Origin of the sequence: Candidatus Thiodiazotropha endolucinida (assembly GCF_001715975.1) — a bacterium.
GTDB classification, from domain to species: Bacteria; Pseudomonadota; Gammaproteobacteria; order Chromatiales; family Chromatiaceae; genus Thiodiazotropha; species Thiodiazotropha endolucinida.
In genome coordinates this window covers 1-47,378 of record NZ_MARB01000031.1, presented here as the reverse complement: position 1 = coordinate 47,378, position 47,378 = coordinate 1, and the positions used below count along the sequence as shown (strand labels likewise).

General features: G+C 49.6%; 37 protein-coding genes and 1 tRNA gene. 18 read left to right on the top strand and 20 right to left on the bottom strand.

Annotated elements, in window-relative coordinates; all coding sequences use genetic code 11:
* Positions 1-77 precede the first annotated feature (77 nt).
* A complete protein-coding gene (gene tsaA / locus CODIS_RS18680; protein WP_083220909.1) occupies positions 78-530 on the bottom strand; it encodes a tRNA (N6-threonylcarbamoyladenosine(37)-N6)-methyltransferase TrmO in 453 nt (150 codons plus the stop codon).
* A gap of 127 nt (positions 531-657) precedes the next feature.
* Here tsaA and CODIS_RS18675 point away from each other — a divergent pair, with 127 nt between their 5' ends.
* The 3 genes from CODIS_RS18675 (at position 658) to CODIS_RS18665 (ending at position 2,458) form a co-directional block, all read left to right on the top strand.
* Positions 658-1,020, top strand: coding sequence for an EthD domain-containing protein (locus CODIS_RS18675; protein WP_069128171.1), 363 nt, complete (start codon positions 658-660; stop codon positions 1,018-1,020).
* 385 nt (positions 1,021-1,405) lie between these two features.
* Positions 1,406-1,732: a quaternary ammonium compound efflux SMR transporter SugE gene (sugE, locus tag CODIS_RS18670; RefSeq protein ID WP_069128170.1), complete on the top strand. Its 327-nt coding sequence runs from the start codon at positions 1,406-1,408 to the stop codon at positions 1,730-1,732.
* Between the two features lie 18 nt (positions 1,733-1,750).
* Positions 1,751-2,458 carry a type 1 glutamine amidotransferase gene (locus tag CODIS_RS18665; protein ID WP_305782129.1) on the top strand — a complete coding sequence of 236 codons (708 nt, stop codon included), beginning with the start codon at positions 1,751-1,753 and terminating at the stop codon, positions 2,456-2,458.
* Here CODIS_RS18665 and CODIS_RS18660 read toward each other — a convergent pair.
* Together CODIS_RS18660 and CODIS_RS21080 are read right to left on the bottom strand one after the other, a co-directional pair.
* A complete protein-coding gene (locus CODIS_RS18660; RefSeq protein ID WP_235615285.1) occupies positions 2,430-2,642 on the bottom strand; it encodes a cupin domain-containing protein in 213 nt (70 codons plus the stop codon). The two genes, CODIS_RS18665 and CODIS_RS18660, sit on opposite strands and share 29 nt — an antisense overlap.
* A 31-nt stretch (positions 2,643-2,673) precedes the next feature.
* Positions 2,674-2,817, bottom strand: coding sequence for a hypothetical protein (locus CODIS_RS21080; protein WP_154723206.1), 144 nt, complete (start codon positions 2,815-2,817; stop codon positions 2,674-2,676).
* Between the two features lie 531 nt (positions 2,818-3,348).
* Here CODIS_RS21080 and CODIS_RS18650 point away from each other — a divergent pair.
* Both CODIS_RS18650 and CODIS_RS18645 read left to right on the top strand, forming a co-directional pair.
* Complete coding sequence (locus tag CODIS_RS18650; RefSeq protein WP_162420286.1) at positions 3,349-6,648, top strand: EAL domain-containing protein; 3,300 nt, start codon at positions 3,349-3,351, stop codon at positions 6,646-6,648.
* A gap of 178 nt (positions 6,649-6,826) precedes the next feature.
* Entirely contained in the window at positions 6,827-7,735 is a 909-nt protein-coding gene (locus CODIS_RS18645; protein ID WP_069128166.1) for a bile acid:sodium symporter family protein, read from the top strand.
* Between the two features lie 107 nt (positions 7,736-7,842).
* Here CODIS_RS18645 and CODIS_RS18640 read toward each other — a convergent pair whose 3' ends face one another.
* Positions 7,843-8,730: an alpha/beta fold hydrolase gene (locus CODIS_RS18640; protein WP_069128165.1), complete on the bottom strand. Its 888-nt coding sequence runs from the start codon at positions 8,728-8,730 to the stop codon at positions 7,843-7,845.
* 460 nt (positions 8,731-9,190) lie between these two features.
* On the opposite strand from CODIS_RS18640, the gene CODIS_RS18635 reads away from it, so the two are divergent.
* Positions 9,191-9,586 carry a hypothetical protein gene (locus tag CODIS_RS18635; protein WP_069128164.1) on the top strand — a complete coding sequence of 132 codons (396 nt, stop codon included), beginning with the start codon at positions 9,191-9,193 and terminating at the stop codon, positions 9,584-9,586.
* 31 nt (positions 9,587-9,617) lie between these two features.
* On the opposite strand, the gene CODIS_RS18630 is transcribed toward CODIS_RS18635, so the two are convergent.
* Positions 9,618-9,803: a hypothetical protein gene (locus tag CODIS_RS18630; RefSeq protein ID WP_069128163.1), complete on the bottom strand. Its 186-nt coding sequence runs from the start codon at positions 9,801-9,803 to the stop codon at positions 9,618-9,620.
* Complete coding sequence (locus CODIS_RS18625; protein WP_069128162.1) at positions 9,803-10,078, bottom strand: hypothetical protein; 276 nt, start codon at positions 10,076-10,078, stop codon at positions 9,803-9,805. The genes CODIS_RS18630 and CODIS_RS18625 overlap by 1 nt, the downstream gene beginning before the upstream one ends.
* A gap of 266 nt (positions 10,079-10,344) precedes the next feature.
* On the opposite strand from CODIS_RS18625, the gene CODIS_RS18620 reads away from it, so the two are divergent.
* On the top strand, positions 10,345-11,343 hold the full coding sequence (locus tag CODIS_RS18620; protein ID WP_162420285.1) for an efflux RND transporter periplasmic adaptor subunit: 999 nt from the start codon (positions 10,345-10,347) through the stop codon (positions 11,341-11,343).
* Positions 11,344-11,457: 114 nt separating this feature from the next.
* Here CODIS_RS18620 and CODIS_RS18615 read toward each other — a convergent pair whose 3' ends face one another.
* Positions 11,458-12,201, bottom strand: coding sequence for a GNAT family N-acetyltransferase (locus tag CODIS_RS18615; protein WP_069128160.1), 744 nt, complete (start codon positions 12,199-12,201; stop codon positions 11,458-11,460).
* Between the two features lie 354 nt (positions 12,202-12,555).
* On the opposite strand from CODIS_RS18615, the gene CODIS_RS18610 reads away from it, so the two are divergent.
* The 3 genes from CODIS_RS18610 to CODIS_RS18600 all read left to right on the top strand — a co-directional run bounded on the left by CODIS_RS18610 (position 12,556) and on the right by CODIS_RS18600 (position 18,804).
* The gene (locus CODIS_RS18610) at positions 12,556-14,859 is read left to right on the top strand and encodes a toll/interleukin-1 receptor domain-containing protein (RefSeq protein WP_069128159.1); all 2,304 of its coding nucleotides are present in this window, start codon (positions 12,556-12,558) and stop codon (positions 14,857-14,859) included.
* 334 nt (positions 14,860-15,193) lie between these two features.
* Positions 15,194-15,664, top strand: coding sequence for an aminoacyl-tRNA deacylase (locus CODIS_RS18605; protein WP_069128158.1), 471 nt, complete (start codon positions 15,194-15,196; stop codon positions 15,662-15,664).
* 638 nt (positions 15,665-16,302) lie between these two features.
* On the top strand, positions 16,303-18,804 hold the full coding sequence (locus CODIS_RS18600) for an ATP-binding protein (protein ID WP_069128157.1): 2,502 nt from the start codon (positions 16,303-16,305) through the stop codon (positions 18,802-18,804).
* A 26-nt stretch (positions 18,805-18,830) separates the two neighbouring features.
* Here the strand turns inward: CODIS_RS18600 and CODIS_RS18595 are convergent, their stop codons facing one another.
* The 3 genes from CODIS_RS18595 to CODIS_RS18585 all read right to left on the bottom strand — a co-directional run bounded on the left by CODIS_RS18595 (position 18,831) and on the right by CODIS_RS18585 (position 22,985).
* Positions 18,831-20,543 (bottom strand): response regulator, encoded by a 1,713-nt coding sequence (locus CODIS_RS18595; protein WP_162420284.1) that lies wholly within the window; start codon positions 20,541-20,543, stop codon positions 18,831-18,833.
* A gap of 188 nt (positions 20,544-20,731) precedes the next feature.
* A complete protein-coding gene (locus CODIS_RS18590) occupies positions 20,732-21,790 on the bottom strand; it encodes an HD domain-containing phosphohydrolase (RefSeq protein WP_083220904.1) in 1,059 nt (352 codons plus the stop codon).
* 397 nt (positions 21,791-22,187) lie between these two features.
* Positions 22,188-22,985: a response regulator gene (locus tag CODIS_RS18585; protein WP_069128149.1), complete on the bottom strand. Its 798-nt coding sequence runs from the start codon at positions 22,983-22,985 to the stop codon at positions 22,188-22,190.
* A gap of 206 nt (positions 22,986-23,191) precedes the next feature.
* Between CODIS_RS18585 and CODIS_RS18580 the strand changes: the two genes are divergently transcribed.
* A complete protein-coding gene (locus tag CODIS_RS18580; RefSeq protein ID WP_069128146.1) occupies positions 23,192-24,058 on the top strand; it encodes an ATPase in 867 nt (288 codons plus the stop codon).
* Between the two features lie 13 nt (positions 24,059-24,071).
* Complete coding sequence (metA, locus tag CODIS_RS18575) at positions 24,072-25,145, top strand: homoserine O-succinyltransferase MetA (RefSeq protein WP_069128142.1); 1,074 nt, start codon at positions 24,072-24,074, stop codon at positions 25,143-25,145.
* A 6-nt stretch (positions 25,146-25,151) separates the two neighbouring features.
* Here metA and CODIS_RS18570 read toward each other — a convergent pair whose 3' ends face one another.
* The 4 genes from CODIS_RS18570 to CODIS_RS18555 all read right to left on the bottom strand — a co-directional run bounded on the left by CODIS_RS18570 (position 25,152) and on the right by CODIS_RS18555 (position 31,016).
* Positions 25,152-26,795 (bottom strand): DUF1501 domain-containing protein, encoded by a 1,644-nt coding sequence (locus tag CODIS_RS18570; RefSeq protein WP_083220903.1) that lies wholly within the window; start codon positions 26,793-26,795, stop codon positions 25,152-25,154.
* 28 nt (positions 26,796-26,823) lie between these two features.
* Complete coding sequence (locus CODIS_RS18565; RefSeq protein WP_069128139.1) at positions 26,824-29,652, bottom strand: DUF1800 family protein; 2,829 nt, start codon at positions 29,650-29,652, stop codon at positions 26,824-26,826.
* A 439-nt stretch (positions 29,653-30,091) separates the two neighbouring features.
* Positions 30,092-30,168, bottom strand: a tRNA-Asp gene (locus CODIS_RS18560).
* Positions 30,169-30,209: 41 nt separating this feature from the next.
* The gene (locus CODIS_RS18555) at positions 30,210-31,016 is read right to left on the bottom strand and encodes an inositol monophosphatase family protein (protein WP_069128137.1); all 807 of its coding nucleotides are present in this window, start codon (positions 31,014-31,016) and stop codon (positions 30,210-30,212) included.
* A 108-nt stretch (positions 31,017-31,124) separates the two neighbouring features.
* Between CODIS_RS18555 and CODIS_RS18550 the strand changes: the two genes are divergently transcribed.
* Positions 31,125-31,649 (top strand): hypothetical protein, encoded by a 525-nt coding sequence (locus CODIS_RS18550; protein WP_069128134.1) that lies wholly within the window; start codon positions 31,125-31,127, stop codon positions 31,647-31,649.
* Positions 31,650-31,709: 60 nt separating this feature from the next.
* Here CODIS_RS18550 and CODIS_RS18545 read toward each other — a convergent pair whose 3' ends face one another.
* The 3 genes from CODIS_RS18545 to CODIS_RS18535 form a co-directional block, all read right to left on the bottom strand.
* On the bottom strand, positions 31,710-33,950 hold the full coding sequence (locus CODIS_RS18545) for an EAL domain-containing protein (protein WP_069128131.1): 2,241 nt from the start codon (positions 33,948-33,950) through the stop codon (positions 31,710-31,712).
* Positions 33,951-34,408: 458 nt separating this feature from the next.
* A complete protein-coding gene (locus tag CODIS_RS18540; protein ID WP_069128128.1) occupies positions 34,409-35,932 on the bottom strand; it encodes an inorganic phosphate transporter in 1,524 nt (507 codons plus the stop codon).
* Positions 35,933-35,970: 38 nt separating this feature from the next.
* Positions 35,971-36,618 carry a DUF2959 domain-containing protein gene (locus tag CODIS_RS18535; protein WP_069128125.1) on the bottom strand — a complete coding sequence of 216 codons (648 nt, stop codon included), beginning with the start codon at positions 36,616-36,618 and terminating at the stop codon, positions 35,971-35,973.
* A gap of 247 nt (positions 36,619-36,865) precedes the next feature.
* On the opposite strand from CODIS_RS18535, the gene CODIS_RS18530 reads away from it, so the two are divergent.
* Together CODIS_RS18530 and CODIS_RS18525 are read left to right on the top strand one after the other, a co-directional pair.
* Positions 36,866-37,753, top strand: coding sequence for a DMT family transporter (locus CODIS_RS18530; protein ID WP_083220902.1), 888 nt, complete (start codon positions 36,866-36,868; stop codon positions 37,751-37,753).
* Positions 37,754-37,998: 245 nt separating this feature from the next.
* Entirely contained in the window at positions 37,999-39,360 is a 1,362-nt protein-coding gene (locus CODIS_RS18525) for a deoxyguanosinetriphosphate triphosphohydrolase (RefSeq protein ID WP_235615284.1), read from the top strand.
* Between the two features lie 21 nt (positions 39,361-39,381).
* Here the strand turns inward: CODIS_RS18525 and CODIS_RS18520 are convergent, their stop codons facing one another.
* The 3 genes from CODIS_RS18520 to CODIS_RS18510 form a co-directional block, all read right to left on the bottom strand.
* Positions 39,382-40,713 carry a sensor histidine kinase gene (locus tag CODIS_RS18520; protein WP_069128123.1) on the bottom strand — a complete coding sequence of 444 codons (1,332 nt, stop codon included), beginning with the start codon at positions 40,711-40,713 and terminating at the stop codon, positions 39,382-39,384.
* Entirely contained in the window at positions 40,710-41,384 is a 675-nt protein-coding gene (locus tag CODIS_RS18515; RefSeq protein ID WP_069128120.1) for a response regulator transcription factor, read from the bottom strand. The genes CODIS_RS18520 and CODIS_RS18515 overlap by 4 nt, the downstream gene beginning before the upstream one ends.
* A 125-nt stretch (positions 41,385-41,509) precedes the next feature.
* Positions 41,510-41,989, bottom strand: a complete 480-nt coding sequence (locus CODIS_RS18510) for a Spy/CpxP family protein refolding chaperone (protein ID WP_069128117.1) — start codon at positions 41,987-41,989, stop codon at positions 41,510-41,512.
* 454 nt (positions 41,990-42,443) lie between these two features.
* Between CODIS_RS18510 and CODIS_RS18505 the strand changes: the two genes are divergently transcribed.
* Genes CODIS_RS18505 through tcdA form a run of 3 tightly spaced genes read left to right on the top strand, consistent with a single transcriptional unit; the run spans position 42,444 to position 47,280 of the window.
* Positions 42,444-43,484 (top strand): ABC transporter substrate-binding protein, encoded by a 1,041-nt coding sequence (locus CODIS_RS18505; RefSeq protein ID WP_162420283.1) that lies wholly within the window; start codon positions 42,444-42,446, stop codon positions 43,482-43,484.
* Between the two features lie 35 nt (positions 43,485-43,519).
* The gene (locus CODIS_RS18500) at positions 43,520-46,456 is read left to right on the top strand and encodes an EAL domain-containing protein (protein WP_069128110.1); all 2,937 of its coding nucleotides are present in this window, start codon (positions 43,520-43,522) and stop codon (positions 46,454-46,456) included.
* A 47-nt stretch (positions 46,457-46,503) separates the two neighbouring features.
* Complete coding sequence (gene tcdA / locus CODIS_RS18495; RefSeq protein ID WP_069128108.1) at positions 46,504-47,280, top strand: tRNA cyclic N6-threonylcarbamoyladenosine(37) synthase TcdA; 777 nt, start codon at positions 46,504-46,506, stop codon at positions 47,278-47,280.
* The last annotated feature ends 98 nt before the right edge of the window (positions 47,281-47,378 follow it).

Genomic DNA, 47,378 nt, shown 5'->3' with positions numbered 1-47,378 from the left:
CTCTATATCCCCAGCAAAATACTGATTTCTCTATTGTATCTAATCCAGTAAATTCGGACCCAAAAATCAACAGCCTGCTAGGGCTTGATGTCGAGCACCGGGGTATCTGGAAAGGCGTCGATAGCATCGATCTCGATGCGGTTGCCCTGGATTGATAGGATGCGGCATCGGCTCAAAGCAATCAGGTTGGGCCTGACCGGTGCCCGGGTGGCGAACACGCCACGCAATGGGTTGTCCGGGTCGCCCCTGGGATGTACTTGCAGAATCTTGCGCTGCCTGGGTGTGTCGTTGCGATCGAACCAGTAGAGCACCCAGATGGCGTCGAACTGGTCAAGACCCAGCAGTGCCGGTATGTACGCCTCATCCACTTCGATCACTGTTGTGCCTCCAACCTTGCGGACCCAACCGATGGGCCATACTTCATAGGTAGGGGGGATTGCATGGTCCAAGGTGTCAGCGACGGCGTTTTTTCCTGCCGGACAGATCGAGAAAATGGACAGAATAAAGATCAGAATTCGTAAGCGTGTCATTGATCAGAACAGTAAATGGATGGCACTTAGTAAATGTGGTACAGAATCATAAAAACGTATCGCGTATTTTTAACAGTTAAACGAGGCCCGGGCAACACACTGAATTCTATCCGAGGAGTGAAGAAAGATGATTAAATTTGTTATGTGTAAAACACGGCATCCCGATATGTCGCGAGAAGAGTTCAAGGATTATTGGATGAACAAGCATGGACCATTCTTTATGAGTAATACTGATGCAATGGGCGCAAAAAAATATGTGCAATCGCACACATTGGCTACACCATTGAATGAAGTTCTCAGAACATCAAGAGGGATGTTGCCTGAATATGACGGTGTTGCTGAAGTGTGGTTTGAATCAGAAAAGGCGCTCATCGAAGGAATGAGTTCACCCGAGGGGCAAAAATTAGGTGCTGCTTTGCTGGATGATGAGAGAAATTTCATCGATCATTCAAACTCTACAGCATTCATTGTTGAGGAGTATGAGTTTTGATTTTTTAGAAATAAGAAAATCTACATGACAATGTAATGGTCAAAACAGGTTCTGCTTCATTTCTTTCTTTTTTCGAACATGGCACATGATCAATGTATTTATCGGATGTGCATGTATTGCTCTTAGGGCCTGTTAACACTAATCCAATACGCCCTGCTGGGGCTGTTTTTGTGTCCAGCAAGGCAGAATGAGCGAGGTGTAGTTATGCTACATGAGCGAATGATAACGCCGCTGGGCGCAAAAACAGCCCCAGCCCTTCGGGTTGCGCCTTGATTGGCGCTTTTTCAGGCACAACAGGGCGTATTGGATTAGTGTTAACAGGCCCTAGGACGGCCGGTGTCGCAAGGCAATATGAGTATAACTAAACAGTAATGGGGGTGGAAATATGGCGTGGATATATCTGTTCGTGGCTGGATTGTTCGAATGCGGATGGGCAATAGGTCTAAAATATACAGAAGGATTTACAAAACCTGTCCCCTCACTGCTTACAATCTCAGCAATGGCCATCAGTTTTTGGCTGCTGTCGGTTGCCATGAAAACAATTCCAGTGGGTACGGCCTATGCGGTCTGGACGGGAATTGGTGCGGTTGGCGTGGCGCTATTGGGTATGGTTATGCTTGGTGAGTCGAGAGACTTTCTGAGAATAGTCTCATTGCTTCTCATAGTATCGGGCATAGTGGGGCTCAAATTGATCTCGTCATACAAGGTATAACCCTATAAGTAAGGAACAATGATGCGTGCCCACTATTTACAACATGTGCCATTTGAAGATCTAGGCAGTATCGAGAACTGGTTAAAACGCACCGGCTATGAGATTACCAGTACCAGCTTATATGAATCAGAAGAATTACCCGGGATTGAGAGTGTTGACTTGCTCGTGATTATGGGTGGGCCGATGAGTGTCAATGATGATCAGGACTTTCCCTGGTTGGTCGAAGAAAAGGAGTTCATAAAAAAGGTCATTGAGTCCGGTAAACCTGTATTGGGTATTTGCCTGGGGGCGCAACTGATAGCGTGTTCATTGGGTGCAGAAGTCTTTTCAAATTCAGTGAAGGAAATAGGCTGGATTCCAATTCGCGCGACAGATTCAAACAACCAGTCAGTATTTCTTTTTCCGGAAGAAACTGATGTTTTTCACTGGCATGGAGAAACATTCAATTTGCCCATGGGGGCGACCCGAATTGCAGAAAGCGCGGCGTGTGAAAACCAGGCGTACCAGATAGGAAAGCATGTTATCGGACTCCAGTTTCACCTGGAAACAACTCCAGTTTCAGCACAGGCGATTGTTGAGAATTGCCGTGATGAATTGATTGAAGGTGAGTATATCCAATCGGCAGCGGAGATACTGTCCGTGCCTCAAGAGCAATACAGATCGATAAATAGCTTAATGGAGGATGTGCTTGAGTATATTACCAGGAATGATCACCCAGGTGAGTGATGACGGTCTCTCCTCCCGGCCGCAATGCTCTGGCTTCCTGGGCGATGAAGCGCAGTGTGTTGTGAAACCAGCTCCCCTCTTCGTTGGCCCAGCTGTCGATCATCAAAATCTTCGGCAGGAGTTCGATGAGCTGTTGACCGGCGAGATGGTCGAACCGTTCCGCACGAATGTAGATAGATTGCACTGTGTCACTGTGATCGACGGCCAATCGATAGTCATCGTTTTTTGTAGTTTCCCATATACTGCAGACTGCTTACGGTGCCATCAGCAGGTGAATAGACATCGACTACTATGGTGTTTGCAATGCAGAAATAGGCCATCGTTTCATTGCTGCTGTTGCCGCCATCATGTACTGGCATTGCCACCACCGCCGCAGCCGAAAAGTAAATTGAGGCACAAGCCTGTAGCAGTAGATCGATAAGCATTTGGCTTATTGAAGGCTGTGCGAAATGGTACATTGAACATCTGTCTGTACTTGGTTCCTGCTCTGTGTTGTAGTATAGATATTCCAGGTGAGGGGATAAGGGACACTTGTCATGCAGCCAGTCAGCCATACTGTTCGATTTTGGCTATAAATAATCAACAACTTTGTCTATAGTGGCCAGAATTAAAATCCTGTGCCAAGGTGGCGTGGCTGATTTCTGCTCTCCTGTCATACAATAATCCCTGCTGCGGTGTCACTTTACACCTGATATCCGATATGGGAAGACATACCTGTCTTCTGGATAGAGCCGATACGCCAGATTATTCAATTGAATATTGTCCGTATATGGTTCAAGGATTTTTTTGTGTAGCCGCTACTTACGCTTTAATAAGCTGAGGGATTTTGGTGCACCTTTTGAAATGGAATATTCATTATGATCTCGCTGCCTTGGGGTAAATTGCCACAAATGACGTCAGCCCTTAATCTGAAACAAATTCAAACCACCGATGTCGAGACTGTCTCTGCCGACTCCCCCATTGGCAAAGTCCTGTTGCGAATGGAAGAAAAACAGATCAGTTGTATTGTGGCGATTGACAAGGATCGGCGTCCCATCGGGATCTTTACGGAACAGGATGCGATCAGACTCATGGCAGAGAATCTGTCCATCGATAATATCTCGATGTGCGATGTAATGAGTCTCAACCCTCTTACGGCGGATGAGAATACAGACTTCCATGATGCTTACCGCATCATGACCGAAAAGCATTTTCGGCACCTGCTGGTTGTCGATTCTCAAGGCTATCTGGTCGGGCTGGTCAGCGAAGCCGATTTTCTCCATCACATGGGGATGGAGTATCTGGTCGAACTGAAAACTGTCGAATCCGCCATGACACGTCATGTTGTCACACTGAATCCGGCCGATACAGTGGTAAAGGCTGTACGCCTCATGGCTGAACGCCATATCAGCTGCGTGGTAGTCTGCGAAGAGGGAAAACCGGAAGGCATATTGACTGAGCGTGACATCGTCCATTTGGCTCAGACACTGGATCAAAATGATGAGGTAACCGTAGACCAGGTGATGAAAACTCCTGTGGTTTCCTGCCATGCCGGCATACCCATGCAGGAGGCCGCACGGGTGATGGAAGGCAAGCATATCCGTCGTCTCACGGTTGTACGTACTGACGGTCAGTTATGCGGCCTTATAACACGTCACGATATCGTCAAGGCCCTGCAGGGACGATATGTGGAGTATCTGCACGAAACCCTGGCCCGCACCAGTCGGGATCTGCAGACAACACAGAGTAACTTACGTGAAGCCCAGCAAAAGGTCTTTCTGTTGAATCTTATGGAACAGATCGACGATGCCATTTATATCATCGATTCCGAATCGGGGCGTATCATCGAGGTCAATGATAAAGCCTGCAACATGCTGAGGTACAGTCGGGATGAACTCTGTAACAAGATGGCATGGGAGGTCAGTAATACTATTGAGAATGAGAGTAGCTGGAGGCGAATACAGGCAGATCTGAAGATACAAGGCAGCCTGACCACAACCACCTTCTATCGCAAAAAAGATGGTGGACTCGTGCCGGTGGAAGTGAACTCGAAATACCTAAGGCATGAGGAGTCGGATTATTCCCTCGATGTTGCGAGGGATCTGACAAATGTAAATCGGCAAGAAGAAAAATTGTTACTGTTGAGGGAGGCGTTGGAAGCGACGCCCAACGCTATAGCGATCATAGACACCAATGCTTCGATATTATGGGCAAATCCGGCATTTTATAAGCTGACGGGTTATCAGCATGATGAAATCAGTGGTCTCACGATAGATGATATTGTGGATCCTGATTTACAGGACAGAATGGTTCTAAGTGAGTTTTGGCAAGCGTTGAACTCAAACAGGACCTGGCGCGGTGAGATTTCCAACACCCGAAACGATGGTACCGATTATCAGGCCGCTTATACTTTGACGCCGGTCATCGATAACCAGCAGGAGGTTACTCACTATATTGCGGTAATCGAAGATATTACCGAACGCCACAAACAGCTAACCCGCCTGCGCCTCTACGCAACACTGTTTGAGAATACTCATGAAGGGGTGATGGTAACCGATGGGGATGGATTCATCCGTATGGTGAATCAGGCGTTTACAGAATTAACCGGTTACACAGAAACGGAAGCCCTCGGAATGCGCCCAAATATTCTGAAATCGGGTAAACACGATCTGACATCCTATAAAAAATTGTGGGGCGAACTGCAATCCAACGACCATTGGCAGGGTGAGATCTGGAACCGGCGAAAGAATGGGGAAATCTATCCCGAGTTACTGAGTATCAGCAGTGTCTACGATGATCAGGACAAGTTGAAATATTACGTAGGTGTATTTTCCGATATCAGTCAATTAAAACAGACGGAGGCCGAACTGGAGTATCTGGCTCATCATGATCCGTTGACTCGCCTGGCCAACCGACGCCTTCTCATGTCCCAATTGGAATATGGCCTGAAGGCAGCCCACCGCAAACAGGAGCGGGTGGCGCTCCTGGTCATGGACCTTGACCGTTTCAAGGATATTAACGACAGTTATGGACATCTGATTGGCGATGAATTACTGCAACTGGTCGCGGCTCGACTCAACCACCGCCTGCGTGAAAGTGACCTGGTGACGCGTCTCGGCGGTGACGAGTTTGCGGTATTGATGCAGGGGATTGACCATCTTGAGGATGCTGCCATACTCGCCACCGATATCATCCAGACTTTGAATGAACCCTGCCAACTTCAGGAGGGACTCGAGCTGCAGGTTGGCACCAGTATCGGTATCAGTCTGTTTCCCGAGCATGGTGTCACTGCGGAAACGCTTCTGCAGCACGCGGATTCCGCACTCTATCAGGCGAAAAAGGAGGGTCGTGGTCGTTTCTGTTATTTCTCGGAAGAGTTGACCCGGGCTGCTCGCCAGCGCATAGAAATCCACAATAACCTGAGGCACGCGCTTGCAGAAAATAGTCTGACGATATCCTATCAGCCGCAGATCGAATTCGAGAGCGGCAATATCGTAGGCGCCGAAGCACTATTGCGTTGGCGCGATCCGGAGCTGGGTGATATCTCACCCGGGCTGTTTATACCGGTGGCAGAAGAGACGGGGTTGATCAATCGAATCGGTGAATGGGTGCTGCGTGAAGTCTGCACACAGGGTAAAAAGTGGCTGGAGCAAGGACACCCCCCTTTATCCCTGGCTGTCAATCTCTCCGTGCACCAACTGCGGCAGGGAGATTTTGTGGAGAAGGTCGGTCAAATTGTAGAGGATACCGGGTATCTGACTGGACAGCTTTCGTTCGAAGTGACGGAAAGCGCCATTATGGAACGGGAGACGGAATCACTTGAGGTGTTGAATCAGTTGCGCAGGATGGGATTTCACCTCTCAATAGATGACTTCGGCACCGGCTATTCCTCTCTTGCTCATCTGCAGCGCATGCCATTGGACGAACTGAAAATCGACAAAACCTTTATCGATGAAATTCCACATAAACGAGAGGATATGGAGATCACCTCCACCATCATCGCAATGGCAAAAAACCTGGGTCTGATTGTACTTGCCGAAGGCGTTGAAACCGATGCGCAGTATCAGTTTCTAAGGCGGCAGGGCTGTGACTTTTTTCAGGGGTATCTTATCAGTCCACCGATTGATACCGTGAAATTCGCGCAACTCCTTGATATGGAACCCGACCGTTTGAGCGGTGGTACACGCCGCTGGCTTCCAGTCGTCCGCTAAACGTGCATCAGCAAGCATCCGAACATATTAATCTCAAGCACTCCGGTATATTTGCAATCGGCTGAAATTTACCAGACAGATCGAGCAGGATTGTACAAATTATTCAGAGTAATGAAAAAAGAGTGGGGAAGGGGGATTGCTGTGCCTGATACCCGTTTCTTGGCGGCTTTGGTTGATAATGATTACTTATATCACACGATTGTTTCCTATCTGGGCATTGCTGTTTTCCCTGATTGCCTACGCTGAGCCCGATCTCTTTGTCGATATGAAACCTGCGATCGTGCCACTGCTTGGCGTGGTGATGTTCGGCATGGGTATGACCCTTACCTGGAAGAACTTCACTGATATATTGAAAAAGCCTGTTGTCATCGGATTTGGTGTTTTCATGCAGTATTTGGTGATGCCCTTTGCAGCCTGGCTAATAGCTGTGGTGTCGGGATTGCCGCCCTACCTGATGGCAGGGCTGGTTTTGGTGGGGGCCTGTCCCGGTGGCACGGCATCCAATGTTGTCTGTTTTCTGGCCCGTGGAGATGTTGCGTTATCCATCACCCTGACAACGGCCTCTACACTACTCGCGATAATTGCCACGCCGATTCTCACCTGGCTCTATGTGGGACAGAAAGTACCTGTACCGGTAGCCAGCATGCTCTGGTCCATCTTCAAGATTGTGCTGTTACCGGTAACTTTGGGTGTACTGGTAAACACGCTATTCGGTCGTAAGCTTGGTGCATTCAAACACATCTTTCCCTTGCTCTCGGTATTGGCGATCGTAGTGATTATCGCGATTATTGTATCGCTCAACCGGGACAATCTGGCCAATATGGGTATGGCTATTGCGTTGGCGGTTGTTATGCACAACCTGCTCGGCCTTTTGGGTGGGTATTGGTTACCGAAAATATTGGGCTGGGACGAGCGAGTATGTCGTACTCTGGCGATTGAGGTAGGCATGCAGAATTCAGGTCTTGGCGTGGCGCTTGCAGTGAAATATTTCTCTGTTGCTGCAGCCTTACCCGGTGCGTTGTTTTCCATCTGGCACAATCTGACCGGTTCGATGCTGGCGGGCTATTGGTCGCGTCGCAATCCATGATGGATGAGGCATGGTCAGCAATAGTATTCCCTTGGTACTTGAGTTATAGTGCGCCGCCCTGCGGCACTTCAAGCCTAACCGTTACCGTATATTGACCTCCGCTTGTTTTATACCTTGGACCGGCTGCCGATGAGTTGTCGTTGAATCTTTTCCATACTGTCAATCGGCAGGGAGAAGTGTCCTTCGCCATCCACGATGTGCATCTCACACTCAGGCAATCTTTCGGCAAGTGTGAGGCCATGTAGAATAGGCACTGTTTTATCGGCTGTACCGTGCCAGAGTTGTATCGGAATGGTGATCTCTGCCGGGTCGAATCCCCATGGTTGGGTATACAGGGACATCTCTTGCAGCACTCCATCTGCCCCTTGACGTACCGCTTCTCGGATAGAGGCGGTTATCGCCTTGCGTACTGTAGGGCGGTTGAGGACGGCAACATCAGGTGGTGGTGCCATGCCAAGCATTATCTGATATATCCACTGAGGCCAGAGTTGTGTCAGCGGTACGACCGAAAACCGGAAACTGATATTCGAAAGCCAGGGGGTGTCTCGAATTAACCTGAAATTGATTTTGGCTGGCCAGCGCATGGCTTCGAGCAAAGCGGGTTGATCCAGGGGGGCCAGTGGACAGACCAAGGTCAGCCCTTCCAAGCGTTCAGCACACTTGTGCGCACAGGCCAGGGCATAGGGTCCGCCACCTGAGATGCCTATCAGAAAGAACCGCTCTAGCTTCAGGTTATCGGCCAAAGCCTCCACGTCCACCGCCCATTCAATGAGTCGTCTTCCGGGTTTTGGATCTGACAGCCCCAGACCATTACGGTCCGGTGCTATGACCCGCAGTCCGTGTTGACGCGCCGGCAGATCGAACAGACGAGCCTCAAGGCGGGAGCCGGGAAAGCCGTGTAAGTAGATGGCCGGCACCCCCTCGGGGTCTCCATATTCAGCATACGCCAGATGCCTGCTGTCCGGGAGCTTCACCAGTTTTGTCTCATGAGCCATCGTTTTGTGTTTGACCCGATTTTTACTGAATGGATTGCGTGATGATCATTATCAGGCATGACAGCTGCGTGAAATCAAGATGAGAGTCGATTACATACTTATCATTTAATGTACTTCAATTCTTTGACTGATTAATCATAAGATACCGGTCCGGTTATGTGGTCGATCTGCTTATTGTTGATATGATACACAGATCTCTACTGTGCCGTACAAAAACGCCCTCACCTTCAATGACCAGCCTGTCACTCTCAGATTCATAGTGTCATAAGGTGATCCGGTGTATCCATTCTAGCCGGCATGTCCCGGTTTTTTGTCTTTATTTACTGCTTGCGTAGGCCTAAGAGAATCTGGTTGACTGTAAAAAATCCCTCAGGAAATAGTCACCCTAATGAAACAGAATTGAGTCAATATCGCGACTGTATCGATCCGGTAGGTAAATGCAATCAAAGTGGAGGCTGTGATGGATGAGATAATCGCTATCCGTTACTACAAGATCAGAGTACTCGCCAATAAAATCATCGATCGAATGTATGAAGAGACTGCCAGGCTGGGGTTTGATCAGAAGGATATTGACTTGAAAAAACCGATCGAAGCCAACTACCGGCTTGAGCGCGATCCATCAAGCAGTGAGTATGAACTGGTCGGTGACTGGCATGACAAAAAGGGTGTGAAATTCGGGCAGCTCCGTTTTTACAGCGATGGCAGTTTCGTTGTAGAACAGGATATCATCCGCCCGCATCCGACGCGTCAGGGTTGGTTTGTGAAAGCGGTAAGGGCGTGGGGCAATGGTAAGCGGATCGAGGCGGAAGCAAGATTGCATCCCATGACCGAACGGCCCCCGGAGACTGCAGCATAGCCTTTTAAAGCCGCCACGATTTCACTTTTCACTACTTCTTTGGCAGTTTTGGTTGGCCGCCTTGTGACTTCGCAATCTCGACGATGGTTTCCAGGCGAACCACCCGCTTGTCTACATCGAGCATGATTGACTCAACCCGTTCGATGTCCTTATTCATGCGCTTTACTTCGTCTGTCAGACGCAGTACATCCAACAGCATCTCTTTAAAACCTGACACTATTTCGTTTCCTGTGACGCCAGTGTTTTGAGCGCTTTATTGAGACGCCTCCTGGTGCTGGCTGTCTCCTTGATCGCTTCTTTCAAGCGTTCGGAAACAAGTTCCAGCAATTCATTTTCCTCTATGTCCGCTGAATCGGGATCATAGGATTCTATCGAAAGTCTTACGATCTCCGCAGCAGAAGTGCCGCGCTGCTTGGACAGTTTGTCGAGTTTTTCAATGTTGTCGGTAGACAGCATGATCTGTTTGCGGACCAGATTTTCGGCAGTGGCCATGATATTGAAGACTCCGCTGATGCAATGATTTGATTACACACATACACACACTTATACACAAGTTATGTTGAGTGGCAGGTTTCTATATGATTCGCATGCCATCAGGAAAAATGTGATAATGACCGGATATTCATTAAAAATCAGTGACCTGATACCCGTTACACTAATCAACAGGGTAACTACAGTTAACTCGATCCGAGCATCATATGTTTTAACTTTGCATATACAGTCTCAGTCTATGCCCGAGTTATAGGATGTACCGCACTATGAGATTGCGCGTTTTATTGTCTTTACTCTTCGCAGTGATTTCTGTCTCCGGGCTCTTTGCAGCGGAAAATTTAGTGCAGGTGAAAGCCGCAGTGCAAAGAGAGATACAGTCCGGTTTTACCCGGGCCCACTCAAAGCTAACCCTCTCAGCAGAACAAGCGGGGCGTATCACATCCGTAAATGCTGATATTGGCGACCGTATCGAGGAGGGAGTGCCGTTTGCTTGTCTTGATGATACCTATCTGGATCTTGAATTGCGTGCAAATGAAGCAGAACGCAAGGCATTGAAGGTTGACAAAGCCTATTTTCGAAAGGAGGTGGCCCGTTATAGCAAATTGTTGAAAAAGAACAGCTCGACCCAAAGCCAAATGGATACGGCACAGCGCAATCTGGACAAGACCCAAACCCAAATCGAAGCGTTAATTATTGCGGCTGAGATATTGAAAGAGCGCAAGGAGCGGCTTTGCATCGAGGCACCGGCCGGTTGGCGGGTAATCGCGCGCCATGTCGAACCGGGCAAGTGGGTCAGCGCCGGAGAACCGGTGGTCGAGATAGGCGATTACAGTCGCCTGGTGGCACCATTTGCGCTCAGTGTGGCGGAGTATCAGGCCTTGCAGACACAAGCGGATGTGGGACTCAAAGTCTATCTGCCGGAACTGAAAGAGGAACTGCCGGCCAGGATAATCAGGATATCACCTGCATTCGACGAGCAGTCACGCAAGATACATCTTGAACTCGAACTCTCCACCGGCCTGCCTGCATACAGGGGGGGATTGAGGGTCGACCTGGCACTGGATATTCCGATGCGTTCCGGCGCCGTGCTGATACCCGAGCGTGCGCTTCAGCAGCGTTACGAGCAATACTGGTTGAAACGTCCGGATGGAAACGAGATTGCAGTGGTCTACCTGGGGCGCTCCAATGGTCCGCAGAAGGGATGGGTAAGAGTGGTGTCACCCGAGATCAAACCGGGTGACCGGTTCCAGGTTTTCGACGAGTAAAATTTCCGTACAGGCCCTAAGGACTATCCTCAGGACGATATCGGAACAGGTCAATGCCGGGCTTACACGGCCCTACTTTTTTATCGTTATCCAGCTTTCTTCCCGCCCTGGGTCTCAGCGCGACATGAAAAGGTCAGGGCGCTTGATCCGCTTCAGTAGGTCGGCGCCTATGAAAGTTGACTTCATGGTCCGATTCACAGCCGCCCGGTTCAGGCTCATCTGTAGATCCACAGAGTGGATCGCCATGGCACGAAATAGATCATAAAAAAGGAACAGTTGCTCCTGGGTGATCGGGGTAGTCTCCGGATCCTGGCGGGGAAGGTCGGTTTCGGCAATGATGATCTCACCGTCAGAATGGGTCTCAACAACACGGCAGACCTTCTTTACCAGGTTTTGCATCTCCTGGTTATGGGCCAGACACTCGAAACGAAATTTCAGAATGCCCCGCTCGATAGCCGCAGTGGCCAGGCGTTCCAGTAACATGCGGCCGATTCCCTTGCCCTGCATTCGGTCGATGACGGTAATGGCGACTTCCGCGCATTCGTAGTCCTCCTGCAACCGGATGTAACGGGCCACTCCCAGCCCGTCCCCTTCATGGCCATCTTCACCGATGACTACCGCCCCCAGGGCAAAATGGTCCCAGCCGTCAGTCTCAGTGAAATAACGCAGATCCTCCTTGGTGAGGGACTGTTTTGCACCGAAGAACCGTTTATGGCGGGAAGGTCCGGAAAGCTCAGTAAAGGCGCGCTGCATTGTCGCCTTATCGGTAGGCCGGACCATCCGCAGACAGACGGAATCACCGGAATCCAGGATGATTCGTTCGCAGTACTCTGCATCGATTTTCAGTTGTTTGCTCATCGCCATACCTCCGCGGAGCAATTACATATAGTCCATAGTATAGGTGAAAATTGTGCGGTGCAACATAGCGGCGGTGTTAAAATGTGAGACACAAGATCGAAAGCTGAATGTAAGTCGCAAAAGTGACTTCTGTAAAAGCAGTTATGGAACTTTTGCAAGGATCTGCACGCCATGTGAAAGCCCATGCGTATGAATCTGATTCAATATTAAGCGAAGAGCTGCGTAGTACCGGGAACAATGTTGTTGTGTATTGCCGGTCCAGTATATCCCGGTATGTCAGATATAATTGAATGATCAAACTGTTTAGCATGCGGCCATACTCCACTGAATTATGACGAACAGTGATTATTTGCGATGGATGATATCTTTATCTCATATTCCAGGGTGGATACGGATTTCGTAGTTAAACTACGAGAAAGCCTTACACAGAGAGATTTTCAAGTCTGGGTGGATCAAGACAGCATTCCTTATGCGGTTGAATGGCGTCCGGAAATCCAACAGGCAATTGATTCAGCCCAGGCCGTGATCTTTGTCATCACGCCTGAATCGGCAGCATCCGCTGAATGTGAGAAAGAGATAAGCTACGCGTTGTTGAACAATAAGCGCTTGATTCCGATAGTTTATCGTCCTGTCGACCCCTCACAGGTACCACAACAGTTGAGAAAACTGAATTGGCTGCCCTTCGACCAAGGTGAAGCCTTTACCGATGGTCTGGAAAAACTGATTGAAACCATTGAGACTGACCATGAATGGGTGCGCCTCCACACACGCTTACACATACGCGCGCGTGAGTGGGATACAAAGGAGCGGAATTCGAGTTATGTGCTTCGCGGCGATGATCTCATCTCGGCGGAGGAGTGGTTGAAACAATCCACCTTAGGCAAACAGCCGGCCTCAACCGAACTGCAAAAAGAATATATCGAAGAGAGTCGGACTTTCGCGACGCGGATACGCCGAAGAACCATTGTAGTAGGCTCGATCGGGCTCTTCATTGTACTGTCTCTGGCGGTGCTCTTCTTCATACAACGTACGAAAACGGCAGATAACTTCGAACAAGCCCAAGCCAATCATCGCCGAACTGTTGCCCTTAACCTGGCATCGGAAGCTGAAAATCTGGTGAATGCCAATCCTCAGTTGGCAATCCTTCTTGCGGCGGAGGGTATGCGTATTACCCAGCGGGCAGGTGAACAAACGGTACAGGAAGTGCGCAGGACTTTGGCAAAACTGCTGACGGCTTATATGGCAAGGCCGATGGCCAAAGTACTGGCTGGTTCCTATTACTCATCATTTTCTGTCGACAGTGATTCAATCGTATTTGCAAGCAGCAACGGATTGCATTTTATCGAACTTGATGCATATGGACTATCCAAATCGTATCACTCGATTTCCTGGTCAAAAGGCAGGATACAGCGTACCTATGGACCCGTAGGCAACTGGTTTATGGTGCAGGCCGAATCCGACGATGAAAACAAGCCAACTCAATATCTCGTGAACCTGGAGAGCAATGAGATAGTGGAGGTCGATGCCCAACCAGTAGCGCTCACACTGGATGGGCGTTGGTTGATCGTAGTTGAAGGCAAATATACGGTCAGCCTCATGGATACACAAATCATCGGCACTGAATTGCCGCGATCAAAGATTGGTGAACACTGGGGTGATTTGGAAGATATGGTGTTTACCGATGATGGAAACTGGCTGGCCATACTCGATCGCGATCTCACCCCGAATCTGATCGATCTGCGCAACCTTGATGAAGGTGGCGCGGTTATGGCTCAAAAGCTGGCAGGAAGTACCGGTATACACCTTTTGCGTTTCAGTGCGAACAGTCGATGGCTTGCCGCTGCCGATACAGATAACAGACTGGCGGTAAGCGGTAGCAAGATTGACTTATGGCGCCGTGACAATAATGCATGGCGGATTGCCATCGATAAGAAAGATTTTCTGCAGTCCAGGGCCATCGCCATGCTGGATGTCAGTACCCATGGGAATTGGCTCGCGGTTGTCGGATGGAAGGTTGGCGATAGCGGTGACAACGACAGGGGTGTGACACTGTGGCACTTGGGAGATGAGTCATATCGGGCCTATTTGACACTGCCGGAAGAGGTGAATCATATAACATTCAGCAGTGACGACCGCTGGATCGCTGCGGCAAGCCGATATGATTCCAAGGTGCGCATCTGGGATTTGAACGACTATGCCGAATCGAAGCGCGACAACAGAGAGCTGCGCATGATGCGTGAATTTGATGTCAAGGGACGTGGAGTATCTTCACTGGGTTTTTTCAAAAGCAGAAATGCGCTCTTGGTGTTGGCGGCAGAACCGGTGGTATGGGATTTCGACTTGAGTAATCCGGAACAACAGCCCTTCACATTCTTTGGCAGACGGATAGAGGCTGAGGAGATCGCTTTCGCACCAGACAAAGACTGGCTGGTTACACTGGATAAAGATGGTCCGCCTTGGTTGTGGATGTTCGAGAAACCTGCCGCAGGCTCGGGAATAAACAATCTTTACGCACAACTCAGTGATATTGAGCTCCTGAGTTTGGCAAGGCAGGTTGCCGGGAGAAATCTTACCCGGGCCGAATGGAGTGAATATATCTCAAGTATGGGTGTTGAAGAGGTTCATCAAAAAACGTTTTCGGAATTTGGAATGCCCTAGGGCCTGTTTTCACTAATCCGATTAGCCCTGTTACGTCTGAAAAAGCGCCAATCAAGGTCCCAGGGAAGACAACCACCTTGTGAATCTACCCGGGAAATACGATTGTTTTTTAACATAAGTAGCAGGACCTCATTGATTTAACCCCGGTCAGTCTCGATATAGAAAACTCACGCTCTACTCTCATCTCAATGACCGTTATTACACAACGCTGAGGATCAGCTAAAATTGATACAGAGTCCTACATCGATTCAAAACGCTGTCATTGTTTGTGGTATACCGTAAATAACCCTATGCGAAGTGGCCTTTCATCTGACTAGCCATTTGGAGGTAAGCCATGAGTGTTTCCAATACCGTCCGGTCCTATTTGGAGGGACAAGCCATACCCTATGAGCTGATCGCCCATAAACATACCCAATCCAGCATGGAGAGCGCCGGCGCAGCCCATGTGAAGAGTGACCATCTGGCCAAGGCAGTCATCGTCAAGGAGGGGGAAGAGTACATGATGGTGGTCGTGCCCTGCGATTACCATGTCCACCTGGGAAAACTGCATCGCTTGCTCGATAGAGAGGTAGGCCTTGCCACCGAGAATGAGTTGATACAGCTCTTTCCCGACTGCGAACGGGGCGCCATCCCTCCTCTCGGTACTGCGTACAAGCTGATCACCCTGGTTGACAGAACATTGCTGGATCAACCCGAGGTCTATTTCGAGTCGGGTGATCACGAACACTTGATCAAGGTTTCAGGAGAACAGTTCGCCCATCTGTTGGGTGATGCTGAACCGGTGGATATAAGTCGCCATCACTGAAACGCAACCAACGGCTCCGATGGGAGCCGCTGAATTGAATTTACCTGGTCATCGATCGATAATCTGGTATATCGAAATATCTTAGGTGTTTATTTAACTAAGTAGATCAGCTTTCATCTGTGTAAACCATCAATGCAGGTGATGGTTTACATTTGAGTATCGTTCCAGTAGGTTCACAGAAAGCGAAGTGATAACAGGCCCTAGACAATATCAGTAACTTTTCGAATTCGAAGAGGTGAAGATGGAACTTTTCCCGGATGCTTTGACGATCGTTGCAAGGTAGAGCCATCGAACGGGGTACGGGTGCAGGGGGATCAAGAACGGGTATGGAAGGCCTGCAGCATTGCGTGATATTCGAGTAAGCCATAAACGCTAGTTCTGCAAACGATAATTTATAATCCCATACACTATTCATCGCTTAAGTAACTATACTATTTGCAGTGTTAGGGAACCTATCGCCTATACGATAGATTGATATGGTAATGTTAACTGATTTTCGCATGGTGACTACAGAACTCAGCTCGAAAATACAATAAACCATGACAAGGTTATGGTAAATGCCTGTGATTCTCTTTCGGGGTGCGATGAATAATTGTTACAGGGCTTGAAGAAAACTTAAGCAGGACGCAGTAAAAGTCATGCAACTTAAATCAATAATTGATCGACTGAAGTCCGCCCCAGACCGGGAGTGGGAGCAGTCGATTGTGCGCGTCGTGATGGCAATACTGATGCTAATCTATTGCTTCGCATTGCAACTCTTCACGCCACCGGATGACCTCTTTCATCAGCTTCGTTATATTGCTTCGCTATATTTCTTCGTCGCAATTTGTATTCTCATTGCGATTACCATCGATCCAAAGCGCTATCTTTTACGCCGTCAAATGACCATGCTGTTCGATGTGGGGATGATCACCTGGTCAATGTGGATAGGCGGAGAATATGCGGCAATGCTCTATGTCTTCTATCTCTGGATCAGTTTGGGCAATGGTTTTCGTTTTGGTACGACTGCACTCGTTCTAACTAGTGGGCTTAGTCTGATCGGATTCAGCATTGTGATAATGAATAATGAATTCTGGTTTCAGCACAAGCTTATGAGTACCGGCCTGTTAATCGGGCTCTTGATAACGACCCTGTATGTAACACTGCTGTTGAGGCGCCTGGAAAAAGAAAAGTTACGGGCTGAAGCCGCCAGTACGGCAAAGAGTCGTTTTCTGGCGAATATGAGTCATGAAATCCGTACTCCTCTGAACGGTGTTGTCGGGATGACCGATTTGTTGGCGAGCACACCAATGGGAATCGAGCAACGGGAGATTATGCGCACCATTCAGGCATCAGCAGAGACACTGTTGAATCTGATAGAGGATATTCTTGATTTTTCAAAAATCGAAGCAGGTAAGGTGGAAGTGTTACTTAAAGATTACGACATCTTACGGCTCATTCAGGATGTCCTGGCCATGATGCAGCCTAGCGCGGATGCAAAATCGATTAAGTTGAACAGTTGGATCGATATGGCCGTAACACCCGTGGTTCGGACAGATCCACAGCTGGTGCGACAGATACTGATCAACCTTCTAAATAATGCTATCAAGTTTACCGAACAAGGGAGCGTGACACTGCAGCTCTCTCCAACTGCGGGAGAACACCTTAAAGGGGGAGATTCCTGGCTGCTGTTTGAGGTGATCGATACCGGTATTGGTATTTCGGAATCCCAGCAACAGCGGATATTTGACCGTTTCTCTCAATGTGACGAGACAACAATTCATCAACAATCCGGCAGTGGGCTTGGGACAACGATTACAAAACAGTTGGTTGAGCTGTTGGGAGGGGAGATCGGGGTTGAAAGCCGGCCTGGCGAAGGCAGTCGTTTCTGGTTCGTATTACCCGCGCTGCCAGGGAAACTGTTAGATGATGAGATATGTCTCGATGAAGTCAAAGTGCTCCTGTTTACCGATTTGCTGTCAAATGAGAACCATGTTCTCGATTATCTGCAGGAACGGCAGATAATAACAAAAGTATGCACCAGTGTTGCCGATGGTTTTCTTGAGTTATTGAATGCGGAGAAAATGGACTCTCCGTTTGATATGGCAGTCATTGACGAAAACTACACGGGTCTTGCTGTTGGTGAGTTGATAAGCGCAATCAGGGCGGAAAAAAGTCTGGACAGGCTTTCTATAGTCTGTGTAAGGGATGATATCAAGGCAGGTGATAGCGATGGATGTTCCGCTGTCGTGTCACCTCCCGTCACTCATAAAAAGCTCCACCATGCATTCATGTATGTAATTCACAAGGCACGAAAAGGAGTAGATGCCGAGTCTATGGTGTTTAAGGGGTTACCACCGAGAGAAGTCACAAACTCTTGTATATTGTTGGCGGAAGATAATCTGATCAACCAGAAAGTGGTAAAGAAAATATTGGAAATGCAGGGTCACACCGTTGATGTGGCTTCCAATGGAGAGGAGGCTATAGCGCTATTGGATACAAAACCCTATGATCTGGCGATAGTAGACCTGCAAATGCCTGATGTTGGTGGCATTGATGTCATAAAACACTACCGCATCATGCATGTGGATGAAGCACAGATGCCATTCATGATTCTTACAGCGAATGCAACGACGGAAGCTGTTAAACAGTGTGATGAGATTGGTGTCAGCGCCTATTTGACTAAACCGGTCCGTTCATCTCACCTGCTTGAAATGGTGAATCGTGTATTGGGTATAGAAATGATGGATATTCCACCGGGTACATTGATGGATCAGCCTCTACGAGAGGCTAATTCGGTGAGGCATCTTCAGGTGCTCGATCACAAGACACTGATAGATTTGGAAAAACTGAGTAAAGACCCAAATTTTCTGCAGAGTATGGCTGATAGCTTTTTACGCGACAGTGATGCACAGCTGATAAATATGCAAAAGTCATTGGAGGAGGGGGATCTTAATCAATATCGGGATTGTGCCCATGCCATCGCAGACAATGCCTCGGGTTTGGGAGCCTTCTCTCTCAAGACGGTGTGCTCTGCCGTGTCGGGTATCGAACAGTCGGAATTACATAGCCGCGGAGTAAAGATGTTGGCAAAAATATCCTCGACCTATTCCGTGACCTGTCAGGCACTGAACCACTATCTTCAACAGAGGCAACCTTAGCTATTACCGCAGCGGCATTGCAAGATCTAAATCCGGTCCTTTTTCAGCGTTGCGGCACGCTGAGAGAGATAATGGGAATAGGCTTGCAGGGTGAGGTTGAAAGTTTTTTCAATTTCTTCCAATACTTCATAACCTCTATATTCGAATTCATAGGCCCGTAACCTGGTCGCTTTACGGTTCAGCTCATACAGGGAAAATGCGCCAAGTTGGCCGGCACTGTCCAATAGTATTTGTGCTTGATCGAGAAATAGTCCGAATTTTTTCCTGTCCACGGCTTGCCGCATGGTGCGTAGTATTACGGATCCTTCCGCCTCAAAGATTTTGATCAGGTCATTAATGAATGTGATGCCGCTATCCAGCCGCTCCAGACGCAAAAGTGTCATATGATCCAGCAGGCTGGCGTTTTGAAAATGTGTTAGATTGTTCTCTTCAGGTGTTATGTGGTTGAGGTTGGCATCTGTTGATTGATGCTGGGTGAGCAATGTAGGTATCATCTCCAGCAAATCGGTCGCAATCACAGGTTTGAAGAAGCAGGCCTGTACTCCGATTGAACGGCAAAGCCGTAAAGTATCCGCACTGTTTTCATTACTCAAAAATACAAATGGCACCCACAGTTTATAGGGTGTGGTAAAGCGATGGAGTTTGAGTACTTGTGTGCCGCTCATGATTGAGAGGTTGATATTGACAATCGCAAGGTCAACGGATTCTTCTTCAAGCGCATCAAGCGCCTGATCGCCATCATCCACCATAAGCACTTTATAGCCTGCTTGAATAAGTGCTTTACTGAGAGTGGTTCTTTCAGAAGACGCGGAATCTGCAAGCAGGATAATTCCCTGTTTTGGTTTGCTCTTTTTATGTGCTCTGTGTTCTGAGAGGCATATTATGTTGGCGGAATCCAGGTATTGCTGTTGCTCCCCGTGAAGCGCACTGAACAGTTGGGCTTTATTCAGGGGACTTTCGAGGAATGCGGCATAGCCCGCTTGGTGTAGCTGCTGTGATTGCTGATGAAGAACCGAGGGAGCCTTGTAGCAGATCAGTCTAGTACCTGCCAGCCGGGATTCATTTTTTATGAGTTGCGCCAGTGATATCGGATCGAGATCCAGCCCCTGCTGATCAACTATCACAGTTGTGTAGGAAACGAATTTATTGAGCTGAAAACGTGACAGCATGTGCCTGAACGCCTGAACACAATTCCTGCTGATTGTGTAGTCATAGCCCCAATCGTTGAAGTGGTCGGTTATTGATGTCAGCCGATTATCGTTATTTGATATTATCAGGATACGCAACCCTGATTTCTCCATGATAGGAGAGGAAAAACGTGTATTCTGTTGTGGTGCTTGCTCGGATTCCTGAGGTGCGTTCTTCTGTGAATTGCGTTTCTCTGATGGGTTGGATTTGCGTATTGCCGCGATGAATAGTGGCAGCAGAATATTGAGGCTGGCAGTGAAAACCGTCGCCAGTGATATGATGATGGCGGTCGGTGCATTTAATTGAAAACCGGAAAAGCCGATCAGGGAATAGAGCACAGTGGCAAAAGTTACGGGTATGGCGATTAATACATAACTCACACCAAGTGATCTCGTCATAAAGAGCAATAATCCACTCAGTGGCAATGTCAAGTAGACAGGTAGTCCGGACAGCGTCATAACACCCAGGTATATTTGATCGAAAACGACCAGCGGACCATGTAAATGCAGCGGGAGATGATACGGTTTACGAATTGTGATGAGCTGGATCATCCGTATCATGGCGTAATATGCAGCCAGGGTGACGGTTGCCAGCTGGTCTGCAGACGGTACCAGCCAGAGAAACTGACTTGCCATATAGCAGACCACAATGCTACTAACGATAAAAGCCGTACCGTGGTATCGGCGTCCTGTCATGGATAGATCAGCCGGGGATGGCAGGCGGTTCTCCGCAGGTATGCTCACGCATCGGTCCTTCTGGGGGCGGCTTTTAATGCATGGTGAATCAATTCTACCTCCTGTAGTTCACTGAGAAAGGCCTCGGCACAATCCGGATCGAAGTGTTTGCCTCGCTCCTCACTAATATACTCAATCGCCTTCTCCATAGGCCAGCTCTTTTTGTATGGCCTGTCGGTTACCAGGGCGTCGAACACATCGGCGATGGCCACGATACGAGCTTCCAGAGGAATGCTATCGCCCTTCAGGCCGTGTGGGTAGCCCTCACCATTGAATTTTTCGTGGTGATTGAGCGCAATAACAGCACCAATCTGAATATATTTCGAGAGGCTGTCTTTAAGAATCTCATAGCCTACAAGCGTGTGGCGTTGCATGATTTTATACTCTTCCGGGGTTAATCGCCCAGGCTTCAGAAGAATGGCGTCAGGTATGCCGATTTTGCCTATATCATGCATTGGTGCGGACTGGGCGATCAAATCACATCGTTCGTGAGATAAGCCAAGGCGATGGGCAATCAGCTTTGAGTAGCGGGATATGCGCAGGATATGGTTCCCGGTGTCTTCATCCCGGTACTCCCCGGCCTTCGCCAGCCTCATCAGGGTCTCCTGCTCCCGGTCATGCAGCTCCTGAGTGGTTTTACGTATCTCCCGCTCCAACAACAACGCCCGGTCCTTTATCAGTTTTCGCTGCAGACTCATGGTAAGCATATTATGGCAACGGGCGCGGCACTCCGTATGATCAATGGGTTTGGTGATAAAGTCGTTGGCACCGGATTCCAGTGCAAGATAGCGAATCGATTGATCCTCCACACAGGTGACGATCATCACCGGAACATCATTGCAGCGAGGTATTCGCCTGATCCACTTGATAAATTCAATGCCATCCATCTGCGGCATTTTGTAATCCGTGATAACCAGATCGATTTCATGGGATTTTGCCCATTCGAGCGCCTGGGTAGGGTCGGCAAAGCAGGTTGAAGTGATATCCTTATCTATGGAACTAACCAACTCCTGTAAAATCATTCTGGTTATTGATTGATCATCAATGATAAGTACGTTAGACATAATGACAAGGTTTCGCCCGATTTTCGCTTTGATCCCAGGATCATCTACACCACATCTGTGACCATCGGTAGAGATTGCTGGCGGATTCGGCGCGATTCCCGGCCGCCATACTTAATGTTGGGTATTTCTGATGGTCACTTTCCTAGCTCATTAACGGCATCGATATTCAATGCTTGACTCTTCCTTGATTTGTCGACATGCCAACCCCTATTGCCAATTGAACATTATCAGGTAACTACTTCGGTTTCGGCACTCTTTTCATGCCGATGTATGTGCTCTATGGCAGCTGACGTAAGGTTGTGAGGTGGCTGCATACGATATTCGTTATGGTATATCTATGTATGGGATGAATTAACTTCCTGAAATGTTAAATGAATTTGTCATTTAATGCGAGTGTTTAAGTTGATAGATCCAACAGAATCTGCTGTAACAAACTCTGTATGGACTCTGTTGTGAAGGGTTTGTCACAAATTGCTGAAACACCGGATTTCTGTACTGCCGCCAGCCGGTTTTCATTGGACTCACTGGTTACCATGAGGATAGGGAGGCCGGGTTGCCCGCTTTGCTCACGGATGTGATCGACCAGTTCCTGACCATTCATTTCGGGCATGTTGTAATCCGAAATGACCAGATCGTAATAGTGTTGGTCGATCAGGCTGGCGGCTTCGGCGCCATTGCCTGCCTCGGTAATGTTTTCAATCTCCATGGCCTCCAGAATGCGGCGTATATGTTTGCGGGACATACTGCTGTCATCGACTATCAGAATTCGTATGTTTTCGGTGTCGATGTCGTGCAGTTCCAGATCGGGGGTCTCTACATAGTCCAGGGTGGCCTGCATGGCCAGATAGAGGTCGTCGTGGGTGAAGGGCTTTGGCAGTATTGCTACGGCGCCGGCCTGGCGGATCGGATCCAGGTAGGAAAGGCTGGTTTCACTGGAGATCAACATAAATGCGGTTTGCATCAGCTCCTCATCGTCGCGCATCTCAAATACAAGGTCGGTCCCGGTCATGTCCGGCAAATAGAGGCTACTGATAACGACGTCCGGTTTACTTGTAGGCAGGGCCTGCAGCGTGTCGCTACCATTGCTGAATAATTCGATATGGCTGATTCCCAGTGCTGCGAGTTGCTTGGCGATGAGTTTTCGCTGGGTCTGCGAGGGTTCCACCAGGATGACTGAGAGGTCTTTGATATTCATCTGCTTGTAATCAATGACTGGCTAATGCCTTAATCGTTGTATCAAAGCCATCATAGCAAGCAAGCCGGTCAGGTTGTAGCTGGCGCTATGTTCAGCTCAACACCATATTTGTCAACCGCATTGAGGGTTCTCGGGCGAATAGTAACTTTCCTAACACTCTGCTAGCCCGTAGAATTGGCTTCTCAGTGAATTGGAGCGTAGATACCGTGAGATTGAGTGTTGAACAATTTCGTGCCTGGGATCGGAAATGTGTGACCCTGCTGGGTATGTCCGGTGTCGGTAAGACCCGCCTGTCGAATCTACTGAGACGGAAGGAGTGGTTTCACTATTCGGGAGACTACCGTATCGGCACCCGCTATCTAGACGAACCCATTCTCGACAGCATCAAAGATCAGGCCATGAGTGTGCCTTTGCTGCGTGATCTGTTGCGCTCGGATTCTATATTCATCCGCAACAATATCACCTTCCATAACCTCAAACCGGTCTCCACCTTTCTCGGAATGCTGGGCAATCCGGAGTTGGGAGGGATGCCGCTGACCGAATTCAAGCGGCGTCAGAGTCTGCATCGCCAGGCCGAGATCGCCGCCATGTACGATGTGCCAAGCTTCATACGTAAATCGCGCATGATCTACGGCTATTCACATTTCATCAATGATGTGGGTGGCAGCCTGTGCGAACTGGATGAACCTGGTCTGCTGGAGTTTCTCGCCGAGTACTCGCTGATTCTCTACATCAAGGCTTCCGAGGAGGATGAAACGGCGCTGATCGCACGCTCCGTGTCACATCCGAAACCACTCTATTATCGCGAGGCGTTTCTTGACGACCACCTGGCCGAGTATATGCAAATCAATGAGTTGGAGTATGTTTCGCTAATCGATCCGTTTGATTTCACACGCTGGGTTTTTCCGCGCCTGTTTCGCGCCCGGATACCGCGTTATGAGGCAATCGCCCGTGATTACGGCTATACAGTGACGACCCAGGAACTGTCCATGGTCAACAGTGAATCCGATTTTCTGCAGCTGCTGGAAGAGGTCATCGCCAGGGAATCCAGTACTCAGTCCGTAGCGCTTTGAATGGGGGATCGTCATGCCTTTGGTAGCACACACTGAACTGCCTACCTTCAATCGCCTGCGACAGGAGGGACAGAACGTCCTCTCACCGGACAGGGCGACACATCAACATATACGCGAGTTGCATATCGGGCTGTTGAATATGATGCCCGACAGCGCGATTGAGGCGACTGAGCGACAATTTTTCCGCCTGGTGGGAGAGGCCAATCCCATCGCGCAGTTCTTCGTTCATCCATTCACCCTTGATGAATTACCGCGCAGTGAAAAGGCCAGGACGCATATCGACGCCTACTATGAGACCTTCGGCCAGATCAAACAGGATGGCCTGGATGCACTGATCATCACCGGTGCCAATGTCACACACCCGGATCTGGCCCAGGAGGCATTCTGGCGGCCCTTGACCGAAGTGGTCGACTGGGCCTATGACAATGTGACCTCCGTACTCTGCTCCTGTCTGGCGACCCATGCTGTTGTTCAATCACATCATGGTCAGAAACGTACCCATATGGGGGATAAGCTATGGGGTGTCTACAGCCACCGGGTCATGGATCCGAAACATCCCCTGGTGAATGATGTCAATACCCGCTTCGATGTACCTCACTCCCGTTTCAACCAGATTACCCGGGAGCAATTCCAACGGGCTGGACTCAAGGTCCTGGTGGAGAGTGAAGAGGGGGGGGTCCATCTGGCTGTCAGTCAGGATGGTCTGAGGGTTGTCTACTTCCAGGGGCATCCTGAATATGACACCATCAGTCTTCTCAAGGAGTACAAAAGAGAGGTTACCCTCTATTTCAACCGCATGCGCGAGGATTACCCACCCTTTCCGGACAACTATTTCACCCTGCGTAATCAGGCGATTTTCAACGAGTATCGTGAACATCTCGAACAGGCTATGTCGAAGCAGCAACCCATGCCGGCTTTTCCGGAGGCCTTGGTCACCGATACGCTGGATAATACCTGGCATGATACGGCTGAAGCGGTTATCGGAAACTGGATTGGTTTGGTCTATCAAATCACCCACCGTGACCGCAATATTCCCTTTATGGAGGGTGTGGATCCCAATGATCCACTCGGTTTGATACAGGCTTAACCGGCCCTAAACAAAAAGTCGGGTATAGGCTGATTCATAATCGGCCCCAGTCTGGAAATTTACCAGATTGGGGAACAGTGACCGCATCAGGGAATCATCCACGCCGAACCATTGGGCAATAGCGGCATTCACCTGATCCTGGGCGGTAGTGGGAATGTAGCGCCCCTTGTCGCCGTAATCATCGCTACCGCCGAGTTGCAGGTCAGGAGGGGTGCCGAACAGCTTTCCACCATCCAGACTACCTGGCGAATGATCACCAAGACCGCCCATCACCAGCTGGTTCGATGCCCAGGCATGATCGGTGCCATCGCCATTATTTGTCAGGGTCCGGCCGAAATCGGACATCGTGAATGTAGTGACCTGCTGTGAATAACCAAGCTCCTCCATCGCCATCTGAAATTTCCACAGGGCAAGGCTCAGTTCCCGCAAAAGCAGGGGGTGATGTTCTGCCTGGCCTGCATGTGTGTCAAATCCACCCAATCGGACAAGGAAAATCTGCCTGCTGTAATCTGCTCCCAGGATACCCGAGGCACCCATATGGATCATCTTCGTCACTGAGGCAAGCTGCCTGATCAGCACTCCGCTGATATTTGTGGTGAAGCCCAATTGCTGATTGGTGGGAATGGAAAACAGCTCCCGGCCATAAGAATCAGGGGTTGCAAAGTCCATTTGGATCGCTTGCCAGCTGCTGTTTAAAAAGTCAAATGTAGAGAGTGATTTCAATAACAGGCGATTGTAGAGGCCTTTGAAATGGTCCCCCGTACTCGCCGTATTCGCAGTGTTGAAGTCGAGTCGGTTGGTATTGCCTTGCACACCGGCAAGCGCCTTGAACAGTGCACGACGATCATCCCGGTAGCGATTGACTCCTGCTCTCAGGTGGCCAATGCTGGGTGGGTTGTCGGCCTTCAATACCAGGGGTGAACTGTTTCGACCGACCATCATGAGATCGTTGTTGAAATAGGACAGGTTGAGACCCAACGGATTTTCAGCGTTGATGTCATTCCAGGCATCCGCGATTCGTCCTGCCCAGCCAATATGTCCAAGATTATCAGCCCGCCCGGTTTGCAGCTCTCTTTGCTGGTGGTCGTGTGCAAAAAGGAATTTTGGCAGTTCAGCGCCACCAGCGATAATATCCGCACGGCTCACGGGTTCGACCAGGGTGCCGGTATTTGCCACGATACTGACCCGATTATCGACAATCAATTGGGCCAGTTCCGGCATTACACCACTCACAGCGAGGTCGATTCCTTTAGCGGTCAGCGGATAAAGGCCTCGTGTATAAGCAGTGCTTTGACTTTGGTTCGCGTTGTAGGGATTGGCACTGCCCGATCCGAGGTTGTCCCGGTTCAGATTTGTGTTGCCGGTGGTTACCGAGCTGAGGTCAAGGTCTCTGTCCGCGACTGCCAGATCTCTTCGAACGGAGGCATATTCCATATAGCCTTTTCCCGGCGTGTCGCCATAGGGAATCAGCATATTGAATGAGTCGTTGCCGCCATAGAGAAAGATGCAGACCAGTGCCTTGTAGTCTGAAAAGTCCGGTGCAGCGGCCAGGCATGGGCTGGTATATGTGAGTTGGCCGAGGGGGGCTAACAGACCGAGACCTCCCATAACCGTGGCGTGTTTTAGAAAATCCCTGCGATGCATCACCATAGGCTGATATCTTCCTTGGATTACCGTGTTATTTTTGAATCATGTAGCTGCTGGAGGTGACTATCATTGCGATTGCATCACGTATTACAGAGCGCGCCTCCATGAATGGTCTATTGTGGTTGGTGCCAGCGCTTGTCACGAGATAGTGCTTGAGTGCGGATCTGATCTCAGGGGACATATGTCCACCCAGCAACAATAGATCGAGGTGGTCGAGCAGGGCATCAATGGCATTCGCCTTGGGTGTGTCACCCTCTATATCCGTCGATGTGTCATTGATAGATGCGAAATCCCTGTCGTTGTCCCCCTCGAGAGCTTGTTCAAAGAGAGATATTTCGGTATCGAAATTGGTCAATAATATCTTTTCCGAATGGCTGTTGAATGAAGCGCCGAATGCCGCCAGGGTTTCACCCGTAAAGTGGATGATATGGTTTTTTTCGAAACTGTTGAGCAGACTGAAAACCAGGTTGCTGTATTCGATCAGCATTTGATCTGTCTGTATCTGCAGCTCCGGCGCCACCAGATTATGCACAATAAAACGGTTGTCTCTCGGGATGTGGCCGGGGCTGTAAAAGTTGAACACGGATGGGGAACGCAGTGGCCCTTGCCCCAATATAGCCTGGGGTGCCCTGAACCAATAGACGCCGTTCATGGCCACGCCGCTTTGGCTGTTCCAACCGTTTAACGGCGAGCTATGGACCGCTCGAAGCAGTTGGGTTATCGCCAGCAGGGGCTCCTTTGCCTTGCCATAGGATGGGTCGATCAAATAACGATCATCCCGTGCTTCAGGGTCTAGAAGGATGGCGCGCACTACCGCCTTGAGGTCACCTTTCACGCCATTGCCGTTATTATTGAAAACCTGTGCCACTCGGGCCAGGTAGGCTGGGGATGGATTGGATGTGACAAGCCGCTGGATGAGGTGTCTGCTGACATAGGGGGCAACATTCGGGTGGCTGAACAGAACATCCAATCCACTATCGAGTCCACTCTGATCATTCCCCGAATTGAGGGAGAATGTCTGTCCCAGTACTGTGACATAGCCGTCTCCGCCAGTGGCTGACTCGTTTTCATGTTGCTCGGGATGAAACACCATGGGGTTTGCGTAGTCACCATCTCTACTGCTTACTCTTCCGAACCTGCTGTTACTTGCCAGATCCCAGCCTGTCATTACCTTGGCTAATTCCTCTATATCGTTTTGGGTGTATGTGGCTGCCAGGTTGTGACCGGGGTCCGGATAACTGCTACTGTTACCGTCCCGATTGGGGCTGCCGTCCAGATTCAATTCATAAAGACCGATAGAGAATAACTGGATGACTTCACGGGCGAAGTTTTCATCGGGTCGTGAACCTGTAGCGGGATTGCTCTTGCTGTTACCCTGGTGCGATAGGTAGATACCCATGGCCGGACTTCGGGCAATTTCTCCCAGCAATGTCCTGTAGTTACCGAATGCATGCTCCGCCAACAGATCATAGTAGGCGGCCAAGGCTTCACCGCGGGATTTCAGGACCGGGACACTGTCGGAGGTAACCAGCAACTGGCTCAGTGCATAAGCGACGCGTTGACGCAGTTGATCCGAGCCGGTCTCGTTACCGGGTATCGAGGGCGAACCCAGGGCATTTTCCCACCATGCGGCCATTTGATAATCCAAGACTGATCCGTCACCGGTCGATTCATTGAAAATTCCGGTGGCGAGCCAATTGTTGGCGGGTTCCGCCTGTAGGGCTATTTCGCGGGTACGTTGCAGATGGCTCGGCCAACCATCGCCAGAATCGGTATATGCCGATCGCATGGAGAGCTGATGATCGATCCAACCCGCTACTCCCAGCTGCTTGACTCTTTCGATTTCATTCAGTGTCGGGCCGTAAGTGGCTTGTACCAATAGGCGATGGGCCATGCTGTCTGTCACAGGCCACCTTTCCACGACAGTGATGACGAATCGGTTTTCAATACTCACTTCATCGTCATTGACTGTGATCGTTACAGGGTATGAATTTCCCAGGTCGGCCCAAGAGGGTTGCCCGGACAAGGTATGTGTATCGGCTGAGAAATGTAACCAATGAGGAAGATGGGAGACCGAATAGCTCAACTCATCGCCGTCAGGATCCACCGCTTCAACGGATAACTCGTAGCGTGTGTCGATGGGGAGATGGATATCATTACCTTGGCGGGTGAAACCGGGCGGTTGGTTTACAAGTGTTATGGTGATAAAGACATCTGCGCTGGCGGAAGGGGCATCCCCGTCACTGATGATATAGCTGAAACTGTCAGCGGTTGTATTCGAACCGTCGTGCCGATAAGTAACAGTGCCATCGGATTCCAATGTCACTTCCCCGTTCCTGGGAGTACCCAGGGTTTCGATGCTGAGTGGGTCATTCTCTGCGTCAGAATCGTTGATCAGCAGGTCGAGGGAAACAGCACCACCTGTTGTCACCGTGGCCTGATCATCGACCGCGACCGGTGGTTGGTTGGTGGATGGGGCTGTTGTATTGTCATCAGTGGAATAGGGAGGAACTAAAATCGTTACCTGTACCTGGGCTGGTGCGGAATAGGCAGCGCCATCATAGGTAAGGTAGGTGAAACTGTCCGATCCGGCTGTTGAACCGTCATGTTGGTAAACGATCAGTCCGTCATCCTGGATGATTAAGGTACCATGAGAAGGCGGTTTGCCGGCAACTACGACAAGCGGATCATGATCCTTGTCCCGGTCGTTCTGTAATACATCGATAGTTGTGCTTCTGCCTTGATTGAGGATGGTGCTATCGTCGGCTGCCACCGGTGCGCTATTTTCATCTAGACATCCTGTCAGGATGAGGGTTAATAGAATAGTCAGTAACGGTTTGACGGATTTCGACACTTCCATTTCTCTCTGCTTGGTAGAATATGCAGCGGTTGCAATGGCAACCGGGAATCGTGTACTTGATTGTTCGTTAGCGCCAAGAATAGGAGGTTGTGGCCGGGGAAATTGAGTAGTGCTTCAAATTTTATCTGTTTGTATCTGACTTCGTGGCGAGTAGAGAGTGGTTCTGCGAAGGCCACAAAAATATGACACTGTTTGTTTCCAGCGGCTGATAGACAGATTAATCTGTTGGCTTCGTCCGGTTGTTGAAGGCACACTCCGCCTGTCCGGTATTGATAAGGGAGAAAGCCTGTCCAGTGAGGCGAATAAACTTCCTGAAATGCAATCTATTTTTAAACAGGCCCTAGAGCGGGGATAGTTCAGTGTTTATTCAGACGATCCCTCTGGGTAAGGTATGAGGGGTCTGTGACCGATCGGACCGATCGAGTTTTGTGTTGAAAAATGGCGGAGCGGACGGGACTCGAACCCGCGACCCCCGGCGTGACAGGCCGGTATTCTAACCAACTGAACTACCGCTCCAGAGTCGAGAGCGCGATAGTTTAAGGTATTTCGTGCTCAGGTCAACTAAAACCTTGCAACCAGGCGCGCCAGGCTTCAAACAGTTGTTGGTTGGCCGCGCCAACCGCCATCTGCTGCCGTAGTTCGGGGTTTGCCTGACTCTGCGCCATGGCTGTTGTTTCACCCAGCCAGAAGTACCCGCCGGCTTCGCGAAAGATAAGCGTGCCTGCAGCATAGTCCCAAATTCTGGCGCCGCCATGCAGATAGAGTTGCACTCGTCCCGCCGCCAGCCAGCACCAGTCGAGTGCCACACTGCCTATACTGCGTTGGGAGCGGTAGGGAGGAGCGGTTGCCAATTGACTGGCAAGCGCAGGCCCGAGTCGTTTGAAATCGACCATTGCCACACACTCGTGCAATTGATCCAGCGTACAGTTGATTGTCAGCCTGTCCTGATTCAACCAGGCTCCAGAACCCTTTACGGCATGAAAAAGCTCATCCCTCAGCGGGTCGTAGATGATCCCGATTTGTACCTCTCCATTGACCAGATAGGCCAGAGATACGGCAAAGCAGGGCATACCGGCTAGATAATTTGCAGTGCCATCCAGTGGGTCAAGACACCAAAAACCCCTGTTTTCGTTACTTAATACGGCTGCCTGCAGGTCAGCCGGCATCTCTTCGCCCAACAGCGGAATATCAGGGTAGAGATGTTTCAACTGGGTCATGATACGCTGCTGCATCGCCAGATCCGCCTGGGTTACAAGGCTCCCGTCTCTCTTGATCCGGCCTTCGCAGCGGTTGAATCGAGGTATCAGTTCCGATTGAGCGCTTTCAACAAGCAATTCACCTAATATCTCGATATCAATGGTCATGGCTTTAGTTTACCTTCAATGTCCGGTTTGCGTAATATCAACGCCAAGGTTGGTTAATCGTGTCATAGTCAATCACAAGATGATCGGATGTGCGGGAGAGGGCATACAATGATTTTCGATATCGAAGAGACGGTTCGCAAACGGGCCAAGACACCTCATGAGCTGTCCATGGTGAACCTGGTGGGTTGTCATCTGATTGCGGCACCCGCGGCAATCGTGCTCGATATCGGTTTCTTGGGATTTCTGATTCCGTTGCTGCTTTCATTCTCCGTCATCGGCTTTATCTGGTATCGTGCAAGCATAGAAACCGCACCTGGAGACTGGTTTGTCGCCGCCCATTGGCGTCTCTCCGCCAATCGTACCCGTATCCTGATAATCGGATATACCATCAGCGCCGTCATACTAGGAATGGCAATGCTTGCCACCAGCGGCAGTTCCAAAGGCGATATCATGATGGTCGCCATTACGCGTGTCGCCGTTGTGCCGACGCTGATCACAGTCATGATCTGCTTTGTGCTGGAGTCGGGCTCCATCTATCAGGCTGGGAGAGGAGAGGTGCCTGACGGCATCGTCAAGCGCATGCCACCGCCCGATACACTTCCCGTATCGGAGCGTGCCGTGGGTCAGAGTTAAAGCGGTTGAAAAACGGCTACAACCATTGCGCCATATGAATTATCCGATATCGATTCTCTCTCAGTGAAACCGCTTTGCGCAGTTATCCGCAGACATCGGTCTTCCATAGCGATAACCCTGAGCCATACGATAATCAGATAGAATCAAATAGGTTTCCTGTTCGGGAGTTTCAACACCTTCCGCAAGCACTTCGATTCCCAAGCGATGCCCGAGATCCTGGACGGTTTGAATGATCGCCTGATTTGCCGAGTCAGTGGTAAGGTTCTGCAAAAAAATCTTGTCCAACTTCAATCTGTCTATCGGCAACTGCTTTAAACGTGCCAGGGAAGAGTGTTCAATACCGAAATCATCGATCGCGATGGCAATTCCAAGTCCCTTCAGTTGTTGCAGGATTTCTGCGGCAAGTTCGATTTGGCCGGAGTAGGAGCTTTCTGTAATTTCGATTGTCAACCACTCTCCCTTGCAATTTGTCTCATTGAGCATCCTCTGAATCGAGTCGACGAAATCCTTGTGCAGTAATTCACTGGCGGAAATGTTTACCGCCATCGGCGGCGGGATCAGATCCATGCTGCGCCAGGACTGTATTTGTCTGCAGACATTCCGCAATACCCACTGTCCGATTGGAAATACCAGCCCCACATCCTCAGCCAAACCCAAAAAATGGGTGGGCGATACCAGTTCCCGGCCCTCTTTATTCCAGCGTAGCAAGGCTTCCACGCCGACCAGTTTTTTTGTGTGCAGCTCATACTGCGGTTGATACAGCAAGACGAAATCATCATCACTGACCGCGCTTTGTAATGCTGTAATCGTACTCAACCGTTCTTGTATCATCAGTGTCATGCTGGGATCGTATAGTTGATAACTGTTCTGGGATTCCCGCTTCGCACGGTACATGGCAGTATCGGCGCTCTGCAACAGGAGTTTGCCGGTCCGGCCATCATTGGGAAAAAGGCTGATACCGATGCTGACGGAAGGGTGGAGGCGCTTACCCTGAATGATTACCATCTGACGTACGGATTCAACGATATGATCAGCCACTAACGTGGCATCGTCCGGGCGCTTGATATCCGCCAGCAGGATCACAAACTCGTCTCCACTGATGCGAGAGACCACATCCCCCTTGCGTACGGCCCTCAGCAAACGTTGTGCAACGACCTCGAGGAGTGTATCGCCTGCATCATGACCCAGACTGTCATTCACTTCCTTAAAACGATCCAAGTCAAGAAACAGCAGGGCGAGCATGGAGTGGGTTCTGGCGGCTCGGGAGACCGCCTGATCCAACAGCCGATTGAACATGAACCTGTTGGGTAATTGTGTCAGTGTGTCCTTTTCGGCAAGTTGTTGCAGTTGATGTTTATTACTCTGCAATTCATCCAACAACACCAGATGTTCAGTGAGGTCTCTGTAGGTGATGATAATCCCCGTGTTGTTATTGCTGCCATCTGATAACGGGCTTGCCTGAAGTTCCATGCGCAACAGTTTATTTCTACCCTGAGGTATTTTGTGGATGCTTTTTACCGGTCTGTTGTTGGTAATCACATCACGTATCAATGATTTCGGTGGAAGAATATATTTCTGAAACTCCGCCTCCTCCATGCCATGATTGGATAAAGCAAGTTTATATGCAGCCTGATTGTGTAAAACCATTTTTCTGTCTGTGGTATAGACATACAGGGGGTCTGCGACACCATCGATGATTGATTGCAGATTTGACTCATTCTTACGTAATTTTCGCAGGAAATTTTCGATCAATAACCAGGCAGATAGCACAATCAAAGTTACAATAACACCGGACCACCAGAGCTTTTCCCGGAAATCATCTTTCAATGCGGTAAGAAAGTTCCGATTGACATGGATTCGTGCGCTACCGACCGGTTTACCTGTCTGTTCATTCGACAGTGCGACTTCTGAAACAAGACAGTTCTCGCAGTTCGACAAACCTCGAGCCAGTTCCAGCGTATCGAATTCCTTGGCGGCAGTTACAAGTCTGATGCTGACCTCTATGCGTTGCACTATTGGTTTTTGCGTTGCAGGGTCTTGCAGTTGGAGTATTGTATCCATTGCCTGCTCCAATTCCTGCGAGTCGGATGGGGTGTTGTTGCTTAATAGTCTAGCCAGGATTCCGGCCTGGGCTTGCGCAAGTGTATTGGTTTGTGCAGTCAATCTGGGCTCGAGACTGAATTGCCAATAGGCTGTGATCAACAGGTTTAAGAGGATTGCCAAGGTTATGAATATGACTGCAAGCAGGTGGCTGCGGGCCAGCATATCAAGATGAACCCTCAGGCGCTGACTTCTGTTCATATTAGAAAACAACCAGGCTGATACAACTTATCCATCCATGAGGTGGGGAAGGGGAATGTGACGTAGTTCACGTTTTACTGCATCCTGCAAAACATGAGTTTTGCCCTGTTCCAAATGGAAGAGTTGCGGAGCGACTCTGAATGAGTTTCCTGCGAGCCAAGCCTTGATTATCGGATTCTGAGGATAGGCAGTGCGTGTATTGCTTTGCCCACCATAGCGCCATGATCGCAATAAAACTGAATTTGCGCAATAACGGCTGGTTGGAGACATAATTCCTTTTGGCTTTGGTTGGTTCCACCTGGATATCGCGCTTTTTACTATGCCTGCCGCTTTTTTACAAATCAATGAATTTTATGGGATTTTTGATCACATCATTCTATCGAAACGGAACTGTAGTTGCCCGATAATAACCAAGTAAATTACTGGAGATAAATAGGGAGTTTAGTGGCGATGACTGTTCAATCGATCAGCAAATAGATCAAAGAGGCGAAGAGGGCAGCTATCGGGAGGGTAATAATCCACGCCAAAATAATGCGTATGAAGGTGGAGCGTTTGACGATTTCATACCGGTAGAGGTTTTGTAGTGAGGTGCGTTTCTTTTTACTGAGTTTTAACTGGTTATCTGAATCCAATTCCGCCAAAAGACGACCTTTTTCACTGAAACTCGCCCGATCAAATCGTTGTATAAAGGCCTCAATCTGAGCTTTATCCCGGCTTCGGTGCTGGTGCCTGAGGGTTTCCAGGAGAATAGCATAATTTGTCTTTAATATTTCGCGTAAAAAGCCGATACCGAAGACCGCACCGACAGCGGTATGTGTACTGCTCACGGGAAGGCCGAACTGGCTTGCAAACAACACTGTAATAGTGACGGAAGTGACAATGCAGAACGCCCTCACTTGATCGAGTTCAGTAATTTCGCTGCCAATCGTCTTGATAAGGCGCTTTCCATACAAAATCAATCCCAGGGGTATGCCAACCGCCCCGATCGACAAACCCCACAGTGAGGAGTCAGGGAGTGCGGTCTGGCTGTCTATCAGCGCCTCTTTGATTGCAATAACGGGACCAATGGCGTTTGCAACATCATTTGAACCGTGGGCGAAACTCAAAAGACCGGCACCGAATAAGAGCGGGATATTGAACAGTCGGTTGACGGCAGATTTGGTATTGGGAAGTATGTCGGTACGCTGCACGATATTGGGTTTTATCACCATGTAGACACCCAGGCCTATGGCAAAACCACATATCAGCGCTGTAAAAAAATCGACCCGCCAACTCGCTTTGACGCCTTTGACCATCAGGTAAGTGGTGAAACTCCAGGCCATGAAACCGACCAGCAGCGGCAACACCTTTCCGGCGGCACGCGACATCTTGTCCTGATAGGTGATCGTACGCTTGATCAGGTACAGCAGGAGTGCGGCGATGATTCCACCCAGTATCGGTGATAAAAACCAGCTGACGGTAATAGAGGCCAAGGTGTGCCAATTGACGGCAGCAACCCCGCCGACGGTTATACCCGCTCCCAGGACACCGCCCACGATGGTATGTGTTGTGGAGACAGGCGTGCCTGTGAATGTGGCTAAATTAAGCCAAACGATTGTGGCTATCATGGCGGAAAACATAACACGCGTTACCGTTTCCGCATCACTCAGTTGATCGGGATCTATTATGCCTTGCTTTATGGTGCTGATCACCTCGTCGCCTGAAAGAAATGCGCCGGCAGCTTCAAACAGTGCGGCGAACAACATCGCTCCGGTCATACCGATGACTGCGGAACCCACCAGGGGCCCGATATTGTTGCCGGCATCGTTGGCGCCGATATTCAGGGCCAGATAACCGCCGAGAATGGCGGCAAGTATCATTATCAAACTGTTGTCGATGGTGCTGTAGATGAAATGATAACTGACGCCGATGGCGATCAGAAAGAGTAGTGCGAGCGCGTGATTCGCTCTGTGGACAGCAGCGTTGTGTACCTTTGATGACATGCGTTGGTTTGTCTGAAGTCTATGCGCTTCTCCAAACGCTAGGAGCTCTGCATACCACGAATAAATTCATCTGATTGTTTGATCGACTGGTTCATACGGTTGATCAGGTTATTGATATCGGCCTTGAGATTGCCGAATTCACCGCGCAGGGATCCGATTGCCTGGGCATTCAGGTTATGCTTCAGAAACAGCACATTATCACGGAAAGTATTGATGACGGGCTGCATACTGCGTTCTGCCTTCTTCATTGAGCTGAGCATGGTCTGATAGCGCTGTTTGGTCTGTTTGAGTTTCCTGGCGCTGGTGGCTTTCAGGCTCTTGTTCTCATACAGGTCCAACTCTTCCTGCCACTCTTCAAACAGGTCCTCGGCCACCGATTCCACCTTGCTGATGCGTTCCGTAACCTCTGCCGCCGCCGCTTCACTGGCTTCAAATTCATGATTGAGGCTGTCGTAGGCACGCTTCAGATCACTCTCCTCAAGATTGATGACAGAAGCGAATTGATCCAGTGCCGATTGAAACTGCTCCTGTGCCTCAGCCTGGGCGTCACGTGCGGATTCCACCCGGTCGACCATGATATCTCGCTTGTGAATGCCGACCTTTTCCATGGTGTCGTAGTAGACGCTCGAGCAACCGGAAATGAGCATTGCCAGGCCTAATAAAGTGTAAAGGCGTATTGAGAGCATGTGAACAATTCCCCGCATAATCTGTTAGATTGTTCAATTCTGCCATAGAGTGATCGGCGATTGCGATATTTGGATATGTCAAAATTTATTGCCGGTAATCGGCAAGGTCCTCCCGTACTACTGAATCCCGGGCAGATAACAATAGGGGGATGCATCGGCAATACGAAGATTATGGTGTCTCAATGGTTGATATGGGCTGGATTGGCCTGCATGCAGAGCAGAGTCGTTAACAGCGGGGGTCAAGGCAGTGCTGTATAGGCAAAATCTCCTGTTGGGGGCACTGTTCATACTGTTGTCTGAGTTAATGTTCGCCTCGATGGGGGCGTCTGTAAAATATGTGACGCAAACATTGCCCAGTGACATGGCAGTCTTTATGCGCAATCTGTTCGGACTGGCCTTGTTGATGCCATTGGTCTGGAGTAACGGCTGGGTCAGTTTACGTACCGAGATCATCCACCTGCATCTGTTGCGATCGGTCGCTGGTGTTTCAGCGATGTACTGTTTTTTCTATGCCTTGGCCAACCTGCCGCTGGCGGATGGTATGTTATTGAAGATGACATCGCCGCTCTTTATGCCGCTTATCGCCTGGTTCTGGCTCAGCGAACCTCTGCGTCAAAGGATACTGCTGGCCATCGGCATCGGTTTTATCGGCGTGATTCTGGTGCTTAATCCGGAAGGGGAGTTCAACCATATAGCGCTGATCGGTTTGCTGGGAGGCGGTTTTGCATCCCTGGCCAAAGTGACGCTCAGGCGTCTTGGACGCAGTGAACCCTCAGTACGAGTGGTATTCTATTTTGCGCTGCTAAGCAGCCTGATTTCATCGATCCCCATGTTCTGGGGGTGGCGGCAGCCGACTGCGGCTGAATGGGGCTGGTTGGCATTGATCGGTCTACTGGGCACCCTGGGGCAGTTGATGCTGACTCGTGGCTATGCCATCGCATCCGCGGCCACGGTAAGTCCCATGACCTACACCTCCGTATTATTCGGTGCCGGATATGGGTATCTCTTCTGGCAGGAGACTTTGACCGGGCAGTTCATTGCAGGGGCGTTGCTGATTGCCGTGGCAGGCCTCCTGGCAATAGGTTTTCGTGAGCGTATCGATGACACCCTGGTCAGTGACCCGACCCGGCCCTAGAACACTGCTCTAGCATTCCGGGCATTTGTTATGAGTTAACCGCGAATGAACGCCAATCACCGCAAACAAACGCAAATGGATATCATTCCGGTTGAGTCATAAATGTCTCATTACTGTGTGGGAAGACATACGATTACCACTCAATCACTCATACTATTTCGCGCAAATTGTGCGGTGATTGGCGTTCATTCGCGGCTTGCTGCTTTAAGGCTGTATCCCAACGGACACTGGGTTAGAATGGCCGCATGTCGATGAACTGGACTCAATTACTTTCTCACAAACGCCTGGGTTCGAGCGATCACTCGACTGCCAGCTCCACGCGCACTGATTTTCAGCGTGATCTGGACAGGATCGTCTTTTCCTCGGCATTCAGGCGGATGCAGGATAAGACGCAGATCTTTCCCCTCTCGAAAGTCGACTATGTCCGTACCCGTTTGACCCACAGTCTTGAGTCTTCCAGTGTTGGCCGGTCCCTGGGTACCCTGGTCGGGGAACAGATCATCGCCCGCCACAAGCTCAAAGAGAATGAGGCCTCGGATTTTGGTGATATCTGTGCAGCTGCATGTCTGGCTCATGATATCGGTAATCCTCCGTTCGGCCATTCCGGTGAAGATGCAATCCGGCACTGGGCGGAGAATGGTGAATACGGTAAACAGCGTGTTGCCGTATTACAGGGCAGCCAGCGCGAGGACTTCCTCAATTTTGAAGGTAACTCGCAAGGCTTTCGTGTCTTGACCCGGCTGCAGAACAGGGATAATCCCGGTGGACTGCAACTGACTTGCGCCACGCTTGCGGCATTTACCAAGTATCCCCGCGAATCATGTATCGGAAACGGGCGTTTCCAGGGGGTCAGTGCGAAAAAACCGGGTTTCACAGCGGAGGACCAGGACCTCTTCAGCGAGGTCTCCGAGACAGTGGGGTTGTTACGCCGGGATCCGGTGTTGGCTATCTGGCATCGACATCCGCTGGCGTTTCTGGTGGAGGCGGCCGACGATATCTGTTATCGGGTCATCGATATCGAAGATGGCTATCGCCTGGGGCATCTCAGTTATCACGAGGCGATGGAGTTGTTCAGTGCTGTATTGCCTGATTCGTCCTCACGACACAAACGCCTGAACCGCATAACGGGGGATAAAGAGAAGATCGAGTTTTTACGGGCCAAGGTGATCAGCCAGGCGATCAGTGAGATACTGCACTGTTTTCTCGATCATGAAGAGGCGATTCTTGCGGGCCAGATCGATCAGCCGTTAATGAGCCAGATTCCTCACCGTGCCGAGATGGACCGTCTGATAGAGGTCGCGCATGAAAAGATCTATATCGCCCCGGAGGTGATCGAGATAGAGACTGCAGGCTTTCAGGTAATCAGTGAACTGCTGGAGCGTTTTATCCCTATCATTGATGATGTGGCGGCCCAAGGTGAGCGCGCCAGCCCGCGCAGCCAGATGATGATTCGACTGATTCCGGAACAGTTCATCGGGCCCCATGGTCAGCCGGCCAAGGATCACTATACGCGTTTGTTGCGTTTGACCGATTTTGTCTCCGGAATGACTGATTCCTATGCGGTCTCGCTGTATAAGAAGGTAACCGGCATCTCACTGCCGGGTTGATACTTATAGCTGTCTTGCATCTTATACCCCGGGCTTTGATGGTGATCCGGTAATTGCCTCGTCAAAAGGCAGGGTGATGAGAACCCGGGTTCCCAAGTTCGGTTCGCTCTCAATATGCAAGCCTCCTCGATGCGCCTCGGCGATGACACGACAGAGATAGAGACCCAGGCCATACCCTCCGGTCTCTCTTTGGCGTGCCTTATCGACCCGGTAAAAGGGCTCTGTGAGATGTGGCAGGTGTTCCTTCGGAATCCCTTCCCCCTGGTCCTTTACGCTGACTCGCCAAACCCGGTCGCTAACCCGGCTGTCGATCTTCACCGGTTCACCGGATTCAGGCGTATGTCTCAGTGCATTCTCCAGCAGGTTTTTTATCAGCAGACGAATACGTACCGGGTCCAATTGCATCGATACACTGTCGTTTTCATGTTTACAGCGAATGGTTGCGGTGGAGAAGTACTGCTGAATGACGGAATCGATGATCTGTCCGGGATCGACTGCCTGTAGATCGAGTTTGGCATGCTTGCTACCGAGGCGTTCAGTCTCCAACAATTCAGCGAGTTCCTGCTCCAGTAGCTGCAGATCCGCAATAATTCTGTCGCGGGGTTCACCGGCCTGTATCAATTCGGCATTCAGGCGTGCGCGGGTCAGCGGGGAGCGAAGTTCATGGCTGATGGCCAACAGCAGTTGACGCTTTGCCTCCATCATCGCCTCGATCTCGTCCGCCATGGTATTGATGCTGTTGGCCAGATCTCCCAGCTCATCCCGGCGTTTGATGGCGATACGGTGGTCGAGTTCACCGGAGCCGAATCTGGCTACACTCCGGCCTATGTCCTGTAATGGTTGAAACAGACGCTTTACCAGATGGTAGGTGAGGGCAATGAGCAGCAATACGGTAATAATTGTCACCCCGATCACCAGTGCCAAGGAGCCGTTATCCAGACGATTCCGTGTCATCAGCAGAATGGTGCCGTCGTTATCCTGCAGACGCAGCATAAATCGATGCTCGTCATGGTTGATTTCGACCAATCGGCCGGTGCTGAGAGAGTGGGAATGGAACACCAATCTCTCTGTATTGACGATATCACCGTTGTTGGACCAGGTCTGACCCTTGGTCTGGATCTGAATATCGATTTGCAGGCGTTCCGCCAGTTTTTCCGCGGCTATGGGATCGGGTGGGGAACCGATCTCTTTTACCAGGTGTTCGATATATTCCGACAGATGGGGTTCTGCCAGGGAACGAAACTCTCCCTGGATGCCGTAACGGAATCCTGTTCGCACCGTCAGCGCGACCAGGATACTGACGCAGATGAACAATAAGATCAGGCGGCCGCTGAGACTATGTCGTCTGTTCATCTATCAGGGCCCACCAGGCGGTATCCGGTTCCCCATACTGTCTTGATATAGTCAAGCGGTTTTAGTTTTTGCCGCAGACGGCTTACCAGGATATCAACTGAACGGGTATAGAGATCGGCCTCTATCCCTTTTACGGCAGTCAGTATTTCGTCACGGCTGTATGCCCGGCCCGGATGTTGCGCCAACAAGGCCAGCAATCGATACTCGAGGGTCGTGAGATTCAGGCTTCGCCCCTCGATAAAGGCATCCTGTCTTACCAAATCGAGTTTTAGCGTGCCAAGCACGATCTCTTGCTCCTCATTCGGTTGTGACCGGCTGCGTTTAAGGATGTTCTGTATTCTGGCGACCAGCTCTCTGGGTTCGAACGGTTTAGCCAGGTAATCATCCGCCCCCAGTTCCAGACCGACAACCCGATCCATCACCTCTCCCCGTGCGGTAAGCATAAGAATGGGCAGGCTGCTCTGTCTACGGATGGTGCGGCAAACTTCAAAACCATCCATTTCCGGTAACATGATGTCGAGTATCACCAGATCCGGATTTGTATGTTCGATACGTTTCAAGCCTTCGGATGGGAGCGTGACCGCTTCCAGCTCCAAGTCATACAGGGAGAAGTACTCTTTCAGCGGTGTGGCCAGTGCCTGGTCATCATCGATCAACAAGATGCGGGGCATCACTAATTCCAGTACTCGGTTGATTGTTTAAAAAGGTTGAGATTGATTTCAGGGTGCTGCTATGTGTGATGATCAATCAAGATTCAGTCTGCCTCCCCCCTGTGAGGGGAGGGGGGCATGAGCATTCACTCCTGTGTCAATTGCTTACTATCGCCGCAGGCGAATTTGCAATGACGATGTTCACGGTGACGTTTGATCATCGATTGTAGTTTATCCCGTTGGCTTTGATTGAGATTATTACTGAAATCGGCGAAGGCATCTATGACGTCGGAACTGAGACTGGCCAGTTGAGCCTGTTTTTGCATCAGCAGGGTGCGGGCTTTTTCGCGATCAAAATCTGAGCTTTCAAGCAGGCCGATGGCTTGATCCACATAGGTCGATCTATCCCGCCTCAATTCATTCGCGCTGAGTACTATCTGATCCTTGAGTTGAGCCAGATATTGCTGCTGAGAGTCGTCGAGATCGAGTTGCCTGCCGATACGGTCCGTCATCCAACCGATACGCCCTTCAGGTCCGGCGCAATAACCTTTATAACGTGCAATTGCCACACCGCTGATCAGCAGCGCAACCACTACGACAAGTGTGATAATTAGAGTCTTACCCATGATGATCTCCTTGTATGAACGATAGTGTTGTCGGACGTGTTGTCCTTGAGATCGAGTGTGCACCGCCGGGCAAAGAAGATCCTCTCACGGGTGTATCCACTTGTAACAAGATGTAACCGCGGGTGGGCTGTGAAAAAGCCCATGTTTAAAAGCGGGTCCTATTATTTTTATAATATCCCTTAATAAACAATAATATACATAGATTTATTAATGTTCAACATTTAGATTTTATAGTGCTTCTGCCACTTATTGGTTCATGGCTATTTCAGAGTGGCGCTATATTGCCGACAATATACTTATTAGGCATCACAATTCAAATGCCTCAGAAATGGGTTGCGTTTTCCGTAGAGGCATCTGTGTCTACCCCAGGTATCTTGGTAAGGCATGTTTGATATATGCCTGATCGATGCAGGAAGCACCGGTTCTCTTTGACTGCGTTCATCCGGAGGTGTACTTGTTATCGTCAGTAGCAACTCTGACCCGTTACTGCCTTGTTTTGCTGCTGCTGGTCGGGGCTGACGAACTGTTATCCGCTCCCCAAACCGGCAGGCTCTATCGACTGTTCATTCTTGATTCCCAGCAAGGCAGCCCCTATATGGATGTCCGCCTCGCTATGTTGCAGTCTCTTGAGCAATACGGCTATGTAGAGGGAAAAAACCTTCAGCTCTATTTACATACAGCGGGCAATGACATCAACAAGGGTGCGGCGATCCTGAAAACGGAAGCTGGCAAAGACTATGATGTGTATTACATGGGCGGCACCACAGCAACCGTAGCCGCCAAGCAGGTGATGTACGGCGGAACCCAATCGGTTGTGTTTGCTTCTCCAACCGACCCAGTGGGTATAGGTGTGATAGATGGTTTCGATATTCCGCCGAAGAGTAATTTTACCGGTGTCAGCTATCCCGTACCTGTAAAATCAAGATTCCGCTTTATCCGGGAACTGATGCCAGATGTAAAGCGGATCGGGTTGATCTATGCCGATATGCCGCAGTCCCACAGTTATAATGCCTGGATTAAAGCGATGTTGAAAGATGATCCCCAGTTTAAGGATCTGGAAGTGATTTTCCGCAGAGTGCCATTGGTAAAGGGTGAGGAGGGTGACAGGCGCATGGCAGAGATGGCGCTGCCTCTCATCAAGGAGCTCGATTCTCAAGTGGATCTGTTCATGAAACCTCATGATCAGCTGGGCGCCAGACGCCAGTTCGCAGAATTGGTCCATGCATATTCAAGTAAGCCGCTGATCGGTCTTGTCAAGAACGATGTTATGCAGGAGTGGGGGGCAATGGCGGCTATATTTCCCTCTCATCGCAGTATGGGACAACAAGCAGCAATTATGATCCGCGATCTTTTCGAAGGTAAGCCGATCAAGCGGATTTTTCCCCAATGGCCGGCACGATTTGGTTATGCGGTCGATCTGCAAAAGGCAAGACAGTTTGGTATCACTGTACCTGTAGGTCTGTTGCAATTGGCGGGAGAAAATATCCTTAAATGAATTCCCTTTTTAACACATTGCCGAGGCGGTAGTTAATGAGACTTAACCGGAAGATACTGCTGGTGACTATCGGTACCCTCGTGCTTTCGTTACTGCTCAGCTCTGTAGTGAATATAAACAGTTTTCGCACAAATTATACCGATGCGCTGTTGACTGGCAGTTTTGGCATTGGTCATAGCATTGAAAGTGTGCTTGATGAACTGTTGGCTTTGGGATTGCCACTCGAGTCACTCTCCGGGATGGATGGAAAGCTTAAGGAAGTAGTCGATAAAAATCCTCATATTGAGTATGCAAGCATTACCGACCAATCGGGCCTGGTGCTGTTTCACAGTGATAATACACAGATCGGGCGGAAATATAACGATACTGTGACAATCAATACCTTGTCTGCCGACCAACCGTTGTGGCAGATCCACAACCGGTCCGATGGCAAGAGCTATTATGATGTTCCCATACCTATCATTGACCAGGCTCAAACAGTGGGCATTATCCGGCTCGGTTTTTCTACCAAAGTCATCGACGAAAAGGTGATGCAGGCAGTCAGGCAGGTTGTTTTCAATTTTTTACTTACATTCATCGCTATTGCAATACTTCTCAATTTCTTTATGCGCAAGCAGTTTGTTGAACCTGTTAAACAGCTATCCGAGTATGCGGCATCCATCACAAATGGCAGATTCGAACAACCGGTTAAGATACATAGTGAAGATGAGATCGGTACTCTCTCCCATGCACTGCAGGAAATGGGAAGTACAATCAAAGGACAGATCGACGCCCTCAGGCGCTCAGGTATTGAGTTGGAAGAGAAAGTAGAGGCGCGTACACGACAACTGGAGACGGCAAATCAGACACTGCAGGCAAGTAATCATGACCTGCTAGAGGCGCTTGAACGGGAGAAAGGTCTGTCTGAAGCGCTGCGTATGAGTGAAGAGCGCTTCAGAATGTTGTTCGAGGCCAACAAGGCGGTGATGCTAACGATCGATCCCGACTCGGGCTCTATTCTCACAGCGAACAGGGCCGCTGCTGAGTATTACGGCTATACCATTGAGCAGCTCTTGAAAATGAGTATCAATGACATCAATACACTCAGCAAAGAGGAAATTGCTCAGGAGATGCAAAGGGCTAGAAAAGAAGAACGCAACCACTTCATTTTTCGTCACGCCTTGGCATCAGGGGAAATCAGGGATGTCGAAGTACACTCTGGACCCTTCATCTCGGATGGCAGGCAGGTGCTCTATTCGATCATTCACGATATAACGGACAGAAAAAGGGCTGAAGCGGAACTTGAACAAATCGCACATTACGATCCATTGACCGGCTTACCCAACCGGCGTCTGAAAACCGACAGGCTACGCCAGGCGATTGCATACAGTAAGCGAAACGCAACCAGTGTGGGGGTTTGTTATCTGGATCTCGATGGTTTCAAACCGATCAATGACCGATTCGGCCATGATTCAGGCGATAAGATATTGATTGAAATAGCGCGTCGGTTAGAAAAAGTATTGCGTGAGGAGGACACGGTATCGCGCATCGGTGGAGATGAGTTCGTATTGATACTGACTAATCTGACCAGTATGGATGAGTGTATTTTGGTTCTGGATAGGGTATTGCAGGTTATAGCAGAACCCATACGTTTGGATGAAACGGCTCTGGAAGTCAATGCAAGTATCGGCTTGACCGTCTACCCGGAGGACGATGTAGACGCGGACCTCCTGTTACGGCATGCTGATCAGGCAATGTATTGGGCAAAGGAGGCGGGCAAGAACTGCTACCATCTGTTTGATCCGCTGCATGACAAGCAGATAAAGGCCAATCGTAAAAATATCAAGCTGCTCAGGAACGCACTGTCGAATCATGAATTCACGCTTTACTTTCAACCGAAGGTTGATATGTACAGTTGTGACGTTATAGGCGTCGAGGCCTTGATCCGGTGGCTGCATCCGGAAACGGGCATTACCCTGCCAGGTGAATTTTTATCCATTATTACTAAAACCGATTTAGAGATCGAGCTGGGTCAATGGGTTTTCGATCATGCATTGCAACAGATGAGTCAATGGCGAAAGATGGGGCTTCAACTGCCGGTCAGTATAAATATAAGTCCACACCATTTGCAGTATCCCGGCTTCACGGAGTATGTTCGGGAGCGGTTTACAAAGTATGCTGATGTAACTCCCGACATGCTCGAGCTGGAAATTCTTGAAACCGCCTCTATAGATGATACGAATGTTATCTATCATACCCTGTCGGACTGCCGTGAGTTGGGCATTAAGATTTCTTTGGATGATTTCGGTACGGGTTACTCTTCACTTGCCTATTTTCATCGTCTTCCTGTCGATATTCTCAAAATAGATCAGAATTTTGTGCGGGACATGCTGGATGATCCTCAGGATCTAACCATCGTTGATAGCGTGGTTCGCCTTGCGCATGCTTTTCAGCATCCGGTCATTGCGGAAGGTGTGGAATCCATGGAACATGCCGTTGCACTACTTCAATTGGGTTGTCGATTAGGTCAGGGTTATGGTATTGCCAGACCAATGCCGGCAAGTGAGATCCCCATATGGTTGAAGCAATGGCAAGGCAATCATCTGTGGCGGAGCCTCAAAAACAGAGTGACTCAGAGTCATCATGTCGATATTGACGTAGCGCTCACCAGTCATAAAAGATGGGTGGATAACCTGATCAGGTATGTGAAAAGCGATGAGGAAATAAACCATAGCCAATTGGATAGTAAACACTGCAACTTCAGTTATTGGTTCAATGGTATTGGGTTCATTCAGTATGGCAGTTTGCCACAGTACACTGAACTCAACAGGCTGCATGAGCAGATACACACACTCGGATATAAAATAATCAGCATTAACAATATGGGGAACACAGAGTATGCACAAAAAAGAATTTATGAGTTGGAGGCGTTGAATATCCGTTTCGCAGAACTCATGAAGGAACTAAACAAAGATCAAGCAGCTATTTCATAATCAATTATATATAATCAATTTCATTTCTGGTTCAAACATCCAAGGAATTGTCTAATTTGTACAATGAAAGGCGATTTGGCGGTATAGCACGTCTCTATGGCGGTCGGGCATTGGAGCGGTTTTCTCATTCTCATGTCGCCGTGGTCGGTGTGGGTGGGGTCGGCTCATGGGTTGTGGAAGCCCTAGCGCGCAGTGGCGTAGGTGCGATTACCCTCTATGATATGGATCATATAGCTGAATCGAATGTCAACCGCCAACTGCATGCGATTGAGGGTGATTTCGGTAAAGCCAAAGTATCGGCGCTCGCAGAGCGAGTCTTGGCAATCAACCCCAGCTGCCGGGTTAGTGCTGTGGAGCAATTTATCGACTTGGAGTCACTGCAAACAATTGCTGCCGGTGGATTTGATTACGTGATCGACTGCATCGACAGCTATCGTATCAAGGCTGCATTGATAGCCTGCTGCCGCAGATACGGGATAGCCATCATTACGGTAGGTGGTGCAGGGGGGCAAAGCGATCCTACAAAGATCAAACTGGCTGACCTGAGTCGCAGTGAACAGGACCCGCTGCTTTCCAAGTGCCGCAAATTACTTCGCAGGCAGTACGGTTTTCCAACCAATGTCAAACGTCGATTCGATGTGCCATGTGTCTACTCAACAGAGCAGCAGCGCTATCCTGATGACAATGGGGCAGTATGCCTGGAAAGGCCGATGAACATGGAGAGTTCATTGAACTGTGGTGGGTATGGTTCTGTGATGACCGTCACTGCCAGCTTTGGTTTGGTTGCGGTTTCTCATGTATTGAAGCGTCTTTCCAGCGAATAGAGCGTTGCGTATGCAGACTAGCAGGCTGTTGATTTTTGGGTCCGAATTTACTGGATTAGATACAATAGAGAAATCAGTATTTTGCTGGGGATATAGAG

Excerpts from the sequence above, each read along its gene's own strand:
- CODIS_RS18610 (WP_069128159.1), top strand. The coding sequence starts at position 12,556 with ATGGATGATATCTTTATCTCATATTCCAGGGTGGATACGGATTTCGTA.
- CODIS_RS18675 (WP_069128171.1), top strand. The coding sequence starts at position 658 with ATGATTAAATTTGTTATGTGTAAAACACGGCATCCCGATATGTCGCGA.
- CODIS_RS18590 (WP_083220904.1), bottom strand. The coding sequence starts at position 21,790 with ATGTCTAACGTACTTATCATTGATGATCAATCAATAACCAGAATGATT.
- CODIS_RS18540 (WP_069128128.1), bottom strand. The coding sequence starts at position 35,932 with ATGTCATCAAAGGTACACAACGCTGCTGTCCACAGAGCGAATCACGCG.
- CODIS_RS18600 (WP_069128157.1), top strand. The coding sequence starts at position 16,303 with ATGCAACTTAAATCAATAATTGATCGACTGAAGTCCGCCCCAGACCGG.
- CODIS_RS18510 (WP_069128117.1), bottom strand. The coding sequence starts at position 41,989 with ATGGGTAAGACTCTAATTATCACACTTGTCGTAGTGGTTGCGCTGCTG.
- CODIS_RS18545 (WP_069128131.1), bottom strand. The coding sequence starts at position 33,950 with ATGAACAGAAGTCAGCGCCTGAGGGTTCATCTTGATATGCTGGCCCGC.
- sugE (WP_069128170.1), top strand. The coding sequence starts at position 1,406 with ATGGCGTGGATATATCTGTTCGTGGCTGGATTGTTCGAATGCGGATGG.
- CODIS_RS18550 (WP_069128134.1), top strand. The coding sequence starts at position 31,125 with ATGATTTTCGATATCGAAGAGACGGTTCGCAAACGGGCCAAGACACCT.
- CODIS_RS18500 (WP_069128110.1), top strand. The coding sequence starts at position 43,520 with ATGAGACTTAACCGGAAGATACTGCTGGTGACTATCGGTACCCTCGTG.
- CODIS_RS18525 (WP_235615284.1), top strand. The coding sequence starts at position 37,999 with ATGTCGATGAACTGGACTCAATTACTTTCTCACAAACGCCTGGGTTCG.
- CODIS_RS18645 (WP_069128166.1), top strand. The coding sequence starts at position 6,827 with ATGATTACTTATATCACACGATTGTTTCCTATCTGGGCATTGCTGTTT.
- CODIS_RS18605 (WP_069128158.1), top strand. The coding sequence starts at position 15,194 with ATGAGTGTTTCCAATACCGTCCGGTCCTATTTGGAGGGACAAGCCATA.
- CODIS_RS18585 (WP_069128149.1), bottom strand. The coding sequence starts at position 22,985 with ATGAATATCAAAGACCTCTCAGTCATCCTGGTGGAACCCTCGCAGACC.
- CODIS_RS18665 (WP_305782129.1), top strand. The coding sequence starts at position 1,751 with ATGATGCGTGCCCACTATTTACAACATGTGCCATTTGAAGATCTAGGC.
- CODIS_RS18520 (WP_069128123.1), bottom strand. The coding sequence starts at position 40,713 with ATGAACAGACGACATAGTCTCAGCGGCCGCCTGATCTTATTGTTCATC.
- CODIS_RS18515 (WP_069128120.1), bottom strand. The coding sequence starts at position 41,384 with ATGCCCCGCATCTTGTTGATCGATGATGACCAGGCACTGGCCACACCG.
- CODIS_RS18595 (WP_162420284.1), bottom strand. The coding sequence starts at position 20,543 with ATGATCCAGCTCATCACAATTCGTAAACCGTATCATCTCCCGCTGCAT.
- CODIS_RS18565 (WP_069128139.1), bottom strand. The coding sequence starts at position 29,652 with ATGGAAGTGTCGAAATCCGTCAAACCGTTACTGACTATTCTATTAACC.
- tsaA (WP_083220909.1), bottom strand. The coding sequence starts at position 530 with ATGACACGCTTACGAATTCTGATCTTTATTCTGTCCATTTTCTCGATC.
- CODIS_RS21080 (WP_154723206.1), bottom strand. The coding sequence starts at position 2,817 with ATGCCAGTACATGATGGCGGCAACAGCAGCAATGAAACGATGGCCTAT.
- CODIS_RS18620 (WP_162420285.1), top strand. The coding sequence starts at position 10,345 with ATGAGATTGCGCGTTTTATTGTCTTTACTCTTCGCAGTGATTTCTGTC.
- CODIS_RS18555 (WP_069128137.1), bottom strand. The coding sequence starts at position 31,016 with ATGACCATTGATATCGAGATATTAGGTGAATTGCTTGTTGAAAGCGCT.
- CODIS_RS18570 (WP_083220903.1), bottom strand. The coding sequence starts at position 26,795 with ATGGTGATGCATCGCAGGGATTTTCTAAAACACGCCACGGTTATGGGA.
- metA (WP_069128142.1), top strand. The coding sequence starts at position 24,072 with ATGCCTTTGGTAGCACACACTGAACTGCCTACCTTCAATCGCCTGCGA.
- CODIS_RS18535 (WP_069128125.1), bottom strand. The coding sequence starts at position 36,618 with ATGCTCTCAATACGCCTTTACACTTTATTAGGCCTGGCAATGCTCATT.
- CODIS_RS18625 (WP_069128162.1), bottom strand. The coding sequence starts at position 10,078 with ATGGCCACTGCCGAAAATCTGGTCCGCAAACAGATCATGCTGTCTACC.
- CODIS_RS18640 (WP_069128165.1), bottom strand. The coding sequence starts at position 8,730 with ATGGCTCATGAGACAAAACTGGTGAAGCTCCCGGACAGCAGGCATCTG.
- CODIS_RS18635 (WP_069128164.1), top strand. The coding sequence starts at position 9,191 with ATGGATGAGATAATCGCTATCCGTTACTACAAGATCAGAGTACTCGCC.
- CODIS_RS18615 (WP_069128160.1), bottom strand. The coding sequence starts at position 12,201 with ATGAGCAAACAACTGAAAATCGATGCAGAGTACTGCGAACGAATCATC.
- CODIS_RS18650 (WP_162420286.1), top strand. The coding sequence starts at position 3,349 with ATGACGTCAGCCCTTAATCTGAAACAAATTCAAACCACCGATGTCGAG.